Below are 52,099 nucleotides of genomic sequence, written 5' to 3' on the forward strand. Positions count from 1 at the left end.
CGAGGGCTCGGTGGAGGATGGCGATCGTGTCGGCGGAGGAGCCGGGGACCGCGTCGGCCGAGCGGAGGATGCCGTAGGCGACGCCGGAGGCGAGCGAGCCGAGCAGGGTGCGCTTGCCCAGCCGGACCCGGCCGTGGATGGCGTTGAGCAGCGGCGTCAGGTGGTCGTCGAGCAGCGAGCGGCGCAGCTCGGCGAGCAGGGCCTCCTCGTCGGCGACGACCCGGACCCGGGGGTCCGCGATCAGCGCGAGCGGGTCGTTCGGCAGGACCGCGACCGGGATGTCGGCGCGCAGGCCCAGGGTGAGCAGCGGGCGCGGGTCGTTGAAGTGCACGAGCACGTTGTCGCTGCTCAGCAGGGGCACGCGGCGGGCCGAGGCGTAGCCGAGGACGGCCGGCAGGGCCGACCAGTAGGTGTAGGCCTTCCAGGCGAGGGCGGCGGCGGCGTGCGGCTGAGCGTTCCACCGGCGGCCGGCCGTGGCGAGGAGGAGATCGAGCTTCTGCTCGGCGAGCTCGGTGGCGGGCGCCCAGCCGGTCTGATCATGGACCAGGAGGTCGGGGGCGAGGCCGGCGATCTCGGTGCTGGTGCCGAACATCGTGGTCAGCGTCGCGGTCACCGGGGTGAGGGGCGCGAGAACGGGGGTCGTCAGAGCAGTGGTCACTGACCGCTACCGCTCCGAAGCGCCATAACCGCTTTCACCTCGCCGTACCTCGTCTACCCGGGCTCTCCGAGACGACTCACCGTACACCTCTAAGGCTAGCCTAACCAACGCACCCAACCCGATCTTTCGGACGAATACCCTCGGCAAGGGTTGCCTAACAGTGTGTTCCGGCGTTGCCGAAGACGATGGCCGAATCGTCAAGGTATCTGTCGGCTAAGTGCTACTAGCACCTTGTGGACATGGAGCGGCGGCGACACTGAAACTCTCGTCGCGAAGGGGACATCGATGATGACCACCTCGCCCGTCGAGCGGGCCGCTGACCAATTCGTAACGGCGCTGGCGCACTGGCGGGTCGAGCGCGGCATGAGCAAGAAGCAACTGGCCGCACGCATGGGGTTCGACCCCTCGTACGTCAGCCATGTCGAGGGGCGCCGACATAAACCCACCGAGGACTTCGCCCGTCGGGCGGAAGCCGTCCTCGGCGCCGGCGGGCTGATCTGGCAGCGCTTCCAGGAGTACGACGAACTGCGTCACGCGCGGGGCGCCACCCTTCATCGTGATCCACCCGTGCCGGTCCAGTGGATGCCGCCCGGCACCGGCGTGATCGTCGAGCAGGAAATCGCCGAGCTGACCTACGCCGACGGCGCCTACCGCTGCCGGGTGCGCCGCAACCTCTACAACGCCGGCTCCGAGCCGGTCACCCGGTACCTCGTGAAGATCTCCGTGGACCGGTACCCGCACGATCCGACCGGCTCCAACCGGCACCACCGCCGGCACCCGCTCACCTTCGAGGAAATGAACATCGAGGCGATCGCCGGTGAGGGTGCCGCCATCGAGGCGATGCAGTGGCGGGTCAAGCTCGACCGGGACGCGGCCAAGGAGGTCTGGCTGCTCTTCGCGAACGAGCGCGGGCAGTTCCCGCTCTACCCGGGTGAGCGGACGACGATCGAATACGCGTACACGGTCGGCGTCGAGAAGTGGGGCCAGTGGTTCCAGCGGGCCGTGCGCCTGCCCACCCGGCGCATCACCGTCCGGCTCAACTTCCCGGCCACGTTCGACCCGCAGGTGTGGGGCGTCGAGACGTCGCTGGCCGCCGAGGTGCCGGTGCGCACCCCGCTCGAACGCCACCAGGACGGCGACCGGGCGATCTTCGAGTGGACCACCGACGCGCCGCTGCTGAACGCGCGCTACCGGCTCGAATGGCGGTTCCGCGGGCCGGGCGCGCCGTCGTACGCCGAGTACGCCCCCGGCGAGGAGAACGGCAAGCCGCGCGCCTCGACCGCGATGCGTGGCATCGGAATAGTGCAGCGCGGCTCCGACCTGCTGCGCCAGCGCGCCCGGCACTTCCAGCTGCCGCGCGAGGCGACCGACGCGCGGGAAGCGGTGAGCGCACTGCTCACCTCGCTGCGCCGGCTCGAGGACCTGCACGACTTCAGCAAGGGCGTCGGCCTGTCCGCGCCGCAGATCGGCCGCTCGGTGGCGGCCGCGGTGGTCCGCCCGCCGGACCGGGCCGCCGACCCGGTGGTGCTGCTCAACCCGCGGATTGTCGGTGAGTCGGGCGACCGCGACGAGCAGTACGAAGGATGCCTGTCCTTCTTCGACTATCGCGGCCTCGTCCGGCGGCCGCTGCGTATCGAGGTGGAGCACGCCCGCTACGACGGCGCCCGGGTGATCACGTCGTTCGACCGCGCGATGGCGCGGCTGGTCGCACACGAGATCGACCACCTCGAGGGCCGGCTGTACGTGGACCGGATGCACGCCGAATCCAACCTGGTACCGGTGGCGAACTACCAACAGACCGGCCGTCCCTGGGATTACTAGTTCATGTCGGTGAAGCTGTCGTACTTTATGCGCACCGACGGCACCTGCATCTCGGCCAGCGTCTTCAGCGTCGACTTCACCATCGGCCCGGAGCCGGACACGAAGAAGTCGTGGTTGTTCCACGGGCCGTACCGCGCGACCACGTCCGAGATGTTGCCCTGCTCGCCGGGGAAGGTCGGGTCCTCGCTGCACGCCGTGACGACCGACAGCCACGGATAGCGGGCCGCGAGCCGGTTCAGGTCGGCCAGGTCGTAGAGGTCCTCGCGGCTCTTCGCGCCGAAGAAGACGTGCACCCAGCGCGTCCGGTTGTACCGGGTGAGCTCCTCCAGCAGCGACTTCACCGGCGCCAGACCGGTGCCGCCGGCGATGAACACGGCATCCCGGGTCGACCGCCGATCCAGGTTCATGGTCCCCATCGGGGCGGCCAGCTTGATCATGTCGCCGACCTGGAGCCGGCGCACCAGCGCACTGGACACCCAGCCGGCCCCCACCGACCGCACGTGGAACTCGAGCGTGTTGTCCCGGCGCGGCGCGTTCGCGACCGAATACGTCCGCCACAGCCGCGGCTGGTACTTCGTGCACTCGATGCTGAGGTACTGCCCGGCCCGGAACTCCAGCGCCTGCATCGGCTGCACGGTGAAGACGGCGAGGTCGCGGCCCCGGCGCTCGTGCGCCACCACCTCGGCGTACCAGTAGGGCGGGTTGGTGTCGGCGTCGGCGCCGGCCATCATGCGTGAGGCGATCACCGCGTACGCGTCCGCCCACGCCTGGTCGTACTCGACGCCCCACTCCTCGCCCGCGTACGCCCGCATCGCCTCGATCAATGCGCCCCCCACCACCTCGTAGTGTTCTGGTTCCACGTGGAACTTCTTGTGGTCACGACCGAGCGCCTTGAGGTACTCGTCGAACTTCTCCGGGTCGTCCAGGGTCTGCACCGCGGTGACGATCGCGTTCAGCAGACGGGAGCGCTGCACGTCCATGTGCACCGGAAACAGCTCCCGCAGATCCGGGTGAGACAGGAAGATCCGGGCGTAGAAGTAGCCGGCGACCTTGTCCTGATGCTCCTCGACGAGTGTCCAGCTCTCCTTGAGCAAGCGAGCGAGGTCTCCCATGCCCTTCAGGGTGGTCACGTCAGTCGCCAACCCGACGCACGAAAAGTGCGACTCGTCTCAGTGCGGGTCAGGGTGGTCGGCGCGTCGCTTGCCCGGATAGGTCCGTTTGTGCTTAGCGGGTTCTCGTTGCTTTATTGTTCCCGCGTGACCCTAGATCGCGTTACGCCCAGCAGACGCGTGCTCACCGGCGAGATCGTCATCGTGCTGTTCCTGTCCCTCGGACAGTCGGCGGTCTACGCGGTCGTATCGCTGATCGCCAAGCTGACCGCCGGCAAGCCGCTGTCGTCGCAGTCCGCGGTCCTCAACGCGTCTCGGTCACCCCGGCCCTACCTGGACCTCACCTACCAGCTGCTGGAGATCGGGTTCTCGCTGGTGCCGGTCGCGCTGGTGCTGTACCTGCTGATGCGCGACCAGACCCCGGTGCGCCGCGAGCTCGGCCTGACGGCCGACCGGAAACGCTTCGACCTCGGCTGGGGTACGTTGCTCGCCGCCTGCATCGGGATTCCCGGGCTTGCGCTGGTGTACGTGGCACAACTGCTCGGCCTCAACGCGCAGATCGTCCCCGCCGCGCTGCAGTCGGTCTGGTGGGCCGTGCCGGTGCTGGTGCTGTCCGCGGTGCAGAACGCCGTACTCGAAGAGGTCATCGTCGTCGGCTACCTGATGACCCGGCTCCGGTCGATGTCGGTGCAGGTGATCTGGGTGGTGGCGGCGTCGGCCGTGCTGCGCGGGTCGTACCACCTCTACCAGGGGTTCGGAGCCTTCGTCGGCAACGCGGTGATGGGGGTGGTGTTCGCCCTGTTCTTCCTGCGCTTCAAACGGGTGATGCCGCTGATCGTGGCGCACAGCATCCTGGATATCGCCGCATTCGTCGGGTACACCCTGCTGCCCGACTCGTGGCTGACCTGGATCTGAGCGCGCCAGGTCGGCTGGATCTGAGCGCGCCGAGTCGGCTGGATCTGAGCGCGCGCCGGGCCTCCGGCCTGCGCCATCCGCGCGCCGAGTCGTCGGCCTGCGCCTTTGGTCAGGCCGGGGTTCGGGCGGCCTTGTAATAGGCCTCGGCCCGGGCGGCCACGCTCTGCGCCGACGCCGTGCTGGTCAGCACCGCGGCGAGCAGGCTGGTGCCCGGGAAGAACCGATTGGCCAGCCGAAGCACCGTCCAGCCGCCCGCCTGAGCGGCGACCAGGCGACCGAAACGCCACACCGCGTCGCTGAGGCCACCGTCCTCATAGGCCGGCCGGCGGGCGGCGGCCAGCGCCTCCTCCGCATCCGACCGAGTCGGATGCACGCGGGTGATGACCAACAGGTCGGCGGCCCGCTCCGGGTCCGTCGGATCCAGGCCGTACGCGGCGGCCAGGTGCAACACCAGCTCGGCATGCGTGACCGCGGTCGTGCCGAGCAGGGTGATCGGGGCGTACGACCCGGCCACCGCCCCGACGATGCCACCCACACTGCCGAACCGGGTGAACTGCTGCTTGGCCAGTCGAGCAACGGCCCGGTCATCGGCCGCCGGGTAGGACTCACGGATCTGAGCGGCCCAGTCCCGGGCCTTCGGACCGAACGTCTGCACGGCGGCCAGAGCGAGCAGTTCCGGCGCGTGCCCAGGGTCGGCGACAAGCTGGGCCCAGGGGTCGGTGCGCTCACCCGCGACGACCGGCGAATCCTCAACGTTTGCCGGTTCGGCTGTGGCGGTCGGCTCTAGCTGCACGTTCGCCGCGGGGCGTTCCACGGCGGCTGAAGTTGCTGTGGGAGTTGACTCAGCCTGCCCGTTCGTCACGGGGTCGGCCGGGGCCTCAACCACGGCGGGAGTGGCGGTGGGGGTCGGCTCAGCCTGCACAGTCGCCGACGGGGCGGCCGAGGCTTCCACGACGGAAGGGGCCTCGATCACCGGGGGCGTTGCCGCGGGTGCCGGTTCAACGGCCGGTTCGGCGACGAGGTTGGCGGCGGGTTCGGCGGCCAGTTTGGTGGCCGGTTCAATAGCCGGGTTGGCGGCCGGGTTGGCGGTGGCCGGAGGCGGTGGGGTGGCGGCCTCCTGGTTCGGCGCGGCCTTGCGAGGTGCGCGCTTGGTCGGCGCGGCCTTCTTCGGTGTGGCTGCCTTCTTTGCCGGGGCGCGCTTCGCCGGTCGCGAGGTCACAGCGGCGGGCTGGGCCTGGGCGCTCAGTTTGGCCTGCGTGCTCGCCTCGGCGCTCGGCTGGCCGTCGGCGTTCGGTTGGGCCTGAGCGCTGGGCTGGGCTTGGGCGCTCGGCTGGCCCTCGGCGCTCGGCTGGGCCTGAGTGCTCGGCTGGGCTTGGGCGCTGGGCTGGGCTTGGGCGCTCGGTCGACGCTGGGCGCGGGGCCGGGTCGGGGCGCTCCCCGGCTCTGCCTGGGTGTTGGGCGGCTCGGGCGGGGCCGACGGTGCGGGCGCGGTTGGCTGTGGTGCCGGGCGCGCCTTGCGAGGCGTGGACCGACCGCCGCCCTGGTCCGTCTCGCCCGTGGGTTGGGTGGGCGGCCGGGATCCCGTACGGGATGGGGGCTTTTGCGAAGAACGGCCGGATGCGGGGGCAGATGCCGTGCCCCCGTGCGGGTGATCCTCCGCACTGGGAGCCTGGAAGGTGACCGCCGGAGCCGCCTTGGCGGCGCGGCGCGGAGCCGGCGCGGCAGGCTTTTTCTCGGGCGTGACCGGCTCGGGCGCGCTGAATGCCGGCCGAGCGGGACGAGCACCACGGCGCTCAGTGGGCGGCTTCTCCTCCATGCCGTGGCAGCCTAGCCGCAACGCGACCATTTCACCTGCTGGAGTCCGTTACGCCGCCCGCGCCGCGCGCGAGGGGGCAACCTCTTTGTGCGCCCCAGACCGGGTCGGGTATCCTCAACCGTCGGTGGCCTGCAAAGGCCGTCGGGGGAGACTTCGCCTAGTCCGGTCTATGGCGCCGCACTGCTAATGCGGTTGGGGTTTTATAGCCCCTCCCGGGTTCGAATCCCGGAGTCTCCGCGTGTAAAGCCGGTGTGTATGCTGGCGAAGCACCGGGCGCCCGTAGCTCAATGGATAGAGCATCTGACTACGGATCAGAAGGTTAGGGGTTCGAGTCCCTTCGGGCGCACAGTCAGTCAAAGGCCGTGACCAGCGGAAACGCCGGTCACGGCCTTCTTCTTTCCCGAATACCGCGGCCTATTTCCCGACCTTTAGGACGTGGTGCTCGCCGTTCGTCCGGACCGACTTACGAGGCCTCAGGCTCGCTTCCAGGTGCGGGTGGTCGTGTATTTGACGTTGCCGAGCTTGTCGTACGCCCGGACCTGGACTTTCATCGTCTTCTTCGGTGCTTTGATCCGGAAAGCCAGGACGTAGCCGGCCTTGGTGTCGGTGGCCACGACCTTGCCGTTGATCAGCAGCTCGACGCGGGCGATGCCGCTGGCATCGGTTGCTTTGACGCTCACCTTGACGGTGCCGGAGACCCTGGCGCCGTTCTTCGGCGCCTTGGTGATCGAGACGGTGGGCGCCTTGTTGTCGGCGACGACGGTCCGCCGATAGGTGCGCACGTTGCCCAGTCGGTCGGTCAGGTTCCACATCAGCACCAGGCTGCCGCTCGCGGCGCGGGTGGGCACCTTCAGCGAGTACGGCGCGGTGGTGTCCCGGCCGATGTAGGTGTTGCCGGCCCAGAGGTCGGCCCGGGCGACGCCGGCGCCGTCCTCGGCGCCGTTGATGGTGCTGGTGAAGGTGCCGCGGACCCGGGCGTTCGCGGTCGGGCTGATGGAGGTGGCGGTGGGCCCCTCGTAGTCGTTGACCACGAGGCGGCGCAGCGTGGTGTGGTTGCCCAGCGGGTCGATGGCGTCGAGGACGAAGCCCCACGTATTCGCGTCGAGGAGCTGAGGCGGGGCGGCGGCGCTCCACTGGTTCGTTCCGGCTGTCCGCGTCATCGGAAAGCCGTTGACCAGGGCGCCTGCGACGTCGTCGCCGGTCGAAGTGAAGACGACCTTCACGTGTCCGCCGACGTGTTCGCCTTCGCGCGGTGACGTGATGGTTCCGGCCGGGCCGGTGCCGTCGATGTGTACGGTCACCGTTTTCTCGCCCTGACGGCCCGCGTAGTCGACGGCACGGACGGTCACCGGCAGGTCACCGTCGAAGCTGGCCGGGTCCAGCACCAGGTCCCGCGCCCAGCCGGCGGCGTGGGTGGAGTCGACGACCCGGCCGCCGACCACGAGTTCCAGCCGGGCGATGCCATGGTCGTCGGTGACGCTCACCGACCGCACGATGTCCGCGTTCCCCACGCCGATCACCTGGCCGTCGACCAGGCCCACACCGGTGACCCGGGGTGCCTCGCCGTCCGGCAGGCCGCCGAAGTCGTGCACCAGGCGGGCCGCGTTGAGGATCCGGGCGTCGTACGGCTCGACCCGGATAAGACCGATGCCGGACTCGGTAGAGCTGACGATCGCGGTGCGCACCTGATCGGCGGTCGCCTCCGGCCGTACCGCGAGTGCCAGCGCCGCGGTGCCGGAGACGATCGCGGTCGCCGCCGACGTGCCCCGGGCCAGCTGGATCGACGTGCCGTCCCGGCCGAGGACCCAGATTCCGTCCGGGGCCAGCACATCGATCCACTGATCGGTCGCCGAGTTGTGGTTGGAGCCGATCGACGGTGCGCCGTACTCGTTGATCGACCCGACGGCGAGCACCTGGTCGAAGCCGGCCGGGAACTGCCGGGCGGTCGTCGCGGTCTGCCCGGCCGATCCGACGACCAGTGCGCCGCGGCTGTCGGCGTGCTCGACGGCCTCGGCCAGCAGCCGGCTGCGAGTCGAGGTGCTCAGCGACAGGTTGATGACGTCCGCGCCGTGATCGGCTGCCCAGACGATGCCCGCGGCGACATCCGCCGAAGTCCCCTCGGCCGAGCGCCCGTCACGGTGGCCGAGAACCCGCACCGGAAGGACCCGGCACTTCGAGCAGATCCCGGCACCGCCGGCTCGGTTGTTGCGTTCACCGGCGATCAGGTTCGCCACCTGAGTGCCGTGATCGTCGTCGTCGGAAGCGTCGGCGTCACCGTCGACGAAGTCCCAGCCCGCCGCCAACCGGTCCGCGCCGAGGTCGGGGTTGCCGGTCACCCCGGTGTCGACCACGGCCACGCTCACCGACGCACTGCCCAGGGTCCACGTCCAGGCCTGGGGAACCTGGGACATCTCGAGCCAGCGGTAGTTGGGTCCGTTGCTGTCGACGTACGGGTCGTTCGAGGCGTACTGCGGAATGTCGACATGCGGGGAATCGGCATGCACGGTCGAACCCGGTTCGGCGTAACGGACATCCGCATCAGCCGCCAGCTGCGCCAGGACGGTGTCGCGTTCGGCCGCGGCGACGTCGATGGTGATCGCGTCGAGCCCGGCGACCGTCGCCCAGTCCACCAGCGGACGGGTGAGGCGGTCGACGACAGCCACCGCATCGGCGCCACCGGCCAGGCCCACGTCGAGGCGCACCGTGGCGTCGGCAGCCCGAGCCGCCGGCGGCGCCCCGAGAACGGCCAGCATCACGGCAGCCAGGCTGAAAGAGACAACGCGCACCGAGGGCCCCCGAACCAAAGATCCACAAAGGACGAGGGCGATCTTAGCCACAACGGTACGGTCCCGTCACGTCGTAAAGAAGCCGGGCTACCCGGCCGCCGTTGCCATTGCCGTGCTCGAGCGCGCATATGCTGCCTCGCGTGACCGACAGCGCGATGAGCGGTACGGATCTCGACGACGTGTTGCTGGCGGTGGAGAAGGCCCCTCCGGTCGACGCGGTGGAAGCGGTGACCCGCACCATCGGCAGAAACCTGGACGCGGAATGGGTGTCGTTTCTCGTCGCGGACATGAGCGGTCGCGCCCTGGTGCGGCTGGTCCACATCGCGGTCGGTGAGGTGTCCGGGGGCCGCCGGCAGGGTCAGGACGTCGCTCAGGTGATGACGTTCGATGGTGGTCCCCAGGAGCAGGCGCTGCGAGCGCAGCAGGTGCTGGTTCAGCCGGTCGGTGACCGGTTCGTGGTGCGGGCACCGGTCACCCAGCGCGGGGAGGCCATCGGACTGCTGGAGTTGGCGCTGCCGGCCGCGCCGAGCGAGGCGACGGTGCAGCAGGTGTCGCGGGCCGCGCACACCCTCGCGTTCGTGGTGATCGCCAATCGCCGGCACACCGACCTGTTCGAGTGGGGTCAGCGGACAACGCCGTTCACCCTGGCCGCGGAGATCCAGCGGCGGCTGCTGCCCGAGGCGTTCACGTGCGAGGCCGACTCGTTCACCCTATCGGCGTGGCTGGAACCGGCGGCCAGCATCGGCGGGGACACCTTCGACTACAGCCTGGCCCGGGACCAGCTGCATCTGAGCATCACCGACGCCGTGGGCCACGGTGTGCACAGCGCATTGACCGCGACCCTGTGCGTCAGTGGGTTGCGCAATGCCCGCCGTCGCGGCGCCAGTCTGCTGGAACAGGCGCAGGCCGCGAACCAGGCGATCATCGACAATCGGCCGGGCGGATCGCTGTTCGCCACGGGGCTGCTCGGCCGCCTGCACCTGGCGACCGGGCTGCTCGACGTGGTCAACGCCGGGCATCCGGCGCCGCTGCTGGTCCGCGGTGGCGCAGTGTCGCCCGTGGCGCTGGCCGTGAACCGGCCCTTCGGAGTGCTGGCCGACAGGTCCTACCGGGCGGACCAGCTGCGGCTGTTGCCGGGAGATCGGCTGGTGCTGCTCACCGACGGCATGCTGGAACGCGGCGCCGCCGGGCTCGATCTGCCGGCCCGTCTGCGGGAGCTGACCACGCTCCACCCGCGAGAGGTGGTTCGCGTCCTTGGCGACCTGGTGCTCGAGATTGCCGGGCCGGCCCTGCCCGACGACGCGTGCCTGCTGATCCTGGACTGGTACGGCGGTCACGGCCACACCCGTTCCACGGCTGCCGGTGCCGACCCCGAACGAGCCAGCGCGGCCGCGCCGAGCCGGTCACCGTCGCCGCGGGCAGAGCCTTAACGGCCGAGCGCCTCGTTTCTAGGAAGCGCCGCCCAGAAAATCTATGTTCGAGCTGCTAGACATTCTCGTCGAAGGCCGCTAAATTTCTTCTGGTCGAACGAGCAACACCAACGGTAAGAGAGTTCGTCGCACGTGTTCGGGGCCATGAAGTCGCGTGGGGTTCCGGCACCGGCGGACAGCACTGAGGAAGAGGAAGTCAGAGGAAAGGGAGGGTCTTACACCGTTGGATCGCCCGCCGCCGGCCGCACTTCGGGGCTGGGCGCGGACACCGCAGTTTCCATCGAACGAGAGGTGGTCTCCGGTCACGCTTATGCGGTCCTCACACCCGAAACCCGTTCTCCGGGCTGGTGTGGAAACGACAATCCGACGTTCCTGTCGGTAGATGGTGTATTAGTCCCGTAACCCTGGGCCCCGGCGCTTACACAGTGCCGGGGCCCTCGTTCTGCAGCTGTCCATGTCGAGGGTCGGTGTTGCCGTCGGCACACCAGCCTGGGTTCAGTTCCGGTGTTGCCGCACCGATCGGTGGAGTTGAGGTCCGTTGCGTGGTGAGTTCGCGCGGTCTCCAACGCTGATCGGAGTGGCAGGCAGTGAGGAATTGGACCATCGGCCGGCGTCTGGGCGCCGCTTCTTCGTGGTCGTGTTGACCATGGTGCCGCTGGTCGTGGCCGGCGTCGTGCAAGTACGCAGTATCGACGACAAGTTGACGGTGATCAACGATCAGAACGCCGTCAAGCAGCGCTTTGCGATCAACTTCCGGGGCAGCGTGCACGACCGGGCTATCGCCGTCCGCGACGTGGTCCTGGCCACCGACGACGCGCAGATCCAGTCCGAGGTCGACCTGATCGCGAAGCTCGCGGACAAGTACACGGCGTCCGAGGACAAGATGAACGCGATCTTCTCGAATCCGGCTGACACCAGTGATGCGGAGAAGGCGGCGTTTGCCGGCATCAACAAGGTGCAGGAGCAGACGCTTCCGCTGATCGAGCAGGTCGTAGCGCTGCAGAGTGCCGGTAAGCACACGCAGGCTTTGAAGGTGCTGGTCGAGCAGGCGAAACCGGCCTTCGTGGAATGGCTTCGGGTGATCAACGTGTTCATCGACCTCGAGGAGGCGATGAACCAGAAGGAGAGCGCCGCGGCCCGGCACACCGCCGGAACGTTCATCGTGTGGATGACCACGTTGCTGCTGATCGCGGTCGCGATCGCCGTGCTGGTCGCCTGGCGCAGCACGCGCAGCATCACCCGGCCGCTGGCCGAGGCCGGCGAGGTAATGGCCGCGGTGGCCGGCGGCGATATGACCCGGCGCCTGGATGTGCGGTCGCAGGACGAGGTGGGACGGATGAGCGCCTCGATGAACGCCGCGCTGGACTCGGTCGGCGCGGTACTGACCCGGTTGGCGCAGAGCTCCGGGACGCTCGGCGCGACCGGATCAGTGCCCTCTCGACCGAGCTGGCGGGCGGCGCGCAGCGTTCGTCGGCCCAGGCCGAGACGGTCGCTTCCGCGGCCGGTGAGGTGTCTCGCAGCGTCCAGACCGTCGCGTCCGGCTCGGAAGAGATGGGCACGTCGATCCGCGAGATCGCGCAGAATGCCAGTCAGGCGGCCAACGTCGCCGCGCAGGCCGTCACGGTCACCCGCACCACCACCGAGACCGTGTCCCGGCTCGGCATCTCCAGCCAGGAGATCGGCGAGGTGATCAAGGTGATCACCAGCATTGCCGAGCAGACCAATCTGCTGGCGTTGAACGCAACCATCGAGTCCGCCCGGGCCGGCGAGGCCGGCAAGGGCTTCGCGGTGGTCGCCGGCGAGGTCAAGGACCTCGCTCAGGAGACGGCCCGGGCCACCGAGGACATCTCCCGGCGGGTGCAGGCGATCCAGGCCGACACGGCCGGCGCGGTTTCGGCGATCCAGGAGGTTTCCCGGATTATCGGCCAGATCAACGACTACCAGACCACGATCGCGTCGGCAGTCGAGGAGCAGACCGCGACGACCAACGAGATGAACCGCAGTGTGGCGGAGGCCGCCGACGGCTCGGGTCAGATCGCCGCGAACATCGGCGAGGTGGCGGCCCTGGCCCGCACCAGCAGCGACTTGGTCGGCCAGTCCGAGCAGGCTGCCCGGGAGCTGTCCGAGGTGTCGCAGGAGCTACGCGAGTTGGTCGCCACCTTCAAGCTTTGACCTTCTGCTCGACGTCCCGGCTGGGCGCACTTCCAGAAACGGCCTTCCACCAGTGGTGGACGGCCGTTTCGGCATCACGTCAGTTCAGCGCGGGCAACGAAGCCTTGCCCTTGTCGGCGAGGACGAACGGAGTGTCGATGTCAGGGGTGCCCTCACCGATGGTCACCGCGGCCACGCCTGTACCGGTGGAGGCGATCTCGCCGGTGGGGTCCTGGATGATGAAGGTGTCCGTCCCGGTCCGGATCGTGTAGGTGGGCTTGCCGTTCGACTCGCCCGTCTTGCGGAACCGGAAAAGCTGGCCGGCCGCCGCCGCGTCGCAGGCCGTGGTCAGCACCGCGGCCGGCGCCCCGCCGGAGCCGAGCTTGGCCGACAGGCAGAGCGGCTCGCCGCCCTTGCGCAGCTTGGCCGTGCGGATCAGGTACTGGTCGCCGCCGGGCTTCGCCGCGGTCAGCACGAACAGTTCCGCGTCGCCGAACTTCTCGGACAGCCCGATCTTGCCGTCCTGAACTACACCGAGCGTCGCCTCGCTGTTCTTGGGCAGCAGGTAGACCTGCCGGGTGCCGCTGAACACGCCCCCGCCGCTGGCCCCGGAGGAAGAGGACGGCTTGGGGGAGGCCGAGGACGGCGCCGGCGCGGCCGATGAGGGAGCGACGGTGGGTGCGCTGGTGGGTGCACTGGTAGGTGTGCCGGCGACCGCGCCCGCGGAGTCCTCGGCGCGGGCGCACGCGGACGTCAGCAGCAGCCCCGACAGGACAGTGGCGGCGGCCAGGACACGAGAGGTGGTACGCACGAATGTCTCCTCGGGCGATGTGGCGATATCGATCGGGTGCTTGTTGCTGAGCACCTTTCCGGAAAGACACCGATGGATCCGATCGCGCACACGGTCCTGGCAGAAACGGGGGAGACAAGCTGATCGAGGGCCGAGAAGCGCTAGCGGCGGCGGTGCGGTGACCGGACCTCCTCCAGGAGCACCGGCCGGTGCTCGGTGGCCGACAGGGCGCAGGCCTCGGCGATCCAGTCCGTCTCCGCCGCGTCGGCGACGGTGCACGGCGACGGCCGCTTGCCCGCCGCCACCTCGAGGAACGTCTCGAACTCGGCGCGGAAGGCGGACTGGAAGCGGTCCATGAAGAAGCGGTGCGGCGGGCCGGCCGGGTGGGTGGCGCCCGGCTCGGTGGAGCGGATCGGCCAGCCGTCGTCGATGCCGGCCGCGACGCTGTCACGCGATCCGTGCACTTCGAGGCGTACGTCGTAACCGCGCCCGTTGTACCGGGTGTTGGACACGACGCCGAGTGCCCCGCCGGCGAACGTGATGATCGCGGCCGAGGTGTCGACGTCACCGTATTCACGGAAGAAGTCGGCGCCGCCGTTGCTGCCGGTCGCGTACACCTCGACGGCTTCCTGCCCGGTGATCCACCGGACGATGTCGAAGTCGTGCACGCCACAGTCCTGGTACATGCCGCCGGAGGACGCGATGTACTCGGCCGACGGCGGCTCCGGGTCGAGTGTGGTCGACCGTACGGTGGTGATCCGGCCGAGCTCGCCGGCGTCGACGGCGGCCTTGGCCGCGGCCACCCCGGCGTCGTAGCGACGCTGGTAGCCGATCTGCACCGGCACCTCCGACCAGACCAGCCGGCGCAGCAGGGCGGCACCCTCGGCTCCGCTGCTCGCGACCGGTTTCTCGCAGAGGGTCGGCCGCCCGGCCGGCCCGCGAAACCCATCAAAAAGCCTGCAACCCGGCCGGATGAACTGCGGCGAACTCACCGAACACGCCACGAGCGTGATCATTACGGTTCAGGAGTGACTACCGAGAGAGATCAAAACGACACTCAGCGTCGGCGTTTCGGCCGGGCCGCCGTCGTGGCCGTGATCGGGCTGCTCGCGCTCGCGGGCGTCCACCCGCAACCCGCGCTGGCCTCGAATCCGAGCCAGGCCGCGGACGCCGCCCGTGCCCGCAACGTGGTGCCCGGCACCGATGGAATCATCGCGGTGCGCCCGGGCGGGAAAGTCTTCGCCACCGTGAGCCACGGGGCGGTGAAGCAGTGGAACACGGCGACCGGGCGCAAGGCCGGACCGACGCTCGCCGCCAAGACCGGGCCCATCCACTCCATCGGGTTCAGCGCCGACGGCAAACTGCTGGCCGTCGCCGGCGACCGCGAGGTGTCGCTGTGGAACACCGCCACCGGCCAGCGGTCCGGGCCGCCACTGAGCGGCAACGTCGGCCCGGTGCACTCGGTGACCTTCAGCCCAACCGGGCAACTGGTGGCCACCGCCGGTGACGACGGCACGGTCCGGCTGTGGGATTCCGTTACCGGGTCGCTGGTACGCACCATGACCGGTCACGTCGGCGCGGCCACCTCGGTGGTGTTCAGCCCGGACGGCGCGCACCTGGCGACGGCCGGCGCCGACGACACCGTACGGCTGTGGCAGACCGCCACCGGCGAGCCGATCGGCGTACCGCTGGCCGCGAGCCCCGGCCCGGTGTACGCGATGAGCTTCAGCATCGACGCCAGTCTCCTGGCCACCTCGGACGGCAGCAACGTCGTACGGCTGTGGGACGCGGCCACCGGCCGGCCCGCCGGCGAACCGCTCACCGCGAGCACCGGGCCCGTCTACGCCCTCACGTTCAACCCGGCCGGAACGCTCCTGGCCACCTCCTCCGGTGGCGACAACACCGTCCAGCTGTGGAACACGGCGACCCGCCAACCGGCCGCCGCACCGCTCACCGGTCACACCGGCCCGGTGCGCGCCATGCGCTTCAGCCCGGGCGGACGGCTGCTGGCCACCGGCAGCGACGACGGGACCGTACGGCTGTGGAACGCCGCGACCGGAAGCCCCGAGGGCGCGCCGCTGACCGGACACATCGGGCCGGTCTGGGCGCTGCGGATCACCCCGGACGGCAAACGCCTGATCACCGTGGGCAAGGACGAAAAGGTCCGGCTGTGGCGTCTCCCGGCCAAGAAGCCGACGCTCAGAGGGTGATGACGACGCCCGCCGGGCGCGAGCCGGGAGAGCTCCCGCTATCGATGTGCGGTGGCGGCCCAGGTGGCCAGTAGGTGCAGGGCGTCGTCGGCGCTGGAACCGGCCGGCGCGCTGAGCAGGGTCATGGTCAGACCGGCGTCGGCGGTCAGTTGCATGGTCTCGAAGTTGAGGTCGAGGTCGCCGACGATCGGGTGGTGGAACTGTTTGACGCCGGTGTTGTGCAGGCGTACGTCATGGGCGGCCCAGCGGGTGCGGAAGTCCTCGCTTCGGGTGCTGAGTTCCCCGACGAGGTCGGTCAGGGCCCGATCGTACGGGTCGCGGCCCGCCTCGGTCCGGAGCATCGCGACGGTGACGGTGGCGATCCGGTCCCAGTCCCGCCAGAAGTCCCGCGCCCGCGGATCGAGGAACGCGAATCGGGCGTGGTTGGGCGGCCGGGTGGAGTCGTCGAACATGGGCGAGTAGAGGGCCTGGGCGAGGGGGTTGGCGGCGAGTACATCGCCGCGGCCGTTGCCGACCAGAGCCGGTACGTCGGTCATCAGCTCGAGGACCCGGGTGATGTTCGGCCGGATGTGCTGCGCGGACGGTTTCCGGCGGGAGCGGGCGGCCGGGCCGGCCGCGCGGGCCAGGTCGGTCAGGTGCTGCTGCTCGGCCTCGTCGAGGTGCAGGGCGCGGGCGAGGGCGTCCAGGACGCTGTCGGAGGCGCCGGCGAGGTTGCCGCGTTCGAGCTGGGCGTAGTACTCGACGCTGACGCCGGCCAGGTCGGCGACCTCGCTGCGGCGCAGGCCCGGCACCCGCCGGTTGCGGTTGTAGCCCGCCAGGCCCGCCTTTTCCGGGGTGAGCCGGGCGCGGCGGGAGCTGAGGAACGCCTTCACCTCGTCGCGGTTGTCCACGCATCCCAGGCTAGGCCGGATCGCCGGGCCAAGTGGTGGGCTGCCAGTACACCTTCCAGCAGCATCTTCTTCGTGCCGGCGGCGGGCGGTTACCTGGACTCATGAAACATGTATCGCTAGGTGCACTCGACGTCTCCCGGATCGGCCTGGGGGCCATGACCATGGCCGGGGTCTACACGTCCGGCGGCGGCCTGGACGACGACGAGTCGATCCGTACGATCCACCGCGCGCTCGATCTGGGCGTCACCCACATCGACACCGCCGAGATCTACGGCCCCTTCCACAGCGAGGAACTGGTCGGCCGGGCCATCCGGGGCCGTCGTGACCAGGTCGTGGTGGCGACCAAGTTCGGTCTCGTGTCACACGCCGGCGGAGGCCCGGGTGTGACGGACAGCAGCCCGGCCAACGTCCGCCTCGCCGTCGAAGGCTCGCTGACGAGGCTGGGCACGGATCACATCGACCTGTACTACCAGCACCGGGTCGACCCGGACACGCCGATCGAGGACACCGTCGGCGCCCTGGCCGAACTGGTGGCCGAGGGCAAGATCCGGCACCTCGGCCTGTCCGAGGCCGGGCCGGCCACGATTCGCCGCGCCCACGCCGTACACCCGATCGCCGCACTCCAGACCGAGTACTCGTTGTGGACCCGCGACGTCGAGGAGGAAATGCTGCCGTTGCTGCGGGAGCTCGGCATCGGCTTCGTGCCGTACTCGCCGCTCGGGCACGGCTTTCTCACCGGCCGGCTCCGGACTCCCGACGACATCCCGGACGACGACTGGCGCAAGACCAATCCCCGTTTCACCGGCGAGAACTTCCAGCGCAACCTGCGCGTCGTCGACGAGGTCAAGGCCGTCGCGGACGAGGCGGGCGCCACCCCGGCCCAGGTCGCCCTGGCCTGGCTGCTCGCCCAGGGCGACGACATCGCCCCGATTCCGGGCACCCGGCGCGTAGCCCGGGTCGAGGAGAACACCGCCGCCGACGGCATCGAGCTCACCGGCGACCAGCTCGAGCGACTGAACAACCTCACACCCGCCGCCGGCGACCGGCACGACGAGCTGAACATGGCCGCCGTCGACCGCTGAGCGCCTAGCCGTCCTTTCGCGGCTTCGGTGGGTTGGCTAGCTTGCGCCATAACCAACTCGGCAGGACCTGCAGACCGGCGCCGATAATCGACTGCCAGAAGAGGTCGGTCTTGATCCCGACGGCCCCGGCGGTGTGGCGGGCGACCTGGTTGAAGTGCGGCTGCGCGGCCGGGTCGCCGAGCATTTTGAGGGCCACGGCGAGGTTGAACTCGGCTCGCAGGGTGTGCGGGTGGGTGGGGCCGAGCACGTCCCGCAACCCTTCGAAGGCCCGCGTGAAGTGGTTCCGGGCCGCCTCGAACTCGTGGAACTGGGCCGCCGCGTAGCCGAGCACCAGATCCGCCCGAAGGGCTGTCGGATGCTCGGGGCCGAGGCGATCGAGCACATCGGCGTAGACCGCCTCGATCGCCTCGCGGGCCTCGGCCGGTCGGCCGAGCGCGGTCAGCGATTCACCGTGCGCCACGGCCAGGGTGAGCGTGAGCGAGTTGCGTGGTCCATGGGTCTCGGCGTGCCGATCGCGCAGCCCCTGCAGTTCCCGCGCCGCCTCCTGCCAGCCCGCCTCGTCGGCCTTCAGGTCGGTCAGCGCCAGGGTGAGCCGGGCGTCGGCCAGCATCCGGATCGCCTCCACCGCCGTGACGTGGTCGCTGAGGCCTCGATCGGCGTACGCCGTGACCACCGCGGCGGCCCTGCGCCGCGCCGCGACCTGGGCGTCTGTTTCCATCTCGGCTCGAGCCAGCTCCAGCTGGGCGGCCTGAGCCTGATCGAACGGTAGCCGGGGGATCAGTGCCTCGAGGCCACGTCGCGCCTCCTGATGCCGGCCGCGCAGGCGCCGGGACCGCAGGTAGGCCAGCTCGGTTTCGGCCGACGGTGTCGGGTCCGCCATCATCGCCGTCCACAGTGGCTCGGCCTCGGCGAGGCGGCCGAGCGCGTCCAGGGCGTCGGCGACGATCCGGCGGCCCTCGTCACCTCCGGCGCGTTCGGCGTGTTCGCGCGCCTCCTCGAATCCGCCGGTCGCGACCATGCACCGGGCCGCGGCGAGCAGGATCGCCGGGTCGTCGGGGAAGCGCCGGGCCAGTGCCCGGTGGTGCGGGAGGGCCAGGATCGCCTCGCCCAGCGGGTCGTAGCGCTCCAGGGCCCGCCGATGCAGCCGCTCGGTGAGCTGGTCGGGCAGGTCGTCCCGGGCGGCGAGGTGGGCCGCATGCCGTACGAGAAGGGCTTCTTCGGACTGGTCCGGCCCGGCGGTGTCGAGGATCGCCTCGGCGGCTTCGACGGCCGGCGTCGTCCAGTCCGGGGCCGGGTAGTGTTCCCGGACCGTGTCGCGGACCAGCGCGTGCACCTGCCAGCCGCCCGAGCTCGCCGTCACGACGAGCTCGCGCTGCAGGTCCTCCACCGCTTGCTCCGCAGCCGTACCGCCGAGCAGCCGCCGCACCAGGGAAGCGGGCAGCGCGGCATCCGAACCGACCACCGCGACCCGCAGCAGCCCCAGCGCATTGTCGTCCAGCGTGCCGATCCGGTCCCGTAGCAGTGCGGTGACCGGGGCGATCGTCGCCGCGTCCCGGTCGATCCGCTGGGTCAGCCCGGCGTAGTCGAGCAGGCCGGCCCGGTCCCGCAGCAGTCGTCCGGCCAGGGAGAGCGCGACCGGGTGGTGGCCGAGCCGCCGGGCCAGCGCCGTCCTCTGAAGTTTCGCGCCGTCCCGGTAGTGCCGGAGAAGTTCGGCCGCGTCCTCGTCCGACATCGCCACGATCTCGATGGGCCGGACCGGCCCGTCCGGAACCGCCCGGTTCGTGATCAGCACGGTACGCAACCGCCGGCCGACCGACGGCACGGCGAACCGGTGGATCAGTTCGGCGGTCAGCTCGCCGGGGATGTCGTCGATGACCAGCAGACTGGGTTCCGCCAGGCCGGCGACGTGGTCGGCGAAGGCGCCGATGACCTCGGTGGCCGGGGCCGCCGGCCGGATCGTCCGGAAGGCCGGGAGTGCTCGGAGGCCGTCGACGAAGGTGCCGATCATGCTGTCCGGGTCGGTGCCGCTGCCGGCCAGCGACACCCACCAGACGCCGCCCTGGTGGCCCGCGCTGAAGTGCCAGGCGTACGCGGCCGCCACCGCGCTCTTACCGATCCCGGGCAGGCCGGTGAGTATGCAGGTACCGCCGGACGAGGTGTGGTGGGTGAGCCCGAAACGATGCATGGTCAGCCCCGAGTGCAGCTTCCAGAGCTCGTGGTACCGCCCGGTGAAGTCAGGCGTGCCGGGCACCCGGTAGGCGTGCCACTGCTGCGGGTCCGGGCCGGGAAGATCGCCGATGCGGCCGCTCAGGCCGTTGACCTTCGCCTTGATCCGCCGCACCACCGCGGCCAGGTCGGTGGTGGTGAGCCGGTCGAACTTCTTGTCGGCCAGCTCCGCCGGCGCCAGATGATCGGTCCCCTCGTGCGGGTTGATCACCATGATCCGGCGGGTCGGATCACCCTCCCGCTGGCCGGCCAGGAACGCCCGGGTCAGCTCGTACTGGCATGCGGTTCGGCCGGTGTAGTCCCGCGAGTAGTACGCGACGAGGGCCGTCGAGTGGTGCAGGGCGGCTTCGACCTCGGCCGTGATGGCGTGGTACTCGGGCATGTCCTCGTCGTAGAAGACGGTCAGTCCGGCCTTGCGCATGGCGGCGACCAGATCGCGCACTCTCGTCCGGTCCGGTCCGGCCAATGACATGAAGACGTCGAACCGTGTTCCGATCATCGTCCGGCTCCCGGGTCGTCGAGGGGCCACCGCGGTCGCGACGGCCGGTGTGGTGCCGGGATCTGCCCGGCGTACAGCGACTCGGCCTGCCGGCTGAACCGTTCGGCCTGTTCCGGCCGGCCCGTCGCCAGTGCCACCCCGGCGAGCCCGCGCAGCGCCCGGGCTCGCTCGAAGGTGCTGGCGCTGCGCACGCCACGTCGCTGTGCCAGCCGGAAGTGCCGGCGGGCGGAGGCCAGGTCGGCGGTGCGCGCATACACCTCGCCCAGGCAGTTGTGGGCCATCGTCTCGTCCAGCAGCAAGCCCTCTTCGCCGAAGATGGCCAGCGCTCGACCGAGATGCTCCAGGGCCAGCCGGTACATCGACCGCGCGGATTCGGCGAGCGCCAGGGTCCGCAGGGTGATCGCCGCGTTCCGGCGCAGCCCCTCGGTCTCGTAGATGTCCAGGGCAGCCCAGCACATCTCGCCCGCCTCGCGGAAACGGCCGAGGCAGTACATCACCCACGCCTGATGGCCGAGGGTGTTCGCTTCGCCGTACTGGTCGCCGATTTCGCGGAAGAGCTCCAGCGCACCGGCGTACTGCTCCTGGGCGTCCGCGAAACGTTCCGTCTCGGCGTAGGCCAGGCCCAGGTTGTTGCGGGTGACGGCGATCGCCCACCGGTCACCGCAGGCGGTGGCCGCGGTCAGAGCAACTTCATGGGTACGGATCCAGGCCGCCCACCGCTTGGTCCGGAAGTAGAAGTCCCGCAGCGCGTAGGCCAGTTTCCAGCTGGTCTCCGGCATCCCGGCGTCGGCGGCCACCTCGACCAGCCTGGCCAGGTTGTGCTGCTCCTCCTCGAGCCAGCGAGCGGCGGCCTGCCGATGGGCGAAGTGAACGATCGGCGCGGGTGGATCCGGCGTCACGGCGGGCACCCGGAAGCGGCCGGGTGTGATCAGCAGGTCGGCGTGTTGGGTGGTGTGGAGAACCCCGGCCAGCAGTCGGCGGATCGCCGCCGCGGCCTCCCCCGGCGACATCTCATGGCCGGCCCGTTCGGTGAGGATCGATCGGACCAGATCGTGAAAGCCGAGCCGACCGTCGCTCAACCGCCGCAGCAGCGCTGAGTCGACCAGATCACGGGCCATCCGGGTGGCGTTCGGGAGGTTGGCGAGCAGCCCGAGTGCGCGCTCGTCGAAGTCCTGCCCCGGATGCAAGGTGAGCAGCAGCAACGCGCGGGCGGCGGCCGGTGGGAGGGCGAGGTACGCCGATGTGAGCGCCGCGTCGACGCTACGGGGGCCATCGGCGAGCGCAGCCGCCGCGCCGGAACCGGCCAGCCGGCGGGCGAGCTCGTCCAAGCCGCCGACGGCGGAGAGCCGGGCCGCGGCGGCCCGCACCGGAAGCGCGAGGTGGCCGCAGTAGCCGACGATCCGGTCGATCTGCTCACCGGTCTCCGAATCCGGGGTGGTCAGGCCCGCGACCCGGACGAAGAGCCGGCGCGCCGCCACCGGGTCGATCTCCCCCACCAGCCGGTGTGCCGCCTCGTCCAGGGCGGAGAGCCGGAGCCGGCTCGTGACGATGATGTCCGAGTGGCCCGGGACGAGCAACGGGAACACCTGACCGGCGTCCCGCGCGTTGTCGAAGATCAGCAGCAGGTGACGCTGGCGCACGGTGCGCCGGTAGAGCGCGATCTGCTCGTCGGCGTCGTACGGGATCACCTCGCCGGGCACGCCGAGCCGCCGCACCACCCGGTTCATCACGTCCACCGGGTCGAGCGGCGCGGTGTAGCCGTGCAGGTCCAGGAAGAGCCCGGCGTCGTACCGCTCGACCACCTCGTTGGCCGCCTGCACGGCAAGCTCGGTCTTGCCCGCCCCGGGCAGGCCGTGCAGCGCGACGACCCGCCGCCGGCCCGGCGACCGGTCCGAGAGCAGGTCGACGATGTCGGCGAGGTCTCGTTCGCGGCCGAAGAAGAAGCTCGCCGGAGAGGGCAGGTCCACCCGCGGCGGGGTGATCGCCCGGCGCGGTTCGGCGTGCTCGTTCATCACGAGGTCGACCAGGTCGGAGCCGGTGCCGAGGGCAGTGTCGCAGACTTCAGCGATGCGGCGGGTGAGCCGCATATGTCCATTTTCGATCCGGCTCAGGTAACCGCGGCTGTAGTGGGTGCCCTTCGCCAGATCGGCGAGCGACATCCCCCGGGCTTCCCGCCGTCGGCGCAACTCGGCGCCGATTGCCTGGAAATGATCAATGCTCGCTGGAGCGGACTCCGGCTCGGTCATGGCTGTTTCCTCTTTTCTTGGCAACAAGGAAACACTGGCGGCCACCCTGGGCGGGCGGCACTATTGCTATCTGAAGATCACCCATCGGCCTCTTCCTGACGAATTGTAAGCGACCCGTTAAAGGCCCCCATTGATCATTTCGGCGCGGGCGGTTCTCACCCGGCCGGGTGAATTGCACCCGAGACAGGTTTCGATCCTTCGAGAAGGGCTCGCAAATGTCGATTCAGCCGATCTCACAGACTCCCGGAACGAACCTCTCCGACCTCAAGGAGGTCGCCGCCGGTATGCAGGACTACATCCGGGCGGAGAACGCGGGTGCGCGGCAGGCCGCACTCGAGGCGGCGAACCGGCGCGGCGTGTGGCAGCGGCTCTTCCCCAGCCAGTACGAACGTGAGCGCCAGCGGATCGGCATTCAGGGTTTGCGGCAGCTCAGCGAGTCCCGGCGGGAGCTGTTGGAGGTCTACACCGCAGCCCAGATCGAGATCGCCCGCAAGAGCGCGGACGCGCTGGTCGCCGCGCAGGGAATGCACCTGCAGTCCCAACTCGCCACCTTCGCCAGCGCCAAGATTTCCGAGCTCAACGACACCATGAATGCAGCGCGCTCCAAGTTCCTGACGGACATGGAACCCCAATTTGCCATGATCGAGAAAATTGGCCGGCCCGAGCTGCAGGGACCGGCTTATCAGTCGGCCCTGCAGCAGGTCGACATGTACTTCAATTTCAACGGCAAGCTGCTCAACGGCTTCATCGAGTCGCTGAACAACCGGGTCGGCGGAATCGCCCGCTGAGCCGTCCTGGCGAGGAAAGGAACGCGGATGCGTCGGCTATTCATCTGGCTCGCGGGCGGCGATGACGTGATCCTCCGCGGCTGCACCAACATGCAGCGGTCGGAGCAGATCCGGCTCACCTGCCTCGGCACGCTCACCCTCGTGCCGGCCCTACTCGGCATCTGCGCCATGTCGTACGCCATCTCCACCCTCACCGACGAGCCGCTGATCTACTTCGGAGCCGGTCTGCTCTGGGGAGGTGTCGTTCTCGCTATCGACCGCTACATCGTCGCAACCACCCACAAGTCCACGATCGGGCACCTGGGCAGCCTCGCCGTCTCGATGACGGCGCGGTTCGTCTTCGCGATCTTTGTCGGTATCGCCGTGGCCCACCCGCTGGTCCTGCTCTGGTTCGACGACACGATCACGCAGACGATCGACGAGAACCGCCGCACCGCGATCAGCGAGCGCACCGCCCGGGCCGAGCAGGACATCGCCGCCCTCCCGGTGGCGCAGGCGACCGCCACCGACCTGCTGGAACGACGCACGGAACGGCTCTCCTACAAGCAGTGCCTGGTCAACCTGCAGACCTACGAGCAGAGCAACCTGCCCAGCCAGAAGACGGCGTGCGGGGTGAGCAGCGGCAAGGCCAGTTGCGGCCCGAACTGCGCCCTGGTCGGCGACCGGATCGACGAGGTGACGAAGGAGATCGAGGCGCTCGACCAGGAGATCATCACGGCACAGGCGGCCGACGACAGGGCGGCGGCGGATCGCCGGGCGAAGGCCGACGGCATCGCCGAGCGGCGGGACACCGACCTCACCGCGATCGAGGGCACCTTCAGCACCGATTACCTGGCCCGGGTGAACGCCCTCGACCAGATCAGCAAGCAGCACCCGCAGGTGCTGTGGGTGGAGGTCTTCATGGTCCTCTTCTTCGTCTTCGTCGACCTGGTGCCGCTGGTGATGAAGCTGGCCACGCCGGCCGGGGAGTACGAGCGGGTCCGCGACACCGCGCTCCTCAAGACCATCGCCACCGAGGACGCCAAGCAGCGGGTCGCCCAGGGCGGCGAGGCCGAGACCCGGCTCGCCCAGATGGAGGCGCAGGCCGCCCTGACGGTGGCCGAGATGAACGTGCTCGCCCGCACGCCGGTCCAACTGCTCGACGAGTGGGAGCACCATCGCCGCCGGGTCGAGATGCGGATCCGTGAGATGCGAGTCAACGCCGAGTTCGGCACCGAACTGGCGGTCGAGGCCAAGATCCTCGAATACCGCAAGCTTGAACAGCAGGCCTGGGAAACCGCGATGGCCCGGACCATGGCGTTCGTGGCCGACGGCAACGTCACGGTTTGAGGCGCTCCAGGATACCTGTCTGTTGTGGACAGAGTTCCTTACCATCAGGGCCATCCAGGCTTCGCAACGTGAGGATGCCATGACCGATGGTGAGCAGAAGGCCGAGGGTAACCCGGGCACGCGTACGAATCGGGAGTTGGCCGAACGGCTGCGGCCCGCGCTCAATCTGATCGCCTTCGTACTGGTCGCCGCCGGTCTGGTCACCGTGTTGCTGGGCGGGCCGGTGGTCGGCCTGGTGACGATCGTGGTCGTCGCCGCGTTGGCGGTGGTCACCTGGTTGCTGTACCGGCGACGGGAGGACCTGCGCGGTTACCTGATGCGCGGACCCGCGTGGGTCAGGGATCTGGTGGACGGTTCCGAGAAGGCATCGACCCTGACCAGGAAGGCCAGTTCGCTCACCGAGCACGCGGCGCTCGCCGCCGTACTCGCCCTAGTCGTCGTGGTCGTCGACGTCGCCGTCACCGGTCGTCTCACCCTCGGCGTCGCCCTGGTCGCCGCCCTGCTCGGCCTCTTCGGCGCCCTGACCAGCAAGGACTCGGCGGCGTGGCTGATCGTGTGTGCGCTCGCCGCGATCCTGGCGGTCGTCACCGTCTTCGCGGCGGACATGTTCCGGGGCGGGTCGGACGCGCGGGGCCTGGCCATCTCGGTGGCCGCCGTGGTGCTCCCCGTGGTGATCTCCAATCCGCTGTTCGGGCAGCTCAACAGCCGGATCTTCGCCCGCCGCAAGGACGACGGCGGAAGCCGGCTCACGCTGCGGCACCAGGTGGTTCTGGTGGTTCTCACGGTCACCCTGGGCACCCTCGGGGTGGCCCGGGACGCGTGGCTGCCCGGCGTCACCCACAGTTGCTACACGCTGCCCCGCGCCGGCGGCATCATCATGCTGCGCACCGACGCGCAGGGGCACTGCTACGGGCTGCTCGACGACAGCGGCACCGGCGTGTTCACCCCGGAGGCTTTCGGCATCGACCCGGTCACCCGCGGGCTGCAGCAGAAGCTTCTCAACAACAACCGCTCCATCGACGACGGCGACCTCACCGTCGTCTGGCTCGGCTCGCTGTCCTGCGACACGGTGCCCTCCGACAGCACCCGGTGCAGCGACGGGCGGGACTACCCGTCGGAGCGCGACCAGCTGCGCGGGCTGCTCTTCGCGCAGACCCAGCTCGCCGCCGTCGACGGCGGCCACCGGCTGCACGTCGTCATCGCCGACGCCACCCAGGACGTGCGGCACATCGAGGACGTGGCCCGGATGATCGTCGAGCGGCGAGACTCGCTCGGCCGCATGGTCGTCATCGGCGGCGGCGACAGCCGGGACAGCACCCAGCGCGCCATCAACCGGCTGCTCGACGCCGGCATCCCGTTCATCGCGCCGAACCTGCTCGCCGACCTCGGCGCGCCGAGCCGGCCGTTCGTCGACCGGCCGGGCTACCTGCAACTGGGCGCGTCGAACATGGACTTCGCCGAGGACACCGCGGCCCGGCTGACCCATCTCTTCCCGGACGGTTTCCGGCTCGACATCTTTCAGCATCCGGATCCCACCGACCAGTACACGACGTCGCTGGTGAACGACCTGCTCACCGCCTTGCGGGCGGTGCCGCACGCGACCGGCCGCCGGGTGCCCGACCTGGCCGGCCTGGACGCCTCGGTCTGCGCCGGGCCGGCCGACGGACCGCCCACGGTGTTGTTCTTCGCCGATCGCTGGACCCGGTTCGCCGAGTTCGTCCAGCGGGTCAACAGTCTCTGCGGCCACAGCAAGCCCCGGCTGGTCATCGCGGACAGCTCGGTGAGCCGGTTCATCGCCGACTACCAGTTGCGCGCCGTGACCAACGCGAACTGGCCGATCGACTACTACGCCAGCGGGCCGGCCTGCGCGGATCTCAGCCCATCGGCGTACGCGACTCTGACCGCCCAGGCGCAGGCGTCCGCCGCCCTGCTGAAGCTTCCCGCGGGGTTCGCCTGCGCCGACCGAACCCAGGCCGGACCCGAGGGGGAACTGCTGCGCGCCTGCACCCTCGACGCCGCGGCCAAACGGAACAGCCAGCCCTGCACGGCCAACGACCTGGGATCGTTCCTGGTCCCGGCCTACGACGCCGCCATGCTGGCCGACGCACTGCTCCCGGCCGAACGGTTGACCCGAGACGAACTGGCCACCCTGAACCTGCCATCGATCACCCTGGCCACCGGCAATACGGCCAGTGTGCGCGACGGCCGCCTGTTGGCGCCGACGATCGCCGTCCGGTTGTGGCATGTGGACCCGTTGTACGACCCGACCCGGATCTGGGAACGACCCAGCACCGAGCTGACGCTGCCGTCGGATTCCGGCGGCGGCATCCCGCGCCCCTGACCGGGGTGCGCAGAAGAGCGGTCAGCGGCGATAGGTGCGCTTCGCGGAGTAACGCACGTTGCCCGCCCGGTCGTAGGCCCGCATCTGCGCGGTGAACTTCTTGCCGTACTTCGCCGGGTTCAGCGTGAACTGGTAACCGGCCTTCGTGTCGGCGGCGACCACCTTGCCGTTGACGAGCAGTTGGACCGTTGCCACGCCGTACGTGTCGCCGGCCTTGGCCTTGAGCGTGACCTTCTTCTTCAGCTTGGCATTGTTCTTCGGCGCCGAGGTCAGGGCGATCGACGGGAGCGTGTTGTCGATGTAGACGGTTCGCCGGACCGTGCCGATGTTGCCGGCCAGGTCGGCGAGCTCGAAGGAGAGGGTGTGCCGGCCGTCCTTCACCACGCGAGTGTTGACGCTCACGCGCATCGGCTTTCCCTTGGTGACCCCGCCGCCCTTGTGGTCGTCGAGATAACTGGCCATGGAAAGCACCCAGATGTTGTCCCGGTAATCGTCGGTCGCGGCGGTGAACGTGCCTCGAAGGTACGTGCCGGACGGGCGGAAGATCCCGGTCGGCGGGTCGTTGTCGACGATCGGGTCGAAGTCGTTCCAGGTGATGTTGCCGAACCGGTCGATGACGCGGATCCGCAGGTTGGCGGTGCCGTTCCGGGTGGCCGGGTCGAGCAGGAGGCTCGCCTTGCCGGAGACGCTGTCGCCGAGACCGACGGTCCGCACGAGCCTGTCGTCCTGCCAGAGCTCGACGCGGTTCACGCCGGCGCGGTCGGAGGCGCTGATCTGGATCGGCTGACGAACACTGAGGTACCAACCCCACCCGGGCTCGAGCGGGTTCTCGATCTGGTATTTGGGCCCGTTCTTGTCGACATACACCGTCACCGGGGCGGTCTGGGTCCAGTTGCCGGCACTGTCGATCGCGAACAGCGAGAGTGAAACATCCTCGTCCCGGAAGTATGCCGGGTCCCATTCCAGCATCCACGGCGCCGCGTAGTCGCCCTGGGACACATCCCCGAAGCTGCCGGCGACGGCGTAAATCTTGATAGCCGCGATGTCGGCCCCGTCGGCAATCTTCGGCCAGAACGCGATCGGCCCGTTGACAATGGTGCCCTCGGCGAGCCCGACGTCGGTGATCGGTGCATCCGCGGCCTGAGCCGGCGACGGCCCGAAAATGGTTGCTGCCATCGCGGCGAGCAGGGCCGTCCCGGCGGCCATCAGTCGTCTGTTCATGTGTCCCCCGTTGATGAGCCTCGTGATCATAGGGTCCGGGAGCTCAAAGTGGAGGGACGGCCGACCAGCATGGTGGTCATGAGCCGAACCCTGTGCTGCCTCACCACGGTGCGGCTGGTGTGAGCGTTACCGGGTGCGGACCATGATCAGGCCGGCCGTGGCCAGCTGGTCGGGGATGGCCAGCACGAAGTCGCGGTCGATCTTTCGCCGGGGCTCCGGCAGGTCGGCCCAGCCGACCAGGTCGGGGTGCACCTTGCGGGCCCGGTCGAAATGCTCGCCGTAGCTCCAGCCCTTGGCCATCCGCTCGGCCATCCACCGCCGGTGCTCGACCTCGGCGAGCATGTCCGCGTGATCGGCGCTGATCACCGGTGGGGTGATCGGGCCGGTCGCGGGGATGACGGTGTAGCCGATCAACGCCAGTTTGGGAGCGATGTCCCAGGCCTGTTCCCGGTTGGAGTCCTGGAGGTAGGGGCGCAGGTCCTCCCAGGCCACGGCCGAGGGGCTCGGGTTGGGTGACTTCGACTCCCGTTCGAGATAGGTGTCGTGGATGGCCCGGGCCAGCGTCTCGTTCGTGCCGGTGCGGATCGCGGCGATCGCGTAGACCGTGCGGATGACGCTGACCAGCACGAGCTTGGCTTTCTCCAGTTCGCGGACCGGGCTCGGGGCCGGAATGGTGGTGCCGGTCTGCACCTCGCGCCGGACGGCGGCCGCGCCGAGCGAGGAGCTGTGGGCCACCGCGACCACCACGGTGGACTCGTGGCCGGCCAGCAGCCGCAGCGCGACGTTGCCCACCGCGATGGCGGTCGCATCGTCGTCGAGGCAGACGTAGACCCGCTCCGGGACCCGCATCGTGCCGTCGGCCGCGGCCACCTTGAGCTGGTCGATGGTGGTGAGCCAGGCCGGGTCGTGGTCGGCGGCGGTCACCGTGATCCGGCCCTGGGGATCGGGGTGGCGGGCTTTCAGATCGGTCTCGGACAGGGCCCGATCGAGCACGCGGAGGCTGTCGGCGGCGCCGGCCGCCTCCGACCAGTACCGCATCAGGCGGTCGACGAGCATCCGGCCCAGGCCCGCGTAACCGATGATCAGCACCGGGGAGCCCGGGTCGGCCGGGGGCACGTGGTCGAGCAACCCCTGGGCGGTGCGGTCGTGCCGGGAGAACACGTCGACGCGGCCGCCGTCCGAGCCGACCTCCTGCCGGATCACCGCCTCGAACAGACCGCGGTCCTGTGCCTCGGCGTAGCAGACGACCCTCGTACCCTTCGCCTGGTTCACCGCGTCGACGGCGATGGCCACCTCGGCGTTGCGGACGTTGTCCAGCCCGACGGTGATCACCTCCTTCGCCCGGTGCAGTCCGGCGCGGGCGAGCACCGCGGGCCGCCGGGGGTCGCCCACCATGTGCAGGGCGCGGCCGCGCACGTGTGGCTTGGCGGGCTCGGGGCTGATCACGACGACCTTGCCCTTTTCATCGCGGATCTGCTCGGCCAGTCGCCGGGTCAGTTCGTGCGGTCCGCAGAGGATCGAGTGTCCGCGCATGACGTTGATCCGGGCCTGTTGCAGGCTGCCGAGGATCAGCGCCTGGGTGGCCAGGATGATCAGGTAGACGGTCACGATCGGGGCGGCGAACCGGGCGATCTGCAGCAACAGCGGCAGGCCGACGGCGTTCTGCAGCGGCGAGGCGTCCAGGACGAACAGTTGGAGGCTGTAGTAGAGAAGGTCGAGGGGACCGCTGCCGTACAGCGGTTTGCCGTGCAGGTAGTCGTGGAAACCGATCATGCCGCAGACGACCGCGCCGACGGCGACGAGCGCGAAGAAGATGCGGGCGATCCAAGACATCTTGCCGGGCTCAGTCACCCTTCAAGGTTTACCGGTACGGGCCGGACGGAACACATCAACTGGACGGTCCCCTTTGGTGTACGTCTGGTTGCCCGATCTACTTAAGTTTGTTTACAAATATTGACGGACCCTGAGGCATTTGGTTGCGTCGATGCGTGAAGAGAAAACGTCTGCTCGCCCTGCTGGCCGTCGTCGGCCTGGGTCTGGTCGGTGCCGTGGCACCGATGTTGGCGTCCGAGGCCGCCGCCGCGTGTGTTACCCCCTACAACAACAGCGCGGTGTACACCGGTGGGATGACCGCCTCCTACAACAGCCACAACTGGGCCGCCAAGTGGTGGACCCAGGGCGAATCCCCCAGCACCGGCGGCTCGGGGGTCTGGCAGGACAACGGGTCCTGCGACGGCGGCAGCACCGGCGGTGGCGGCGGCGGGACCACCTGCAGCTACCCGAACTGGGTCGCGGGGCAGTCCTACGCGGTCGGCGCCATCGTGCGCTACACGAACGGGCAGTTCTACCAGGCCACCCACGAGAACCCGGGGTACGACCCGGTGATCAGCACCTGGTTCTGGTCGCCCTACACCTGCACCGGAAGCGGCGGTGGCAGCACCGGCGGCGGCGGGAACACCAGCGGGTTCGTGGTCAGCGAGGCCCAGTTCAACCAGATGTTCCCGGGACGCAACGGCTTTTACACGTACGCCGGTCTGGTTGACGCCATGAAGAAGTACCCGTCCTTCGCGACCTCCGGCAGCGATGCCGTGAAACGGCAGGAGGCCGCGGCCTTCCTGGCCAATGTCGGTCACGAGACCGGTGGCCTGGTCTACATCGACGAGATCAACACGGCGAACTGGCCGCACTACTGCGACACCTCGCAGCCGTACGGGTGCCCGGCCGGGCAGTCCGCCTACCACGGTCGCGGGCCGATCCAGCTGAGCTGGAACTTCAACTACTACGCGGCCGGTAATGCGCTCGGCGTCGACCTGCTCAACAACCCGAACCTGGTCGCCACCAACTCGTCCATCTCCTGGCAGACCGGCCTGTGGTACTGGATGACCGGCACCGGCGCGGCCGGCACGACGTCGCACAACGCCATGGTCAACGGGCAGGGCTTCGGCACCACGATCCGGGCGATCAACAGCATCGAGTGCAACGGCGGAAACCCGGCCCAGGTGCAGAGCCGGGTCAACCTGTACAACCAGTTCGTGGGCATCCTCGGCGTCTCCGCCGGCGGAAACCTGACCTGCTGAACAAACGGCGGTGCCGCTCCCCCGGGGAAGATCAGGGGAGCGGCGTCACCGGAGGATCAACGGCGAACCGGGGCGGCCGGAGCGGCCGGGGCAACCGGCGCGACCGGGGCCTGGTGCTGCTGCTGGCCGTGCTGGACCGGGGCCTGGTGCTGCTGGCCCGGCATCTGGCCCTGGTGGCCCTGCTGGCCCGGGAACTGGTGACCCTGCTGGCCCGGGAACTGCTGGCCCTGCTGGCCCTGGTGACCCTGCTGGCCGGGGAACTGCTGGCCCATCGGGCGACCGGTGCGGATGACCGGCAGCGCCAGGGTGGCCTGGGTGAACTGGGTGCGGGCCTTACGGCTGCAGTCCGTGTAGGACACCGTGGCGCGCAGGATGGAGACGCCGCTGGTCCGGCGGACCGGGGTGACCCGGATCGGGGTGACGGCGGTGCGGCCCGGGCGCAGCGAGTCACCGGTGGTGAACGTGGTGCTGCGGCGCATACCCGGGTATGCAACGGCCACCTCGCGGCCACCGTCGACCGACACGCGAACCGCGCACACCGGCCGGTTCGTACGCCAGAAGATGTTGACCCAGCTCGGGGTGTTGGCCTTGACCGTGGTCAGCCGGTTGGAAACCGGCTGCGGGCCCCGTCCGGCCGCCGAAGCGGACCCGGCCGTCGCCAGCGTCAGCGCCACCGACCCGGCCGCGCCGGCCAGTGCGACCGCCGCGAACATCCGAATCATCGTCTTCTTCATGAGGTACCTCCTGCGTAGACAAGCGGAGGGGGATTCCGCTCTCGTTAGGTCGGACATTACGGACCTATCCGGCCGAGCCCGCGCAAGAGAGGGGCGTTTCGAGCTGTGAGTACAAATACGGACAAAGTGTTTAGCTACCCATGACCAAAAGGATGAGTGGCCGCAACTCGCTAACCTGTCAATAACCGTCGATGGGTGGTGTGCAGTGAGTGACATCGATGCGGCCGAGGAATGGCTGGACTCCTGGGTAGCGCAGGTCAACACGCAGGCACAGCGCAGTGTGGAGCTTTCACGGCGCGTGGCGGCGTTGACGGGCTCGGCGGAGGGCCGAGATGGCGCGATACGTGTGACGGTCGGCGCGACCGGGCAGGTGGACAGCCTCGACCTGGACGATCGGGTCCACGAGTTGTCCGGTTCACAGCTCGCGCAGGAGATCCTCCTGGTCATTCGGAACGCCCAGGCCGCGCTTTCCCGTCGGGTGGCCGATGAGGTGCGGGCGACGGTCGGCGAAGACACCGAAACCGGTCGCGCGGTCATCCAGTCATTCGATTCCCGGTATTCCACTACGCGCGACGAGGACGACCGATGACGTCCGGCGCGGAGGGCGTGCAGTTCCCGGCCGCCTCGGTGTTGCACCACGCTGCCGCGGTGACCGAGGCGTCGGACCGGATGGTGCAGGCCAGGTCGGCCGTGCGCGAGGTGACCATGGACAGCCGGGCGTACGGGCAGTTGTGCCAGTTCCTGCCCGGTTTGTTGAGCCCGTTGTTCTCCAGTGCCGTCGAGGTCATGACCGATGCGGCGGACGCACTGAACGAGACCGCGCTGAAACTGCGAGGGACCGCCGCGGCGATGGACGCGGCGGACACCGGCAGCGCTCGCCGCGTGGACGATGCCGGTGGCTCCGGCAGCGTGCTGCCATTGTGAGTGACAACCCGCTGGTCGCCGAGGCGCACAGCTCGACGACCTGGTACACGGGTCTCGGTCTGGTCGAGGACGCCGCACAGATCAGCAGCGGAATTCACGACAACAGTTGGGTGGACACCACGCTGGGCGGGGTGGGCGGCACTCTTGACGTCCTCACCACCGTGATCGACCCGCTCGGCTCCCTGGTGGCCTGGGGTGTCAGTTGGCTGATGGAGCACGTCAAGCCGCTGAAGGAGGCGCTGGACTGGCTTGCCGGAAATGCCGACGAGATCGCCGCGCACGCCGTCACGTGGCGGAACGTCTCGACGTTCACTATCGAGATTCATCAGCAGTACGCCGACGCGGTGCGCACCCAGGTCGCTGAGTGGATCGGTGCCGCGGGCGAGGCATACCGGGCCCATGCGGCCCAGCAACTCGAGGCGGTCGGCGGAATTGCCACGGCGTCGGGGGCGATCTCGTACGCCGTCGAAGGCGCGGGGCTGCTGGTGGGTCTCGTCCGCGGCATAGTCCGTGACCTGATCGCCCAATTCGTGGCCACCCTCGCGGCGCGGCTTCCGCAGTGGCTCGCCGAGGAGGGATTGACCCTCGGCCTGGCTACCCCCGTCGTTGTCGGCGAGGTCGCGGCCCTGGTCGCGAAGTGGGTCAACAAGATTCAGCATTTTGTTCGCGCACTCCTGAACAGCCTCCGCAAGCTGAGCGGCAAACTCGACGACCTGACCGGCGTTCTCGACGGCCTCAAACAGGCGCTTCGACGGCTGAGCCGATCGGACCCGGTAGCGGAAACGCCGGATGTGCCGTCGAGCCCGCACTTCTTCAGCAAGAGTCCCGTGCGCAGCAACCAGGACGTCCTCGACAACGGTCCCGGCACTCCGATGACTCTGGACAACGTCCACGACGTCGCCGGCCGGATGGATATCGACCTCGAGGACGTCGATGTCGTGATCATCAGCGATCCGGAGGAGATCCGGTACCTCGACTACATGGACGCCGGCGCCTACACGCCGTCCGAGCTGAACGGCACGCAGATCCGTCTCGGCCCGGCCAGCTTCGCGGACGACGACACACTGGCGGCTACCATCGCCCACGAGCACACTCATGTCGTCCAGCAACGGGCCGGGGAGCACCTCGACCGGCCGTTGCGAGAGCTTGAGGACGAGGCGTACGACAGCGAGATCCCGGCCCTGGAACGGTTTAGGAACAATCCGCCATGACGGCAATCGAGTTTCGCGTCAACGAGGTCTTCGACATTCCGGCCCGAGGTGGGCTCATCGCTGTCGTAGTGACCCTCAACGGTGATTTCGTCGGCGTTCCGCGCCTGCGTGACGTGACGACCGGGCAACCTGTTCACGTTCTTGGGGTTGATCATCCAACGCCGCGCACCAGGCGGACCGGCGAGACCATCCTGGTGATCGACCGAGCCGACGCGGACCTCGTCGCGGTCGGACGCGTGTGGGCCGGTGAGGCTCGGGCGGCAGCGACGCCACCGCCCGAGCGGTGAGTAGGGATCAGGTCGCGGTGCAGGTGGGGGTCATGGTGGTGCTGCTACCGGTGGCCTGGAAGCCGAACTCGGTGTAGCCGCCGGCCGACAGCTTGCCGTTGTAGGCGACGTTGGTGAACTGGACCGGGCCGCTGCTGGCGCTGCGGTTGACGTTCCAGGCGCTGGTGATGGTGGCGCCCGAGGGCAGGGTCAGGCCCACGGACCAGGCGTTGATCGGGGACGAGCCGGCGGTCACCCGGATCGTCGCCACGAATCCGCCCGACCACGAATTGAGCGCCACGGACGCCGAGCAACCACCGGCCGGCGGTGACGAGGGCGGGGTGGACGGCGGGGTTGAGGGCGGTGTCGAGGGGGGCGTGGACGGCGGTGTCGAGGGTGGGGTCGACGGGCCCGAGCCGAGCACCGGCGTCGTCCAGTCCACCCAGCTCGACAGGCTGCCCTGCGCCTTGCTGGAGATTCGGATGGTGCCCGGGTCGTTGCCGGTCCTGAGCAGGAACTTGCGGATGTTCTGCTGCAGTGGCGTGGTCCATTCGGCCCGGTTCGCGCAGTGGTTGCCGTCGGTTATGTCGGACCAGTAGGTGATGTTGCTGCCGGCTCCCAGCGCCTTGTAGACCTCGGCCCCGCCCAGCGCTGCCACGCTGGCCGACTTCGGCCCCAGGTTGACGATGTGCGGGTTGTCCATGATGAACAGCCCGCGGGGCGCGAACATCCCGACCACCTCGTGGGTGTCGATCGGTAGCTTGGTCGGTGCGCTGACGAACGGGCTGAACGCGTCGCCGAGCCAGGGCTGCTCGCCGTACGCGCTGCTCAGGCTCTGCGCGCCCTCGCCGGGGATGCCGCGGAAGATCGGCGCGCCGGCGCTGCCCGACTCGATCGGCATGGTCAGGGCGATGCGCTGGTCGAACGCACCGATGACGAACGCGCCCTTGCCGAACCGGGAGCAACCGGTGACCCCGGTGGCGTCGGGGCGCAGGATGTTGCCGCCGGACTGCTCGATCACGTCGATGATCCGGCTGACGCCCCAGGCCCAGGCCATCAGCAGGCCGGTCGGGCTGGTCGCGCCGTAGATGCTGTAGAACGCACCCTGCTTGTTGGTGCGCCCGGTTCCTTCTTTTCCTACCGAGTACGGGTCGTAGTTGATGACCGCTGCGCCGGCCGCCTTGATGGTGTTGGTGTCCGCCCCGAATCCGCCGAGGACGACGACGGCGGGGAACGGGCCGGTGCCGCTGGGCAGCGAGACGCTCGCCGAGAAGCTGGAGCTCTTGCCCTGGTGCGACACGTTCACGGTGATGTTGGTGGACGACACCGTGCCGGTCACGCTGCTGGGCTTGGCGGGCTTCTCGCCGTACACGTATTTCTCGGCCTGTTTTTTGATCTCTTCGCGGCGGCACGTCCAGTCGGCCACGTTGGTGATCCGGGTGCCGTCGATCTTCTTGAAGGGGTCGGGGAGTTTGGCGTTGGTGGGCAGGGAGCCGGCGTCGGGCAGGGTGGGCACCGCGCAGCCGGCACCTTCGTCCTCGACGCCGACGGCGGCCTGGGCGGGGGTGGTGAGGGCGGGGATGGAGATGGCCGCGACCGCTGCCGCCAGCGCGACGATGGCCGAGCCGATTCTTCGGGGAATCACAGGGGCTCCTTTACGGACGGTATGGGAGCGCTCCCGGGGAGCATCGTCCAGTCTTGGCCAGCCCATCGAAATGTGTCAATAAGTTTCGGAAACTATCGGCGATCCAGGACCGAGAGTTTCGGCAGCATGCGTACGCCGGGAAAGCGCCGTCCCAAATCGGCGAACCGGCTGGTCATTTCGCCAGGAGGTAGGAGGTCACCGACCGCCGGTGCTCGCACACTCCGGAGAGGCGGCCGGTGAACACCCGCATCGGCCCGTCCCCGTACGCGGCGCCGGCCGTCACCGCCCTGACCCCGGCGCCGCGTACCTGTCCGAGGTGGTCCGATCCCGGACGTCGGCTACCGCGCGGCCTGCCCCTGAGGCCGGAGCGGAATCGGGTTGTTGTCGGGCAGCAACGGCAGGATCCGGGCCGCGATCGGCTCGAGCAGCGTCGCGCACCGCTCGGTGGCGGCGGCGCCGAGTTCCCGCCACGGGCGTCCGGCCAGGCGGTCCGTGACGGCTTCCACCTCGGCGTACGCCTCCTCGCCGACGATCGTGGTCGAACCGTCCGCGGCGAGCCAGCCCCGCTCCCGCAGCCGACCAGCGGCCGCCTCCCACTCCTCATCGGTCCAGCCCCGTGCCGGCTGCATGCTCTCCCGCACCCCGTCCCGGCCGCACCGCCAGACCAGCGACTCGCAGCCGTCGACCCCGGCGGTGAGCAGCGCGGCCACGTGCCCGTCACCCCGATGCTCACGCAGAATCGTCGCGGCGTGCCAGAGCCGGTCGAGGGCTTCGTCGGGCCAGGGCAGGTCGGCGTTGGCCGCCCCGAGCACCCGCCCCGGCCGGTCGACCGCCCGCGCGGCGCCTTCCAGCAGATCGGCGACCTCATCCACGGGCACGCCGTCGAGCAGCGGTTCCAGCGCGGCGCGGGCGCCGTCCCGCCGGGCGTCGAGCGCGGCCTGCGGCGTGATCCGGGTCCAGATGTCCGGCAGCGCCCGGGTGACCATGCCCGGCGCGAACCCGAAGAACGCGGCAATGACCGGTCCGGCCCCGACCGCCCCGAGCGGCGCCGCCCGCCCGGCAAAATAACGCCGCCAATACCCCCGAAGCCCGGCCGCCTCAAAAGCGGCCCCACCCTCGGGCGCGAAGTAGGTGACCGCATGCACGGGCTCGAACAACGACCACAGCCGCCGCTCAACGCTGGCTTCACTCATGCCCGGCAGCAAAACGCCCCCACCACCCCGAGGTCAACCCCACAGGCTGCGGCCCGTTAGGTGGGAGCGCTTGCCGCAGAGGCTCGGGAAGGCACGAGAGCAGGCGAACGGTCAGGACACGGCGCGGAGGCCCATGCCCAAGCCGACCAGGACGACCAGGGTTGCGGTGGCGGTGGGTGCGCCGGCCGCGAGGCGGCTCAGCAGGCGGGTGGTACGGCCCGCGCGGGCGGCGAAGCCGCCCAGCCTGCGCCGGGCGACGACCAGGAGGAGACCGACGGCGGTGAGGGTGCCGGCCATCCCTATTCCGTACGCGAGGACGAGCAGCACGCCGAGCATCGTGCGCCCCAACCCGATCGCGCCCAGCAGCACCACGAGCGCCGAAGGGCTCGGCACCAGCCCACCCGCCAGCCCGATCCCGGCCAGCCCGAGCCGCCCATGCCCATGCTCACCGGGAGAGTGGAAATGGCCACCGCCATGCTGGTCGTGCCCGTGCGAATGACCATCGTGGCGATGCCGGCCCCGAAGACGGTGCGAATGCCCGTGCCCACGATGGCCGGAAAGTTCGTGCTCGTGGTGGCTGGGCTGGCGGCGCCGATTGCGTAGGGCCGTGACCAGCATTCCGATGCCTACTGTCGTCACCAGCAGGCCGCTGGCGGCGGCCAGCCAGGACAGTAGTTGCTCGCCGGCCAGGGCCGTTGATGTTGTCAGCAGCAGGCCTACCGCCAGGACGCCGCCGGTGTGGGCGAGGGTCACCGTGCCGCCGACGGCCAGGGCGTCCCTTACCCGGCCCTTTCGGCCCGCGAAATACGCGGCCATCACCGTCTTGCCGTGGCCGGGCAGGGCGGCGTGGCCGGCGCCCAGCAGCAGGGCCAGCAGGAACGCCAGGGCGACCACCACCGGGGTCAGTCGGCCGCCGACGGCCGACTCGATGCGGGACTGGGCGGCGGCCAGCCAATCGGGGGCGGCACCGCTCAGGCCGGGCTTGGCGGTCGCGGCGGTGCCGGATTCACCGGTCCGAATAACGGCTGACCGCACGTCGGGGGCCGACGAGAGCAGGTCCCGGGGGTAATCGGTGAGTTCGTGGCTGACGCTGGTGGCCGGTAACGCCGAGTTCAGGCGTACGCCGTCGGCGGTCGCGGTCAGCTCGCGCCAACCCACCCGGCCGGCGCGGTAGTCGTTGGTCACCCGGAGGGTGGCCCGGCTCGTCAGCGCGGCCGGCGCGGACAGCCGGCAGGAGAGGCGGCTGGTGGCCAGACCGCCCGCACCGGGCCTGATCTGGTAGGTGGGCGCGGTGACCGTCCAGTTCAGACGGTTGTCGTCGACCGTGACGGACAGGCCGGTCGCGTACCGGCCGCACTCCGACACCGCGTAGGCCGCGGTCTCGGCGGGGGACAACTGGCCGTTGCCGTCGATGTCGATCTGGGGCCTGTCCTGCAGGGTCGGGATCTCGGCGATGTCGGCCAGGGCCAGCACGTCGACCCGGGACGGGCTGAGGGTGAGGCCGGCGTACTGGTTGATCGAGAAGTTGCCGAGCGGGTGGGCCTGGGCCGGCGTGGCCAGGAACGCTACGGCGGCGGCGGTGACGGCCAGCACGGTCAGCAGGCGGCGGATTCTCATCGGAGGGCTCCGAGGGCGCGGCGGGCGTTGGGGGCGTCGGTGGGTGAGAAGTACGGGTTGGTGGCCAGAGCGCGGCTCAGCTCGGTGCGGGCTTCGGCGACGTGGCCGAGGGACAGATGGATGACGCCCAGGTGGTAGGCGTAGGAAGCGGGCTGGGTGCCGGCCAGACGCGCGTAACGGAGGGCTTCGGTGTCCTGGCCGGCCGCGTGCAACGACCAGGCCAGCGTGTCGGCCACGTCCGGATGGTGCCGGCGGGACCACTCGGCCCGGGCGGCGGCCACCGCGTCGGCGGGGCGGCCGGTGGCCAGGGCCAGGGCAGCGGTGGTGAGGCCGTCCTGGCCGCCGTTGGCGGTGAACAGTTGCTGGGCGGCGGCGGCCAGAAAGAGCTGGTCGGTGGCGGGGCGGCCGGCGATGTTGAGCAGCTCGGCGTACTCGATCAGGTAGGCCGGGCCGGGCAGGCGGGCGGTCAGGTCGGCGTAGTCGGCCAGGGCGCCGGGCAGGTCGCCCTGCGCCGCGCGGAGCCGGGCCCGGCCGCGCTGGGCGGCGGTGGCGGAGGGATCGGCGGCCAGCGCCGCGGCGTACTCGTCGGCGGCGGACCGCAGGTCTCCCCGGCCGAAGGCCAGGTCGCCCAACTGGGTGTGGCAGAACGCAGCGTCGTGCGGGTCCACCGCGTCGGACAGGGCCCGCCGCATCAACGATTCCGCCGGCCCGATCTGGCCGCGTAACTCCAGGTCGTAGGAGGCGCGGGCGTACGCGGCCAGGCCGGGGCGGGTGTCCAGCATGTGCTGCACGGCCTCGGTGGCGCCCGGCCGGTCGCCGAGTTGGGTGAGGGCGTCGGCCAGTACGCCGTACGCGTCGCCGTCGTTGGGTTGGATCTTGAGTGCGGATTTTGCCTGGTCGCGGGCGGTGCTGAAGTCGTGGCGGGCGTTGGCCAGCGCGCCGAGCACGATCAGCGCGTCGCCGTTGGGGCGCAGTGCCCGGGACTTGCGGGCGGCCTGTTCGGCCTGAGGGTAGAGCGCCGGGTCGGCGGTGACCCGGGCCTGCTCGAGGTAGGCGCCGCCGAGCGCGGCCCAGCCGGCCCAGTCGCCGGGCACGTCGCGCAGGTGCTGCTGGGCGCGGGCGATCCGGTTGTCCCGGGGAGCAGAGGGCTGAGCGGCGGAGACGGGAGTGTTCCGGGGCCGGGTCACGATGCCGGCCACGAGCAGCAGGGCGGCCACTAGGCCGAGGCAGAACAGGATGCGGCGCACGGTGTTCCTCCACAGGAGAGACCCCGGGTGGACGCGGGGGGCGCCCACCCGGGGTGGTTCACATCGGGAGCGTCTGATCCGGGTCGGCGACGACCCGCGGGCGCCGGCGGCGCCGCATGAAGGCGAACAGGCCGAGGGCGAGGATCAGGGCACCGAAGCCGGTCGCGCCGGTCGCATAGGCGACGGGCTTGGTCATCCAGGAGTCGGTCGACTCGGCGGCGGCGAGGTTCGCGGCCGGGGCGGCGATCCCACCGGACTGCGAGGCGTCGGGCAGGCCGGCGCCGACGGGGGGAGCCGAGGCGGCGGGGGATGACGAGGTGTTCACCGCGACCGCGTTGGGCAGGGCCAGGTAGGGGAATCGGTCGCCGAAGCCGGTGTTGTTGGCGTCCACGCCGTCGCCGGTGGCGAGCGCGTCCACCAGCTTGCCGGTCTGCGCGGCACCGACCAGGGCCTGCAACTCGATGTCCACCACGTCGTCGGTGAGCCGCCGCCCGTTCGGGAAGCCCTGCAGGTCACCGCCGAGCACCCCGAGCCGGTTCGGCTGCCCGGCCACCGGGACGGACAGGTTCAGTCGCAGCTGTTCCGAGGGCTGGAACTTCCCGGCCCGTACGTCCGCGTTGTTGAGCTGCGAATTCAGGTCGGCCTTGATCGGGCCGCCGGCCTTGGTGGTGATGCCGGTCAGGAAGATCTCGACGAGGTCGTTGCGGGGCGTCGCGGGCGCCGGGATCTGGTAGATCTGCTGGAGCAGTTGCGGCACCTCGGGGTTGGTCACCCGCTTGACCAGGGCGGGGATCTTCGCGTCCCGCTCGGGCGGGGTGGCGTTGAAGGTGTCCTTCAGGCCGGCCGGCACGACCACCTCGTTGACCAGCGGGTTCCCGAGGCGGGAGACCTGCACCTTGCCGCCGCCGGAGGAGGACCCGTCGGCCGCCCGGATCCGATCCCGTTCCGTGGTCGTCCAGATGCCGACCACCGGGTTGCGGGCGGCGTCGCCGCGCAGCGCGACGTCGGAGAACGGCACCTGCAGGGCGATGGTGTTGACGTTGTAGCCGGCCAGCGTGTCGGTGCCGGTCTCGCTCAGGTCACCGCCGTAGAGCAGGTCGAAGACCTGCAGGTCGAGGAAGAACGGGTCGTCGGCCTGACCGGCGAAGGTCTTCCAACCCCCGGGCAGGGTACGGGTGGCCTGGTCGCGCAGCGTGCCGTAGTCGGGCATCGACGCCCGCCCGACCTGCGACGGCGCGACCGGCACGCCCTGGGCGCGGGTCTTGAACGGTTCGCCGTTGAACGACGACTCGAGCGTGTACGTCTGCCGGAACAGCAGGTTCTCGTCGTCGAGCGAGGTGACCGGGCCGTTGTTGTAGAGGAACGTGCTGTTCCCGCGCTTGTCGATGTTCTGGAATTTCCAGCGGAACACGGCGTCGGGCCTGGCGTCGCCGTCGTTGTCGACCTTGATGAGGTAGGTGGCGTCGGTGGCGAACGGGAAGAAGTTGGGGCCGCCGTTGGGCTCCTCGAACGGCTGCCAGTTGGCGATGAAGGTCAGGTAGCCGGGGCGTTCGGGGCTGACGAACGCGTACAGGTCGGTGTTGTCGACGGCCGGGTCGGCGGCGATGAGCGGCGCCTCCCGGTGGCTCGATGCGGTGGCCGAGCCGGGGCCGAGACCGTACACCGAGCCGGCGAGCAGGGCGGCCACGCCGAGCGTGGCAGCCAGCCGCTTGAGCGTCATGGTGGTGTCCTTCCGTGCCGGGACGTTGCTCTCGGCACGGAATTCGCCCCTGGAGGGGCGGCGGCTTGGCGGTTGTGAGATAGCCGTCGGCGACCAATCCGGGTCGCCCCGGGCTACGAACGAACGGGATTGAAGCCGAACGGCAGCTCCAGCCGGTGCTTCTCCATCAGGGCCGCGTCGGCGAGCAGTTCGCCGGTGGGGGCGTCGGCGACGATCCGGCCGCCGTCGAGGATCACCGCGCGGGGGCACAGCTGCATCGCGTACGGCAGGTCGTGGGTGACCATCAGGATCGTGATCGGCAGCCCGGTGAGGATCTCGTAGAGCTCGCGGCGGCTGGCCGGGTCGAGATTGGACGACGGCTCGTCGAGGACCAGCACCTCGGGGTGCATGGCGAGGACGGTGGCTACGGCGACCCGGCGGCGCTGACCGAACGACAGGTGGTGCGGGGCGCGGTCGCGGTAGGCGCCCATGCCGACCGCGTCGAGCGCCTCGTCGACGCGTTGCTGCAGCTCGGGCCCGCGGACGCCGAGGTTGGCGGGGCCGAACGCGACGTCCTCGGCGACCGTGGGCATGAACAGCTGGTCGTCCGGGTCCTGGAAGACGATGCCGACGCGGCGGCGGATGTCGGCGAGCCGGGCGCGGTCGGTGGGGTCGACGCGTACGCCGGTGATCTCCACCGAGCCCGCTGCGCCGTGCAGGATGCCGTTGAGGTGCAGCACCAGGGTGGTCTTGCCGGCGCCGTTGGGGCCGAGCAGGGCCACCCGCTCACCCTCGGCCACGGTGAGGTCGACGCCCTGCAGTGCCACGCTCCCGTCGGGGTAGGCGTAGTGCAGTCCGGTGATCCGCAGCGTCGGGGTCATGACAGAACGGTAACCAGCGCGATGCCGGCCGATGCGACCGGCAGCAGCGCCGAGGCCACCCACTGTGCGACCGGGGCCCGGCCCTGTTCGGAGGCGGGCAGCCGCCCGGTGTAGCCGCGCGACACCATGGCCAGGTAGACCCGCTCGCCCCGCTCGTAGGCGCGCAGGAACAGCGAGCCGATGCCGACCGCGAACGCCTTGACCTGCCAGAGGAAGCGGGGGTCGTAGCCGCGGGACAGCCGGGCGATCCGCATCCGGCGGGCGTCGTCGGCGAGCACGTCCAGGTAGCGCAGCATGAACGTGGCGATCTGGGTGAACACCGACGGGCAGCGCAGCCGGTCGAGGCCGAGGATCAGGTCACGGCTGGTGGTGGACGCGGCCAGCAGCAGCGACGCCAGCACCCCGAGGGTGCCCTTGGCGAAGATGTTCCACGCGCCGTAGAGCCCGTCGACCGAGAGCGAAAGGCCCAGCCAGTCGACTCGCTCGCCGTGCCCGGCGAACGGCAACCACACCGCCAACAGTACGAACGGCAGCTCGATCGTGGAGCGTTTGAGCAGCCAGGGAGCCGGGATCCGAGCCAGCACCGCCACCACCGCGAGCAGCCCGGCGTAACCGGCGAATGCCACGAACTCGGTCCGCGGCGTGGCCACCACGACGATCGTGAACAGCACGGTCGCCGCGATCTTCACCTCCGGTGCGAGCCGGTGCACCGGGCTCGGCCGGTCCAGGTGCAGGGTGTTGTTCATACGTGGGTGCGGCGCCGGGCGACCCAGAACAGGCCACCGCCGATCGCGAAGGTGATCAGCACTCCGGCCACCCCGGCCAGACCGGTCGAGACGTACGGGTTGTCGATGCCCTTGATCCCGTAGTCGGCGAGCGGCGAACCGCCCAGCTGGTGGTCTTTCTCCTGCTGGGCCATGCAGGTGCCGCCGGTGATCTCGTCGTCGGCGTTGAAGGTGCAGCCCTGGCGGGCGGCCGCGTCGAGGCCATCGGGGCTGGACGAGGCGAAGTTGCTGACCACGCCGGCGAGCACCAGCGCGACGAACAGTCCGGCGAACCAGAACCACTTCTTCTTCATGCCGCCACCTCCACCGGCGCCGGCGTGCGGAACCGGCGCAGCGCGTAGACCAGGTCGGGCCGGACACGAGCGACCGTGGCGACGGTGGTGGCCGCGATCAGGCCCTCACCGATGCCGATCAGAACGTGCACACCGGCCATCGTGCCGGCGATCGTGGACAGCGACAGCGAGGTGGTGCCACCGAGCGCGTATTCCAGGACGAAGCCCTGCGAGGCGACCACGACGCTGACGACCGATGCGATGAGAGCGGTCGCGCCGAGGTTCTTGAAGACCTTGAGCAGGCCCACCACCAGCAGGTAGCCGGCCGCGGTGCCGAGCAGCGCCATGTTCGTGATGTTCAGCCCGAGCGCGGTCAGGCCGCCGTCGGCGAACAGCAGGCACTGGACGATCAGCACGGTCGACACGCAGAGCGCGCCGACCCACGGGCCGACCAGGATCACCGCGAGGGTGCCGCCGAGCAGGTGCCCGGAGACGCCCGGCAGGACCTGGAAGTTGAGCATCTGCACCGCGAAGATGAACGCCGCGACCAGCCCGGCCATCGGCGCGAGTCGCTCGTCGAGATCGGCCCGGCCGCGCCGCACGCAGTAGGCGAGCGCCGCCACCGCGAACACCGCGAAGATCGCCGAGACCGGCCCGTTCACGATCCCGTTGGCGATGTGCATCGCCCGCACGTCCATTGCTGCCTCCCACCGGCCACCGGAGACGTCAGCATATTAGGTGTCCGTGGCTATTGCATAGAGGTGGCAATAGCGAGGCGAAGGCAAGGCTGAGTGCCGGCCGCTCTCGCGAGCGGCCGGCACTCACTGCGTCACTTGACGACGAGCGTCTTCAGGATCTTGTCGGCGAACGTCTGCTTCTTCTGGTCCCACAGCGGCCACAGGTAGCCGATGTAGCAGGGGATGGCGTCGAGGAGGTGCACGATGTCGCGACCGAAGGCCAGGCCGGCGCCGATCGGCTGACCGCTCTGCTCGCCCACCAGGCGCAGGCCCAGGGCCTTCTTGCCCCAGCTCTGCCCGGTCTTGCCGGCCTGGTACCAGCGGTTGTAGCCCTGGACCGCCAGGCCCAGCAGCCAGAAGATGAAGTAGAAGATGTTGAGCCCGTTGTCCCCGTTGCCGAGGATGCCGGCCAGGATGTAGAACGGCGCGGCGCAGAGCGCGTCGATGATGAACGCGCCGACGCGCGGACCCCAGCCGGCGAGGTTGACCGCCGGGGCACCGTAACCGGCCGGCGCGCCGTACTGCGGCTGACCGTACTGCGGCTGCTGGGGCTGACCGTACTGCGGCTGCTGTGGCGGCTGCTGGCCGTACTGGGGCGGCTGGTTGCCGTACGGGTCGTTGTTCGGTGGGTATGTCATGTCTCGCTGATCCTTTACGTGGCTTGGCCGAAGCCGAGCCGGTGCAGTTGGAAGAGCCAACTCGCGACCGCGAGTAGCCCGCTGAGCCGTGCGACCCACCGCCGCCTGTGCGGCGACCACGGTCGTGGTGGCTCCAGAACGCCCGCGGCACGGAGCACCACGAGCGGAACCACGGCGACGACGAGCGCCGCCAGGCCAAAGATCAAAGGATTGGCTCCGAACGCCGCCCCGACCTCGCCCCGCACCAGCGCGATGGCCGCGGTGGTGAGACCGCATGCCGGGCACGGCACACCGGTCAGCGTGCGCAGCGGGCACGGCAGGGAGGCGCCGGTGTGGTCGGTGAAAACCGGCCAGACCGCAGCACCGACCCCGACGAGCAGGCCGAATCCGCCGACTCGCTCCGGGACGGAGAAGGTTCGCAGGAAGACACCCCCGTGATCTCCAGTTTCGATGGCCCGGAGATAGTAATCGGCGAATTCCGCCCGGCGCGAGCCCCAAAAGCGCAGGTGACGGCCAACCGACAGGCCAATTTTCCGACTAATTAGACATTCGTCAATCAAGCTCACGAGCTGGCAGCGCCGGTGGGGGCCCGATCCGGTTCTGAGCGGGCTTCGGATTTGCTCCGGTGAGACTCGCCACCGGGGAACGTCACCTCTATCCGCAGGCCACCCGCCGGTCCTGGGGACGCGTCGACGGTCGCCGCGTGGGCGACGGCGATGGCCCGCACGATCGACAGGCCGAGCCCGTGGTGCCCGGCCCGCCCGCCGGTGCGGTCGAGTCGTTGGAACGGCTCGAACAGTGCGTCCAGCTTCTCGGCCGGGATCGGTTCGCCGGTGTTCGTGACGGTCAGCACCGGCCGGCCGTCGCGGACACCGGTGGTCACGTCGACCTCGCCACCGTCGACGTTGTAGGCGACCGCGTTGTCGATCAGGTTCGCGACCAGGCGCTCGACCAGGGCCGGATCCCCGGTGCTCCAGGCCGGATCGGTGCGCCGGCGAAGGCGTACGCCGGAATTGCGGGCCGTGGCGCGATAGGCCGCCACCGTCCGTTCGGTGATGGCCGACAGCTCGACGTGGTCGTGCCGGTCCAGGCCGCGTTCACTGCCGGCCAGGGTGAGCAGCGACTCGAGCATCGCCGCCTGCTGTTGGCGCAGGTCCAGCAGTCGCTCGAAGAGTGACCGGTACTGCGGCAGCGTCGCCGTGCGGTCGGTGAGCATCTCCTCGATCAGCGCGTGCTCGACGGTGAGCGGGGTGCGCAGTTCGTGCGCGGCGTTCGCGACGAACCGGCGATGCCCGTCCAGCGCACCCTCGAGCCGTTGCAGCAGCCCGTCGACGGTGTCGGACAGATCTTTCAGCTCGTCGCGCGGGCCGGTCGCGGCGAGCCGGTCATGCACGTTGTGGGCGGAGATCCGCTGGATCGTGCCGGTCATCGTGCGCAGCGGGCGCAGGATCCGGCCGGCCATCAGCCAGCCCAGCACCAGCGCCAGCACGGCCACGATGGCCAGGGCCACGGCCGAGTAGACGAGCAGCGAGTGCAGCTGGGCGTCGCGATCCTGGCGGGCGACCTCGGCGGCGTGCGCGGTCAGGTCCTCGAAGAAGTCGGGTGGTGGGGTCTCGCCGCTGCTCGACAGGTTGCGCACCACGAACAGCTGCCGGCCCCGGCTGACCAGCAGGTAGACGATCGTCAGCAGGGTGGCGCCGCTGACCACGAACAGACCGGTGTAGAGCAGGGTGAGGCGGGTCCGCACGCGGGACATGTCAGATCCGGTATCCGGCGCGCGGCACGGTGCCGATCAGCGGTGGATCGCTGAGCTTGCCGCGCAGCCGGTTGATGGTCGCCTTCACCGTGGTGGTGAACGGGTCGGTGGCCTCGTCCCAGACCCGTTCCAGCAGCTCCTCGGCCGACACCACGCGGTGCTGGGCGGTCAGCAGATATTCCAGCACCGCGAACTCCTTGGGCGTCAGGGCCAGCCTGCGGCCGGCCCGGGTGGCGACTCGGCGAGCCGGGTCGAGTTGCAGGTCACCGTGGGTCAGCACGGTCGGCACGGCGGGTTGGGTGCGGCGGGCGATGGCCCGCACGCGAGCGATCAGTTCGGCGTACGCGAACGGCTTCGGCAGATAGTCGTCGGCCCCCAGATTCAGGCCTTCGACCCGGTCGGCCAGGGTGCCGGACGCGGTCAGCATCAACACCCGGGGACCGGTCAGCTGCCGGCACACGTCGTCGCCGTGCACCACCGGCAGATCCCGGTCGAGGACCAGGACGTCGTAGTCGGTGACGGTGGTGCGTTCGAGGGCGGCGCCACCGTCGTACACGACGTCGACGGCCATTCCCTCGCGGCGCAGCACCCGGCCGATCGAGTCGGCCAGCTCGTTCTGATCCTCGGCAACCAGCACTCGCATGGGCGCCAGCCTGCCCGATCCGATGTCACACCGAGGTCACCGAATCACGGACCGGCCTGTGACCGCCGTCCTCGTAGAACTTCGCCATGCGATTTCCTGTTCTCTGCGCCGCGCTGATCGTGTTGTGCACGGCCGGCTGCGGCTCCTCCGCCACACCCGATCCCGCCGCGTCTGAAGATCGACAGACGCAGGCCGTCAAGTACTCGCAGTGCATGCGGGAGAACGGCGTGCCGAGCTTCCCCGACCCGGTGGACGGGCGGATCCAGCTGCGGATCGAGCCGGGTTCCGACCTCGACCCCGAGGGCGAGCCCTTCAAGAAAGCCCAGCAGGCGTGCAAAGACCTCGAACCGGCCGGTCTGGGCAACGCCGGGCAGAACGGTGAACAGCAGGGCCGGGTGCTCAAGTGGGTGGCCTGCATGCGGCAGAACGGGGTGCCGAACATGCCGGACCCGCAGGCCGACGGCAAGATGCTGGTCGGGCCGGACACTGGCGTCGACCCGGAGTCGCCGGCGTACAAGGACGCCGAGACCAAGTGCCGTGACCTCGCGCCGGGCGGTCTGGGGTGAGGGCCGCCCGGGCCGGCCTGCTGGTCCTCGTTCTTGCCGGGTGTTCGCCGGCCGCGTCGGGCGCGCCCGAACCGGTGGTCGCGACGGCTGCGGTGCAGCAGGGTGCCCTCTCCGGACAAATCACTCAGAGCGGAACCCTGTCCTATGCCGGTCAGGCCGACGGCAGCGATTATCCGATCGTCAACCAGGCCGGTGGTATGTACACCAAGCTGCCGGTCGCCGGGCAGGTCGTCGCCTGCGGCAAGGTCGTCTACTGGGTCGACGACGACCCGGTGCTGCTGCTCTGCGGCAGTCGCCCGTTCTACCGTGATCTCTACTCCGGCAGCGAGGGCTGGGACGTCGCGCTGCTCAACCGGAACCTGGGGGTCGCCGGCGACGAGTTCACCTCGGCGACCGCCGACGCGCTGGACTCGTGGTCGCTGAAACTCGGCGAGGCGATCGTGCTGCCCGGCCCGGTGCGGATCGCCGCAGTGTCCGCCCAACTCGGCGGTCCGGCGCGGCCGGGCAGCCCGCTCGGCACCGCCGTCAGCACCCGCCGGGAGGTGGTCGTGCAGCTCAACGCCTCGCAGCAGGCCCAGGTCAAGGTCGGCAACCGGGCCCAGATCACGCTGCCGGACAACCGGGTCGTCGTCGGCAAGGTCGGCCGGATCGGCGCGGTGGCAGTCGAGAACCGGGACGGTACGACGACCGTCCCGGTCTACCTCACCCTGGACAAACCGGCCGCGGCCGGGAAGCTGGACGCCGCCCCGGTCCGGGTGCGGATCATCACGGCCGGCGTGAAGAACGCGCTGATCGTGCCGGTCACCGCGTTGATCGGGCAGGGTGGCGGCGGGTTCGCGGTCGAGCGGGTCCGTGCCGATGGTGGCCGGGAGACCGTGCCGGTCAAGCTCGGTCTCTTCGACGACTCGGCCGGGATGGTGCAGGTGACCGGCGCGCTGACGATCGGCGACCGAGTGGTGGTGCCGTCGTCATGATTCTCGAACTGGCCGGCGTCACCAAGACCTACGGCGACGTGGCCGTGCTGCGCGGCATCGACCTGCGCGTGGACGAGGGCGAACTGGTCGCGATCGTCGGGCCGTCCGGGTCCGGCAAGTCCACGCTCCTGCACGTCATGGGCACCCTGGAGCGGCCCAGCGGCGGGCAGGTGCGGATCCGGGGCGTCGACGTGGCCGGGCTGAGCGACGAGCGGCTGGCCGACGTGCGGGCCCGCGACATCGGCTTCGTCTTCCAGCAGTTCTTCCTGTCCGCGCACGCCACCGCGGCCGAGAACGTCGCCGACGGGATGCTGTACGCCGGGGTCGACGCCCGTACCCGTCGTCGCCGGGCCGCCGAGGCCCTGGACCGGGTCGGCCTGGCCCACCGGGCGAACTTCCGTCCGGCGAAGCTGTCCGGCGGCGAACGGCAGCGGGTGGCGATCGCCCGCGCGCTGGTCGGCCGCCCGGCGATCGTGCTGGCGGACGAGCCGACCGGCAACCTCGACTCGGCCACCGGCGGCGCGATCGTCACGCTGCTGCACGAGCTGCACGCCTCCGGCGCGACGATCCTGGTGATCACCCACGACCACGACCTGGCCTCGCGCATGCCACGCCAGGTGCAGGTGCTCGACGGCCGGATTGTGGGGGACAGTCATGCGACTGCGCTTCGCTGACCAGGCCCGGGTTGCCAGCGTCGGGGTGCGCGCCCGCAAGGTGCGCGCTTTTCTCTCAGCGCTGGGCATCGCGATCGGGGTGGCGGCTATCGTGGCCGTACTCGGATTGTCCTCCTCGTCGCAGGCCGGGCTGCTCGCCGAGATCGACCGGCTCGGCACCAACCTGCTCACCGCGAGCAGCGGCCAGTCGTTCAGCGGCGACGCCGCCGAGCTGCCTCGGGAAGCACCGGCCCGGGTCGGCAACCTCGACGCCGTCGAGTCGGTGGCGCACACCGGGGACGTCACCGGCGCGCACGTCTACCGGACCCCGCTCATTCCGGCGGTCAGCACCAACGCGATCCAGGTGCGGGCGGCCAGCCTCAACCTGCCGTCGGTGGTCGCGGCCGGGATGGCGCAGGGCCGATGGCTGAACGAGGCGACCGCGACCCAGCCGGTGGCGGTGCTCGGCGCGACCGCCGCCAAGCGGCTCGGCTTCGAGCGGGTGACGCCCGGCCAGCGGGTGTGGCTGGGCGACCAGTGGTTCTACGTGGCCGGAATCCTGGAAAAAGCAGCGCTGGCGTCCGAGTTGGACAGCAGCGTCCTGGTCGGCTACCCGGCTGCCGAGCGTCACCTGAACTACGTGGCGATCGCGCGGGGTGCGGCGGTGGCCGGACCGCCGAGCACGCTCTACGTGCGGGCGGCCACCGAGCAGGTAGCGGGGGTGCAGGCGGTGCTCGCCCAGACGGCCAACCCGGAGTCGCCCAACGAGGTCGACATCAGCCAGCCGTCCGACGCGCTCACCGCCCGGGCTGCCGCCGAGGGTGCCTTCGACAGCCTGTTCCTCGGCCTGGGCGTGGTGGCACTGATCGTGGGCGCGGTCGGGGTGGCCAACATCATGATCATCTCAGTGCTGGAGCGACGCTCGGAGATCGGCCTCCGCCGGGCCCTGGGCGCCACCCAGCGGCAGGTCCGCACCCAGTTCCTGGCCGAGGCGGTGCTGCTCACCGTGCTCGGCGGTACCGCCGGGGTGGCGGCCGGAATGATCGCCACGGTGGTCTACGCCCAGAACCAGGGCTGGCGGGTGGTGGTGCCGGTCGAGGCGTGGGCCGGCGGCATCGCGGCGGCCGTCGTGATCGGCGCGATCGCCGGGCTGGTGCCGGCCGTGCGCGCGGCCCGGTTGTCACCAACTGAAGCCCTGCGCACCGTCTGATCTTCCGGGCGCGGTGATCCGGGCGATAGGTTGACGCAGCTCACTGCCCACACTGGAGGTAGCCGCGTCATGAGTACCCACCCCCTCGCCCGGCTCACCGCCGCGGAGATCGACCGCACCCGCGCGGTGCTGGCCGAGGCCGGCGTGCTGGCCGAGAGCACGCGATTCGCCTACGTCGGGCTCGCCGAGCCGGACAAGCGCCTGGTCCTGGCCGGTGAAGCGGTGCCGCGCCAGGTGCGGGTCCTGCTGCTCGACCGGGCCACCGGGCTGGGCCGGGACTGCCTGGTCGACCTCACCGCCGCCGCGATCGCCGCGATCACCGAGGCGGACGCCACGCTCGGTGGTCAGATGCCGATCCTCGACGAGGAGTTCATGGTCATCGAGGACATCCTGGCCGAGTCGCCGGAGTGGCTGGCCGCCCTGGCCAAGCGCGGCCTGCCGGTCGAGGAGGTGCGCGCCTGCCCGCTGTCGGCCGGCAACTTCGACTACGAGGACGAGGCCGGCAAGCGGATGATCCGGGTGCTCGCCTTCCACCAGCCGGACCCCAAAGAGCTGGTCTGGGCGTACCCGATCGATGGTCTTGTGGCTTATGTGAATTTGACCGAGCGCACCGCGCACGCGGTCTACGACCACCAGGACCACCCGATCCCGCGGGAGAAGGCCGAGTGGGAGGTTCCGCCGCGGGACACGCTCAAAGCCATCGAGATCACGCAGCCGGACGGGCCCAGTTTCTCGGTCGACGACGACGTGGTGACCTGGGAGAAGTGGCGGCTGCGGATCGGCTTCGACATGCGCGAGGGGCTGATCCTCAACGAGATCTCGTTCGATGGCCGGCCGATCGTCTACCGCGCCTCGATCGCCGAGATGGTGGTGCCCTACGCGGACCCGTCGCCGGCCCGGTTCTGGCAGAACTACTTCGACACCGGTGAGTACCTGTTCGCGCGGTACACGAACTCGCTCGAGCTCGGCTGCGACTGCCTCGGCGAGATCCACTACTTCGACGCCACCCTCGCCGACGAGCAGGGCGCGCCGCGGGACATCCGCAACGCGATCTGCATGCACG

45 protein-coding genes and 2 tRNA genes are annotated in these 52,099 nt (G+C 70.0%); 22 read left to right on the plus strand and 25 right to left on the minus strand.

All coding sequences use genetic code 11. The features are described from left to right. Nucleotides 1–658, minus strand: a 658-nt coding sequence (locus Ato02nite_RS10395; RefSeq protein WP_213006232.1) for a hypothetical protein, incomplete at its 3' end; no start/stop codon positions are given. 288 nt (nucleotides 659–946) lie between these two features. Between Ato02nite_RS10395 and Ato02nite_RS10400 the strand changes: the two genes are divergently transcribed. After that, nucleotides 947–2,479, plus strand: coding sequence for a peptide deformylase (locus Ato02nite_RS10400; RefSeq protein ID WP_213006272.1), 1,533 nt, complete (start codon nucleotides 947–949; stop codon nucleotides 2,477–2,479). On the opposite strand, the gene Ato02nite_RS10405 is transcribed toward Ato02nite_RS10400, so the two are convergent. Further along, nucleotides 2,476–3,591, minus strand: a complete 1,116-nt coding sequence (locus Ato02nite_RS10405; RefSeq protein ID WP_213006233.1) for a globin domain-containing protein — start codon at nucleotides 3,589–3,591, stop codon at nucleotides 2,476–2,478. The two genes, Ato02nite_RS10400 and Ato02nite_RS10405, sit on opposite strands and share 4 nt — an antisense overlap. A gap of 144 nt (nucleotides 3,592–3,735) precedes the next feature. Here Ato02nite_RS10405 and Ato02nite_RS10410 point away from each other — a divergent pair, with 144 nt between their 5' ends. Continuing rightward, a complete protein-coding gene (locus Ato02nite_RS10410; RefSeq protein WP_213006234.1) occupies nucleotides 3,736–4,503 on the plus strand; it encodes a CPBP family intramembrane glutamic endopeptidase in 768 nt (255 codons plus the stop codon). A 109-nt stretch (nucleotides 4,504–4,612) separates the two neighbouring features. On the opposite strand, the gene Ato02nite_RS10415 is transcribed toward Ato02nite_RS10410, so the two are convergent. Continuing rightward, the gene (locus Ato02nite_RS10415) at nucleotides 4,613–5,722 is read right to left on the minus strand and encodes a hypothetical protein (RefSeq protein ID WP_213006235.1); all 1,110 of its coding nucleotides are present in this window, start codon (nucleotides 5,720–5,722) and stop codon (nucleotides 4,613–4,615) included. Nucleotides 5,723–6,465: 743 nt separating this feature from the next. Here Ato02nite_RS10415 and Ato02nite_RS10420 point away from each other — a divergent pair. Continuing rightward, nucleotides 6,466–6,556, plus strand: a tRNA-Ser gene (locus tag Ato02nite_RS10420). Nucleotides 6,557–6,592: 36 nt separating this feature from the next. Next, a tRNA-Arg gene (locus Ato02nite_RS10425) sits at nucleotides 6,593–6,665 on the plus strand. A gap of 127 nt (nucleotides 6,666–6,792) precedes the next feature. Here Ato02nite_RS10425 and Ato02nite_RS10430 read toward each other — a convergent pair. Then, on the minus strand, nucleotides 6,793–9,072 hold the full coding sequence (locus Ato02nite_RS10430; RefSeq protein ID WP_246606424.1) for a S8 family serine peptidase: 2,280 nt from the start codon (nucleotides 9,070–9,072) through the stop codon (nucleotides 6,793–6,795). A 173-nt stretch (nucleotides 9,073–9,245) separates the two neighbouring features. Between Ato02nite_RS10430 and Ato02nite_RS10435 the strand changes: the two genes are divergently transcribed. The 3 genes from Ato02nite_RS10435 to Ato02nite_RS51510 all read left to right on the plus strand — a co-directional run bounded on the left by Ato02nite_RS10435 (nucleotide 9,246) and on the right by Ato02nite_RS51510 (nucleotide 12,707). Then, on the plus strand, nucleotides 9,246–10,535 hold the full coding sequence (locus Ato02nite_RS10435) for a PP2C family protein-serine/threonine phosphatase (RefSeq protein ID WP_246606417.1): 1,290 nt from the start codon (nucleotides 9,246–9,248) through the stop codon (nucleotides 10,533–10,535). A gap of 538 nt (nucleotides 10,536–11,073) precedes the next feature. Beyond that, entirely contained in the window at nucleotides 11,074–12,225 is a 1,152-nt protein-coding gene (locus Ato02nite_RS51505; RefSeq protein ID WP_246606418.1) for an MCP four helix bundle domain-containing protein, read from the plus strand. Further along, complete coding sequence (locus tag Ato02nite_RS51510; RefSeq protein ID WP_246606425.1) at nucleotides 12,108–12,707, plus strand: methyl-accepting chemotaxis protein; 600 nt, start codon at nucleotides 12,108–12,110, stop codon at nucleotides 12,705–12,707. The genes Ato02nite_RS51505 and Ato02nite_RS51510 overlap by 118 nt, the downstream gene beginning before the upstream one ends. A 79-nt stretch (nucleotides 12,708–12,786) precedes the next feature. On the opposite strand, the gene Ato02nite_RS10445 is transcribed toward Ato02nite_RS51510, so the two are convergent. After that, the gene (locus Ato02nite_RS10445; protein WP_213006238.1) at nucleotides 12,787–13,497 is read right to left on the minus strand and encodes a hypothetical protein; all 711 of its coding nucleotides are present in this window, start codon (nucleotides 13,495–13,497) and stop codon (nucleotides 12,787–12,789) included. A 140-nt stretch (nucleotides 13,498–13,637) separates the two neighbouring features. Next, a complete protein-coding gene (locus Ato02nite_RS10450) occupies nucleotides 13,638–14,468 on the minus strand; it encodes a Gfo/Idh/MocA family protein (RefSeq protein ID WP_246606419.1) in 831 nt (276 codons plus the stop codon). Between the two features lie 36 nt (nucleotides 14,469–14,504). On the opposite strand from Ato02nite_RS10450, the gene Ato02nite_RS10455 reads away from it, so the two are divergent. Then, nucleotides 14,505–15,686 carry a WD40 repeat domain-containing protein gene (locus Ato02nite_RS10455; protein WP_246606420.1) on the plus strand — a complete coding sequence of 394 codons (1,182 nt, stop codon included), beginning with the start codon at nucleotides 14,505–14,507 and terminating at the stop codon, nucleotides 15,684–15,686. Between the two features lie 38 nt (nucleotides 15,687–15,724). Here the strand turns inward: Ato02nite_RS10455 and Ato02nite_RS10460 are convergent, their stop codons facing one another. After that, the gene (locus Ato02nite_RS10460) at nucleotides 15,725–16,576 is read right to left on the minus strand and encodes a helix-turn-helix domain-containing protein (RefSeq protein WP_213006240.1); all 852 of its coding nucleotides are present in this window, start codon (nucleotides 16,574–16,576) and stop codon (nucleotides 15,725–15,727) included. 101 nt (nucleotides 16,577–16,677) lie between these two features. Between Ato02nite_RS10460 and Ato02nite_RS10465 the strand changes: the two genes are divergently transcribed. Beyond that, complete coding sequence (locus Ato02nite_RS10465) at nucleotides 16,678–17,658, plus strand: aldo/keto reductase (RefSeq protein ID WP_213006241.1); 981 nt, start codon at nucleotides 16,678–16,680, stop codon at nucleotides 17,656–17,658. Nucleotides 17,659–17,662: 4 nt separating this feature from the next. On the opposite strand, the gene Ato02nite_RS10470 is transcribed toward Ato02nite_RS10465, so the two are convergent. Together Ato02nite_RS10470 and Ato02nite_RS10475 are read right to left on the minus strand one after the other, a co-directional pair. Then, nucleotides 17,663–20,383: a tetratricopeptide repeat protein gene (locus tag Ato02nite_RS10470; RefSeq protein WP_213006242.1), complete on the minus strand. Its 2,721-nt coding sequence runs from the start codon at nucleotides 20,381–20,383 to the stop codon at nucleotides 17,663–17,665. Further along, nucleotides 20,380–22,629: a tetratricopeptide repeat protein gene (locus Ato02nite_RS10475; RefSeq protein WP_213006243.1), complete on the minus strand. Its 2,250-nt coding sequence runs from the start codon at nucleotides 22,627–22,629 to the stop codon at nucleotides 20,380–20,382. The genes Ato02nite_RS10470 and Ato02nite_RS10475 overlap by 4 nt, the downstream gene beginning before the upstream one ends. A gap of 215 nt (nucleotides 22,630–22,844) precedes the next feature. Here Ato02nite_RS10475 and Ato02nite_RS10480 point away from each other — a divergent pair, with 215 nt between their 5' ends. The 3 genes from Ato02nite_RS10480 (at nucleotide 22,845) to Ato02nite_RS10490 (ending at nucleotide 27,087) form a co-directional block, all read left to right on the plus strand. Continuing rightward, nucleotides 22,845–23,417: a hypothetical protein gene (locus Ato02nite_RS10480; protein ID WP_213006244.1), complete on the plus strand. Its 573-nt coding sequence runs from the start codon at nucleotides 22,845–22,847 to the stop codon at nucleotides 23,415–23,417. A 27-nt stretch (nucleotides 23,418–23,444) separates the two neighbouring features. Next, the gene (locus tag Ato02nite_RS10485; protein WP_213006245.1) at nucleotides 23,445–24,746 is read left to right on the plus strand and encodes a DUF4407 domain-containing protein; all 1,302 of its coding nucleotides are present in this window, start codon (nucleotides 23,445–23,447) and stop codon (nucleotides 24,744–24,746) included. Between the two features lie 79 nt (nucleotides 24,747–24,825). Continuing rightward, on the plus strand, nucleotides 24,826–27,087 hold the full coding sequence (locus Ato02nite_RS10490; protein ID WP_213006246.1) for a type 1 periplasmic-binding domain-containing protein: 2,262 nt from the start codon (nucleotides 24,826–24,828) through the stop codon (nucleotides 27,085–27,087). 21 nt (nucleotides 27,088–27,108) lie between these two features. Here Ato02nite_RS10490 and Ato02nite_RS10495 read toward each other — a convergent pair whose 3' ends face one another. Together Ato02nite_RS10495 and Ato02nite_RS10500 are read right to left on the minus strand one after the other, a co-directional pair. Then, entirely contained in the window at nucleotides 27,109–28,308 is a 1,200-nt protein-coding gene (locus Ato02nite_RS10495) for an Ig-like domain-containing protein (RefSeq protein WP_213006247.1), read from the minus strand. A 126-nt stretch (nucleotides 28,309–28,434) separates the two neighbouring features. Next, on the minus strand, nucleotides 28,435–30,159 hold the full coding sequence (locus Ato02nite_RS10500; protein ID WP_213006248.1) for a RyR domain-containing protein: 1,725 nt from the start codon (nucleotides 30,157–30,159) through the stop codon (nucleotides 28,435–28,437). Nucleotides 30,160–30,296: 137 nt separating this feature from the next. Between Ato02nite_RS10500 and Ato02nite_RS10505 the strand changes: the two genes are divergently transcribed. Beyond that, on the plus strand, nucleotides 30,297–31,385 hold the full coding sequence (locus tag Ato02nite_RS10505) for a glycoside hydrolase family 19 protein (protein WP_213006249.1): 1,089 nt from the start codon (nucleotides 30,297–30,299) through the stop codon (nucleotides 31,383–31,385). A gap of 56 nt (nucleotides 31,386–31,441) precedes the next feature. Here Ato02nite_RS10505 and Ato02nite_RS10510 read toward each other — a convergent pair whose 3' ends face one another. Then, nucleotides 31,442–32,119, minus strand: coding sequence for a hypothetical protein (locus Ato02nite_RS10510; protein ID WP_213006250.1), 678 nt, complete (start codon nucleotides 32,117–32,119; stop codon nucleotides 31,442–31,444). A 205-nt stretch (nucleotides 32,120–32,324) separates the two neighbouring features. Here Ato02nite_RS10510 and Ato02nite_RS10515 point away from each other — a divergent pair, with 205 nt between their 5' ends. Genes Ato02nite_RS10515 through Ato02nite_RS10530 form a run of 4 tightly spaced genes read left to right on the plus strand, consistent with a single transcriptional unit; the run spans nucleotide 32,325 to nucleotide 34,541 of the window. Next, nucleotides 32,325–32,708, plus strand: a complete 384-nt coding sequence (locus tag Ato02nite_RS10515; protein ID WP_213006251.1) for a YbaB/EbfC family nucleoid-associated protein — start codon at nucleotides 32,325–32,327, stop codon at nucleotides 32,706–32,708. Continuing rightward, complete coding sequence (locus tag Ato02nite_RS10520) at nucleotides 32,705–33,043, plus strand: hypothetical protein (RefSeq protein ID WP_213006252.1); 339 nt, start codon at nucleotides 32,705–32,707, stop codon at nucleotides 33,041–33,043. Before Ato02nite_RS10515 ends, Ato02nite_RS10520 begins: the two co-directional genes overlap by 4 nt. Next, on the plus strand, nucleotides 33,040–34,254 hold the full coding sequence (locus Ato02nite_RS10525) for an eCIS core domain-containing protein (protein WP_213006253.1): 1,215 nt from the start codon (nucleotides 33,040–33,042) through the stop codon (nucleotides 34,252–34,254). Before Ato02nite_RS10520 ends, Ato02nite_RS10525 begins: the two co-directional genes overlap by 4 nt. After that, nucleotides 34,251–34,541 (plus strand): hypothetical protein, encoded by a 291-nt coding sequence (locus Ato02nite_RS10530; protein ID WP_213006255.1) that lies wholly within the window; start codon nucleotides 34,251–34,253, stop codon nucleotides 34,539–34,541. The genes Ato02nite_RS10525 and Ato02nite_RS10530 overlap by 4 nt, the downstream gene beginning before the upstream one ends. 7 nt (nucleotides 34,542–34,548) lie before the next feature. Here the strand turns inward: Ato02nite_RS10530 and Ato02nite_RS10535 are convergent, their stop codons facing one another. From Ato02nite_RS10535 to Ato02nite_RS10595, 13 genes are all read right to left on the minus strand, one after another. Next, nucleotides 34,549–36,165 carry a glucuronyl esterase domain-containing protein gene (locus Ato02nite_RS10535; protein ID WP_246606421.1) on the minus strand — a complete coding sequence of 539 codons (1,617 nt, stop codon included), beginning with the start codon at nucleotides 36,163–36,165 and terminating at the stop codon, nucleotides 34,549–34,551. A gap of 338 nt (nucleotides 36,166–36,503) precedes the next feature. Then, nucleotides 36,504–37,358, minus strand: coding sequence for an SCO6745 family protein (locus Ato02nite_RS10540; RefSeq protein WP_213006257.1), 855 nt, complete (start codon nucleotides 37,356–37,358; stop codon nucleotides 36,504–36,506). A 111-nt stretch (nucleotides 37,359–37,469) separates the two neighbouring features. After that, nucleotides 37,470–38,975, minus strand: coding sequence for a nickel/cobalt transporter (locus Ato02nite_RS10545; RefSeq protein WP_213006258.1), 1,506 nt, complete (start codon nucleotides 38,973–38,975; stop codon nucleotides 37,470–37,472). Then, a complete protein-coding gene (locus Ato02nite_RS10550; RefSeq protein ID WP_213006259.1) occupies nucleotides 38,972–40,222 on the minus strand; it encodes a tetratricopeptide repeat protein in 1,251 nt (416 codons plus the stop codon). The genes Ato02nite_RS10545 and Ato02nite_RS10550 overlap by 4 nt, the downstream gene beginning before the upstream one ends. 58 nt (nucleotides 40,223–40,280) lie before the next feature. After that, complete coding sequence (locus Ato02nite_RS10555) at nucleotides 40,281–41,942, minus strand: DUF4331 domain-containing protein (RefSeq protein ID WP_213006260.1); 1,662 nt, start codon at nucleotides 41,940–41,942, stop codon at nucleotides 40,281–40,283. 113 nt (nucleotides 41,943–42,055) lie between these two features. Continuing rightward, entirely contained in the window at nucleotides 42,056–42,802 is a 747-nt protein-coding gene (locus tag Ato02nite_RS10560) for an energy-coupling factor ABC transporter ATP-binding protein (protein ID WP_213006261.1), read from the minus strand. Continuing rightward, nucleotides 42,799–43,548, minus strand: a complete 750-nt coding sequence (cbiQ, locus tag Ato02nite_RS10565; protein WP_213006262.1) for a cobalt ECF transporter T component CbiQ — start codon at nucleotides 43,546–43,548, stop codon at nucleotides 42,799–42,801. Before cbiQ ends, Ato02nite_RS10560 begins: the two co-directional genes overlap by 4 nt. After that, a complete protein-coding gene (locus Ato02nite_RS10570) occupies nucleotides 43,545–43,880 on the minus strand; it encodes a PDGLE domain-containing protein (protein ID WP_213006263.1) in 336 nt (111 codons plus the stop codon). Before Ato02nite_RS10570 ends, cbiQ begins: the two co-directional genes overlap by 4 nt. Continuing rightward, on the minus strand, nucleotides 43,877–44,557 hold the full coding sequence (locus tag Ato02nite_RS10575) for an energy-coupling factor ABC transporter permease (protein WP_213006264.1): 681 nt from the start codon (nucleotides 44,555–44,557) through the stop codon (nucleotides 43,877–43,879). Before Ato02nite_RS10575 ends, Ato02nite_RS10570 begins: the two co-directional genes overlap by 4 nt. 131 nt (nucleotides 44,558–44,688) lie before the next feature. After that, a complete protein-coding gene (locus Ato02nite_RS10580) occupies nucleotides 44,689–45,234 on the minus strand; it encodes an RDD family protein (RefSeq protein ID WP_213006265.1) in 546 nt (181 codons plus the stop codon). 14 nt (nucleotides 45,235–45,248) lie between these two features. Further along, on the minus strand, nucleotides 45,249–45,800 hold the full coding sequence (locus tag Ato02nite_RS10585) for a DUF2752 domain-containing protein (protein WP_246606422.1): 552 nt from the start codon (nucleotides 45,798–45,800) through the stop codon (nucleotides 45,249–45,251). Continuing rightward, entirely contained in the window at nucleotides 45,797–46,990 is a 1,194-nt protein-coding gene (locus Ato02nite_RS10590; RefSeq protein ID WP_213006266.1) for a sensor histidine kinase, read from the minus strand. The genes Ato02nite_RS10585 and Ato02nite_RS10590 overlap by 4 nt, the downstream gene beginning before the upstream one ends. Nucleotide 46,991: 1 nt before the next feature. Further along, nucleotides 46,992–47,633 carry a response regulator transcription factor gene (locus tag Ato02nite_RS10595; RefSeq protein WP_213006267.1) on the minus strand — a complete coding sequence of 214 codons (642 nt, stop codon included), beginning with the start codon at nucleotides 47,631–47,633 and terminating at the stop codon, nucleotides 46,992–46,994. Between the two features lie 86 nt (nucleotides 47,634–47,719). Between Ato02nite_RS10595 and Ato02nite_RS10600 the strand changes: the two genes are divergently transcribed. The 5 genes from Ato02nite_RS10600 to Ato02nite_RS10620 form a co-directional block, all read left to right on the plus strand. Next, nucleotides 47,720–48,199, plus strand: a complete 480-nt coding sequence (locus tag Ato02nite_RS10600; protein WP_213006268.1) for a hypothetical protein — start codon at nucleotides 47,720–47,722, stop codon at nucleotides 48,197–48,199. After that, a complete protein-coding gene (locus tag Ato02nite_RS10605) occupies nucleotides 48,196–49,173 on the plus strand; it encodes an efflux RND transporter periplasmic adaptor subunit (RefSeq protein ID WP_213006269.1) in 978 nt (325 codons plus the stop codon). The genes Ato02nite_RS10600 and Ato02nite_RS10605 overlap by 4 nt, the downstream gene beginning before the upstream one ends. Then, nucleotides 49,170–49,847 carry an ABC transporter ATP-binding protein gene (locus Ato02nite_RS10610; RefSeq protein ID WP_213006270.1) on the plus strand — a complete coding sequence of 226 codons (678 nt, stop codon included), beginning with the start codon at nucleotides 49,170–49,172 and terminating at the stop codon, nucleotides 49,845–49,847. Before Ato02nite_RS10605 ends, Ato02nite_RS10610 begins: the two co-directional genes overlap by 4 nt. Further along, nucleotides 49,828–51,036, plus strand: a complete 1,209-nt coding sequence (locus Ato02nite_RS10615; RefSeq protein ID WP_213006271.1) for an ABC transporter permease — start codon at nucleotides 49,828–49,830, stop codon at nucleotides 51,034–51,036. The genes Ato02nite_RS10610 and Ato02nite_RS10615 overlap by 20 nt, the downstream gene beginning before the upstream one ends. 69 nt (nucleotides 51,037–51,105) lie before the next feature. Further along, nucleotides 51,106–52,099 (plus strand): copper amine oxidase (locus tag Ato02nite_RS10620; RefSeq protein ID WP_498371281.1); only part of this gene is annotated, 994 nt, incomplete at its 3' end.

Origin of the sequence: Paractinoplanes toevensis (assembly GCF_018332695.1) — a bacterium.
Taxonomy (GTDB): domain Bacteria; phylum Actinomycetota; class Actinomycetes; order Mycobacteriales; family Micromonosporaceae; genus Actinoplanes; species Actinoplanes toevensis.

Excerpts from the sequence above, each read along its gene's own strand:
- Ato02nite_RS10590 (WP_213006266.1), bottom strand. The coding sequence starts at position 46,990 with ATGTCCCGCGTGCGGACCCGCCTCACCCTGCTCTACACCGGTCTGTTC.
- cbiQ (WP_213006262.1), bottom strand. The coding sequence starts at position 43,548 with ATGAACAACACCCTGCACCTGGACCGGCCGAGCCCGGTGCACCGGCTC.
- Ato02nite_RS10485 (WP_213006245.1), top strand. The coding sequence starts at position 23,445 with ATGCGTCGGCTATTCATCTGGCTCGCGGGCGGCGATGACGTGATCCTC.
- Ato02nite_RS10545 (WP_213006258.1), bottom strand. The coding sequence starts at position 38,975 with ATGAGAATCCGCCGCCTGCTGACCGTGCTGGCCGTCACCGCCGCCGCC.
- Ato02nite_RS10490 (WP_213006246.1), top strand. The coding sequence starts at position 24,826 with ATGACCGATGGTGAGCAGAAGGCCGAGGGTAACCCGGGCACGCGTACG.
- Ato02nite_RS10480 (WP_213006244.1), top strand. The coding sequence starts at position 22,845 with ATGTCGATTCAGCCGATCTCACAGACTCCCGGAACGAACCTCTCCGAC.
- Ato02nite_RS10475 (WP_213006243.1), bottom strand. The coding sequence starts at position 22,629 with ATGACCGAGCCGGAGTCCGCTCCAGCGAGCATTGATCATTTCCAGGCA.
- Ato02nite_RS10600 (WP_213006268.1), top strand. The coding sequence starts at position 47,720 with ATGCGATTTCCTGTTCTCTGCGCCGCGCTGATCGTGTTGTGCACGGCC.
- Ato02nite_RS10580 (WP_213006265.1), bottom strand. The coding sequence starts at position 45,234 with ATGACATACCCACCGAACAACGACCCGTACGGCAACCAGCCGCCCCAG.
- Ato02nite_RS10400 (WP_213006272.1), top strand. The coding sequence starts at position 947 with ATGACCACCTCGCCCGTCGAGCGGGCCGCTGACCAATTCGTAACGGCG.
- Ato02nite_RS10520 (WP_213006252.1), top strand. The coding sequence starts at position 32,705 with ATGACGTCCGGCGCGGAGGGCGTGCAGTTCCCGGCCGCCTCGGTGTTG.
- Ato02nite_RS10540 (WP_213006257.1), bottom strand. The coding sequence starts at position 37,358 with ATGAGTGAAGCCAGCGTTGAGCGGCGGCTGTGGTCGTTGTTCGAGCCC.
- Ato02nite_RS10470 (WP_213006242.1), bottom strand. The coding sequence starts at position 20,383 with ATGATCGGAACACGGTTCGACGTCTTCATGTCATTGGCCGGACCGGAC.
- Ato02nite_RS10560 (WP_213006261.1), bottom strand. The coding sequence starts at position 42,802 with ATGACCCCGACGCTGCGGATCACCGGACTGCACTACGCCTACCCCGAC.
- Ato02nite_RS10615 (WP_213006271.1), top strand. The coding sequence starts at position 49,828 with ATGCGACTGCGCTTCGCTGACCAGGCCCGGGTTGCCAGCGTCGGGGTG.
- Ato02nite_RS10465 (WP_213006241.1), top strand. The coding sequence starts at position 16,678 with ATGAAACATGTATCGCTAGGTGCACTCGACGTCTCCCGGATCGGCCTG.
- Ato02nite_RS10510 (WP_213006250.1), bottom strand. The coding sequence starts at position 32,119 with ATGAAGAAGACGATGATTCGGATGTTCGCGGCGGTCGCACTGGCCGGC.
- Ato02nite_RS10530 (WP_213006255.1), top strand. The coding sequence starts at position 34,251 with ATGACGGCAATCGAGTTTCGCGTCAACGAGGTCTTCGACATTCCGGCC.
- Ato02nite_RS10595 (WP_213006267.1), bottom strand. The coding sequence starts at position 47,633 with ATGCGAGTGCTGGTTGCCGAGGATCAGAACGAGCTGGCCGACTCGATC.
- Ato02nite_RS10430 (WP_246606424.1), bottom strand. The coding sequence starts at position 9,072 with ATGCTGGCCGTTCTCGGGGCGCCGCCGGCGGCTCGGGCTGCCGACGCC.
- Ato02nite_RS10575 (WP_213006264.1), bottom strand. The coding sequence starts at position 44,557 with ATGGACGTGCGGGCGATGCACATCGCCAACGGGATCGTGAACGGGCCG.
- Ato02nite_RS10495 (WP_213006247.1), bottom strand. The coding sequence starts at position 28,308 with ATGAACAGACGACTGATGGCCGCCGGGACGGCCCTGCTCGCCGCGATG.
- Ato02nite_RS10570 (WP_213006263.1), bottom strand. The coding sequence starts at position 43,880 with ATGAAGAAGAAGTGGTTCTGGTTCGCCGGACTGTTCGTCGCGCTGGTG.
- Ato02nite_RS10555 (WP_213006260.1), bottom strand. The coding sequence starts at position 41,942 with ATGACGCTCAAGCGGCTGGCTGCCACGCTCGGCGTGGCCGCCCTGCTC.
- Ato02nite_RS10610 (WP_213006270.1), top strand. The coding sequence starts at position 49,170 with ATGATTCTCGAACTGGCCGGCGTCACCAAGACCTACGGCGACGTGGCC.
- Ato02nite_RS10405 (WP_213006233.1), bottom strand. The coding sequence starts at position 3,591 with ATGGGAGACCTCGCTCGCTTGCTCAAGGAGAGCTGGACACTCGTCGAG.